This window comes from Candidatus Alkanophaga liquidiphilum (assembly GCF_053996935.1).
The window spans coordinates 1-41,543 of the sequence record NZ_JBMXYC010000022.1; the positions used below are offsets into that span (position 1 = coordinate 1).

Here is a 41,543-nt window from a genome sequence, read left to right on the forward strand (position 1 = left end):
TCTTCCCAAAGGAGAAACCTTCCATGCCTCTCTCGACAATGAACGCACTTATGCCCTTCGCCCCCTTGCTCTTATCAGTGTAGGCGAACACGATGTAAGTGTCGGCAATGGATGCATTCGTAATGAAAACCTTACGCCCGTTGAGCACGTATTCGTCGCCTTCCTTTATGGCGACGGTCTCGATGGAAGCGGCGTCGCTCCCGGCGTTCGGCTCTGTGAGTGCGAACGCTCCGAGCTTCTCGCCACGCACCATTGGCTTCAAGTACTTCTCCTTCTGCTCCTCGCTACCGGCAAACAACAGCGGATACGTGGCGCCGATGCTCACTGAGCACATGAATGCGGCGTCGACTGAGACCCTCGCAAGCTCCTCCGCCGCAAGCACGTAGCCCATGAGTCCTGCGTCGGCGCCGCCAAGCTCCTTCGGAAACGCCAGCCCGAAGAGGTTGAGCTCTGCTATTTTTCTGATGACGTCTTCAGGGAGCCGCCCCGCACTCTCGAACTCTGCAAGCCTCGGCGCCAGCTCACGCTCGGCGAACTCCCGCACCATGTCCCGCAGCATGACATGCTCTTCCTTGAGCTCGAACATTTAACCACCTCTCTAAAATTGGCTTCAATTTAATTTCTCGTTTCGGGCGTGTAGGCTTACGGCTTTAAGGACTTGTTATCTACTGCGACGACGCCCGCCGCAGCGACCCCCAACCTTCAAGGGGCTTACGGTGCATTTTGAAAAGTCGCACGCCGAGCACGCAGCCCACAGCGCTCGGAGCTACGCCGTTTTGCTTATGCGTTCTTGCTCCTGCCGCTCGCCTGCCTCTGTCACGTTAGGTTTTGCTTTGAAAACACCTTGTAATTCCTCAAAAATCATGTCTACGACTTTAGGGATGGCGTTCTTGACGCTTGGTGTCATTTCCGTACCGAATTCGTCAACGCACTCGACCTCAACGCCAATAATCACGATGTCTCGTGGCATCTCCTGCGGCACGCACTTGTAGCCGAACTCCAAGGCGGTGATAATGTTTGTGTCGTGCGGCGACGTGAAGTGCAAAGCCTTCGAGAAATCCTTAAGCTCAAGTCGGTAAACCTCGCCTGCCTTGCCGCCTGCGACTATTCCGTCAATTATTATGACCTTCTCGTAGCCCAAAAGCATCTCAAGGACGTTAAAGCCGCCAGTACTTGCCTCTCCCACTTCTATTATTACGTTTTCCGCAAAATCAGCGTCATTCAGCTGCTTTAAAGCCTCTTTGAATGCGTTGGCAGCGTGAACGCCGATGCCATCGTCCCGCAGTATCGGGTTGCCTATGCCGAGTATCAGGATTTTCATGTTTGGAAATGCGTCTTAGCTAAAGATAAAAACGATGTTTTTGCCCAACCCGTCCTTAAATTTAAGTCTAACACGGTCCAAAGTATAACGGTAAAAGGGTCTCAAGGGTGAAATTGTGGATATAAGTGGTTAAAGATAATTTCTCAGGTAGCCGCAGTAAAAGCGAGAATGAATTGCTTGAGAGCAAATACGGCTGCAAGCTCAGCAAATTTGAAAAAAGAGTAGAAGCAGCAAAAGAGGAAAACTTTGAGGAGTGAGACGGTTATATAGAGTGAGAAGCGTATGTGGAAGTTTGTGGGACTTAGAATCAAGACTAAGAGAGGTCAGCAATGCTAATAACGTTACGATTGTTTAAAGATAACAGAATTGTTGAATCTTATGAAGTAATTGTATTATCAAATGTGAAGATGCTGAAGAAGAATCCCGCAGCGGCTAATGATATGGAGCGGTTTAAAAAGAGAGTTGAAGGGCTGAGCGTCAAAGAAATTTAGCAAGAACTTTTTTCTTCCTCCTCATTTCGGCGCATTCATTGCATCGAGCATCACCGCTACGAACAACGAAAACATTATTCTTCTATCGCAGTGACCCTTGCTTTACTGTCATTTATTTTCGCGCTCCACACGACGACGGTTCAAGCCTCCTACGTAAACGTCGTTGGACATCTTCGAGCCTTTAAAGCCGGTGCGGTTTGGTGCTCTTTACCTGAGCGCGTTTCTGCTGATTGATGCGTTGGCGGGCGTTGCGTTCGCAGTGCCCCGAGCGTTGTCGTCCTGACGGCGAAACACCCGACGACAGCCGCGCTCCTGTTGCTCTTGGGTGTTAATGGGAGTCCTCGTCGGGCATGCTGTCGTTTACTCATTTTCCCTCTTCGGGCTGCGAATTTCTTACGACCCCTCAAAGTGACAGTTTTTGAAGAACATCGTCAAGATTTTAGGCTTAACGCTGTCATGAAGTGCGTCTTGCGCTCTAAGTACCTTCAAAATTACTTGACGCGATACAGCGAGGAGTTCACAAGAATTTTTGCCAAGTACTCCATCGTTTTCCCGTTTTCCACCGCTTTGATATTTGAGGTTGAAGAAACGTGCTTCTGCTCGTTGGTTATTTTGCGGCATTTTTGTTGCTGTAGTATTTTGCGACGAGCAGGGTTTAGCGAGGCGTTTTGGAGCCGGAATTCGTTTTGGGCGTGGCGACGTGTGGCGTGAAGGAATTACGAGATGCAGGCTCGTCAAAGCTCTTGGCGATGGGTTTTAGCGATGCCGCTGAAGGACTTGAAAATAATTTTCAGGCGGATTTCGATGGTTGTCGGGTTTTTAATCCCGATTTACTTCATCCTGCCGCAGGTTTTCGTCTCGTTGCGTTGCGGAGCGACGGGAAATCGAGCTTTTGAAGGCTATGCCGATAACAAAGGGACAGTTCGCCACGAACAAGGCGCTTTCGGCATCCTTTGCGTCCGTAATCCCCGCGGCGGCGTTGGCAGCGTCTTCGAGCGTTCTTCGTTGCTTCTACTTCCGCTTGCGGCTCTTTTGCCGCTTGACGTCTCGTTGCTGACTATGCTATTTTTGTTCAGTTATGAAGACGATGAGCTTGGCGTCCCAGAAAGAAGCATTTTACAATCTATCACTCTCTTTGCGATTAATTAATGGCAGCTACTGGTCGTCGTCGTGCTACCCGCTGGGCTCTTGTTCCGTCTCCGGTGGTGAATGCATTAAGCTACGGCTTAGCAGCGCTTTGGCTGGGCTTGATTGTTAAAAGATTCAACCTTGAAAACCGCTTAGACCGAACCCCTTCGCTTATATCAAGTATAACGGGGAAAATAAATGCGTGGCTGCAACGGAGCTGGTCAAGGCGGAGGCGTTCACGAGCAAGAAGTATGGATGCGAGCCAGAGCACAGGAGCATTCCAGGGTTGATAGAGCGTGGTGTCGTGGTCATCGACAAGCCAAGGGGACCAACGTCACATCAAGTAACACTATGGGTCAAGGAGATTCTGGGGGCGAGGAAGGCGGCGCACGTCGGCACGCTTGACCCAAAGGTTACAGGCGTCCTTCCAATACTCCTCGGAAAGGCAACGAAGCTCTCGGGTCTGCTGGCGAGCGAGAAAGAGTATGTCTGCCTGATGCGTCTTCACAAGGAAGTCAAGCCGTCCGTGCTAAAGCGGGTGTGTAAGGAGTTCGTCGGCAGCATTTACCAGCGTCCGCCATTGAAGTCGGCAGTGAAACGTCGCATCCGCATCAGGAAAATCTACTCGCTGGACGTTCTGGAGGTTGAGGGCAAAGAAGTTTTGTTCAGGGTGCGGTGCGAAGCCGGCACCTACATTAGGATGCTCTGCCATCACATCGGGCTGGCGCTCGGCGTCGGCGCTCACATGTTTCAGCTCCGCCGCACTAAAGCGGGCGTTTTCTCAGAGAAAGACTCCATCACACTTCACGACCTAAAAGACGCTTACGTTTTTTACGAAGATGGCGACGAGAGTTTTTTACGCCGTATTCTGATACCGATGGAGCAGGCGGTGCGCGAGCTTCCGTATGTGGTAGTGAAGGATACCGCCGTCGATGCGATTTGCCACGGTGCAGACCTTGCAGCGCCTGGCATCGTGCAGCTCGACCGTCGTATTAACGCCGGCGACGCAGTCGTGGTCTTTACGCTGAAAAGGGAGGCTGTTGCTGTCGGCGAGGCGAAGCTCGACGCCGTAGAAATGCTGAGGGCCGAAAAGGGAATCTGTGTCGAAACGAAAAAGGTTTTGATGGAGCCCGGCACTTACCCACGTTGTTGGGGCGGCAAAAGTAGCGGCGAGGGCGTCTCTGATGCTTAAGTCAGAACTTCCTCAAGCCTCCCCTGCTCTGCCGCTTCCTTTATCTCAAGGGCAATCCGCCGCCCCATGAACATGTTTTCGCCATGTCGGAGGTATGCGTAGGGCGATGTGCCGATGCCAACGTTCGTGCCGGCGACGATGCGGGCTGATATTTCGAAAGTGTAAATTTCAAGGTTTTCGGTAATCACGGTTTCGAGACAGAAAGCGCCGATGATGCCAGGCATCGCTATTTTCTCAGACGCCTCGACCACGGCGTCGCCCATCCTCAGGATTTCTGCAAGCAAAGACTCTCTAAGCATCAGTGGAATGTTCCCGACGACGGTGTAAGTCGGACTTAAGTCAAGTTGTAGCTGCTCCGACGCAGGAATCTTCCAGAGAGCGTCCACATTTGCCTCGTAGCGTCGGTCTATTGCAAGAAGTTCTGTTTCTTCGTGCAACAATGAGCGGAAATACGAAGGATAGACGTTCACACCGACAACATATTCCTGAATATGCACATCCCTTAAGTCCTCCTCACGCAAAACCCCCACTTTTAAAAAACTTTCAGCCTTTTTCCAGAAGTCTTCAGGTGAGCTTGTAAGGAAGTAGCCACGCCCGCCGCGGGCGCCCGGAAACTTAACAATAACAAGACGGTCTATTTCGTCAGGGCTTTTAAAGACTTTAGGAAGGCGGAGCCCTGCCCTCCTCAGCCAGCGCTCCTGAAGCTCCCGATTCGTCTCCCAGACGAGCAGTTGCTTGTTCCCAAACATCGGGACTCTTAGCTTCAAAAGTTTCTCTGTCGGGATGTAAGCGTTAAAGGAGCCATGTGGCACGAGTATCGTATTTAATTCGAGCAGGCGCTCCTGAATTTCATCATTGGCAAGCTCCTCAAAGCTTTCCACGCTGATCATAACGTCAGCAACTCTAAAACGCTCATACACAAGCTCGTCGCCGTGTTTGCAAACGACGACTGTGCGGAAGCTCTCGTCCTTTGCCCCCTTTAAAATATTCAAAGCGGAGTGCGAGCCAAGCGTCCCAATGCTCAGCTTTGAGACGTCGTAACCTTCCAGCATGAAATCACCGGCTGGCTGAGAATTGGTTGTCTCAAAATATATATGCTCGGATGAGGAACGTAAAGCGATGAGGTTCGAGTTGGTGCCGCCGTCCTCGACAGCGTGGGTCGTCACGCTCTCAATAGTTGTTGTGTGCTTAGCGCTGCTACTTCTCTTCGCTTACATCGCTTACAGCATGCGGAACGTCACCGTCGAGGTCGAAAACGACGGTCTCAGGATAAAAGGCAGTCTTTACGGACGCTTCATCCCAAAAGAGCAAATAATCAAAAACGGCATCCGCACGCTCGACCTGAGCGTCAAGAGCGAATATAAGCCGAGAATCAGGACGAACGGCATAGGGCTCCCCGGCTACAAAGAGGGCTGGTTCAAACTTAGAAACGGCAAAAAAGCCCTGCTCTTCGTGACGAGCAACACCGTCGTTTACGTCCCGACAAACAACTTTGCGGTCATGCTAAGTGTTAAAAACCCTGAGATATTCGTTGAGACATTAAAAACGCTTTAAACTAATTGATACAGTTTCCTCTCTACGATGTGAGCATTTGCCGTCTGCTACTAACCGCTTATCGGAGCATAGTGCCGACGCCGGCGTCTGTAAAGAGTTCGAGCAGGAGAGAATGAGGCTTCCGCCCATCGATGATGTGGCAGACGACGCCAACGGACGCCGCTTTTACGCAAGCTTCAAGCTTTGGGAGCATGCCACTCTCCACGACACCGCCCTTAATGAGTCGCCGAGCTTCGTCTCTTGAAATCTCGGAAATCAATGTTGAAAGGTCTCTAGGGTCTCTAAGGAGTCCGGGGACGTCCGTAAGTATTATCAGCTTTTTCGCTTTTAGGGCGGCTGCGATTTCGCCGGCGGTGGTATCCGCATTCACATTCAAGCTGTTACCCTGCTCATCTACAGCAATTGGCGAGACCACTGGGATGTAGCCGTGCGTTACGACCATCTTGATGACCTCGGGGTTGATCGCCTTAATTTCGCCGACCCAGCCGAGGTCCACCTCCTCTTCAACGTCGCCCCGCCGCACTCTGCGCAGCTTTTCGGCGATGATAAGCCTGCCATCGTTGCCCGAGAGCCCGATGCCCTTCCCCCCGTGCTTACTGATGAGCGAGACGATGCGCTCGTTCACGCTCCCCACGAGCACCATCCTGACGATTTCCATAGTCTCGTCATCCGTAACCCTGAGACCGGCGACGAACTTCGGCTGCTTGCCGAGGCGTTCCATGAGCCTCGTTATCTCAGGACCGCCGCCGTGCACCACCACCGGATTTATGCCAACGAACCGCAGGAGAACGACGTCCTTAATGACGTCCTCCATCGTTGCCTCGTCGACTAGGGCGTGCCCACCGAGCTTAATCACCATCGTCGAGCCGTAAAACTCCCGAATGTAAGGCAACGCCTCTATCAGAATTTTCTCCCTGCTCATGGTTGCCGCCATAAATAAATGGGAGAACGAATTAATAAGATGTCCATCAAACTAAGCTGGGGTGGGGCATTTGCCCGACGAGATCAGCATCCCGATGCCGGAAGGCGTGGAAGTGGAAATTAAAGAGGGAAATGTAAGAGTTTCAGGACCGAAAGGCGTGGTCGAGCGGCGGCTGTGGCACCCGAACGTGAAAATAGAGCGGGAGGGGCAGAGCGTTTTCGTGCGTTGGGAGGCGCCGCGGAGAAAAGTGAGAGCGGTCGCGGGCACATTCGCAGCGCACATCAAAAACATGATAACCGGCGTGACCGAGGGTTTCACATATAAATTAAGGGTGGTGTATTCGCACTTCCCGATACAGGTGAAGGTCGTGGGCAATAAAGTGGAAATTTCAAACTTCCTCGGCGAGAAGCGCCCGAGAGTTGCGGAAATCGTCGGGGACGTGAAGGTTGAAGTTAAGGGCAGGGACATCATCGTAACAGGCATAAACAAGGAAGCGGTGGGACAGACTGCTGCTAACATCGAGCAAGCGACAAAGATAAAAAGAAGGGACCCCCGCGTTTTCCAAGACGGAATCTACCTCGTCGAAAAAGCCGTCGGCAGCGCTTAGCTCGTCTTATTTGTGCGGAGCGGCATAGCTTTCTGCGTCGCTCGTTGTTTTCGCTTTAAGCCTTAGGGATTCACTGTTGCTGCCTCTGTCGGCGTGGGCGACGGTGATGCCGTTTTCGGTGGCGGTGTTGTTGCTGGTGATGAAGGCATCATTCCGACCGGGATATAGCCCCACATCCCAAAGACCTCTTGCCCCTCAGGTCCGAGCACGAACTCTATAAACTCGCTTTCCAACGGGTCCGGCTCACCTTTTGTTATTAGGTAAAGCTTCCTTGAGATTGGATACTCACCGCTCATCACGTTTTCGTGTGAGGGCTCGACGCCGTTCACTTTTATGGCCTTTATGGAGGCGTCGACATAGCCGATGGAGAGGTAGCCGATGGCATGTCTGTCCGTCGAGACTGTGGCTCGGACGTCGCCGTTCGAAGGCTTAGTGAGCGCCGCCGCCGACATTTCGACGCCAAAGGGCTTGAGCACATGCTCTTCGAACGTTGCCCTTGTGCCCGAGCCGTATTCCCTCGTGACGACGTGAATTTCAGCGTCCTCCCAGCCCAACTCCCGCCAGTTTTTAATTTCACCGCTGAAAATCCTCGCAATCTGCTCAAGCGTCAAATTTTCAATAGGATTGTTCGGATGGGCGATGATTGCGATGCCATCCGCCGCCACGGGTATGAGGTTTAAGTTCGGATAAAGCTCAAGCTCCTCGGACTTCACGTCCCGAGACGCCATCCCTATGTCTATGTTTCCGGCGCCGACCGCCTTGATGCCGTGCCCGGAGCCGCCGCCCGCCACCGTTATCCTGACGGCGGGATGCTGCTCCATGAAGAGGCGGGCGCACTCTTCAATCACGGGCAGAAGCGTCGTAGAGCCTGCGATTGTCAGCCTCTGATGCTCCACGCAGCCGCAGACCGACACTAAGAGTAAAAACAACGCTAAGATTTTCTTCGACATGGTTTCACCTGCGTTTCTGTTTGGCTGCTGTTACTTAAGTCTTCATGCAAATCAAACCTGATAAGCTATGACAGGTGTGGAAGAAAATTTCGAACGTGGAGAGGACAAGAGCAAAAAGTTAGAGTCGTGGATGCCGAAGCAATATACACAACGATTCCTGAGGACGTTCTGGAGGGTTTAGAAAGTTATCCCGAGGGAACGTCACGCAACGCCAACCTGCTGAGTCTTCAAATATGAGGATTGCGGTTCTGGCATTGTAAAAGGGCTACATACCGACGCATTGAACGGCGCGAAGAAGCTCGTGGGCTGAGACGCAACAGCCCCTTAAGTCGCATCTTGCAACCCTGTAAGCGCCGCCGAAGGGGTTGAGGAGGTCTAGCTCCTTGAAAGGACAATTCGAGTCGTAAATGTGGATATAAGCGAGTGCTTCCATCCCTACGATTTTGTAGGCGACAGTTGCGTTGGGCGTTCCGGCGATGTTCCTAATTACGGGGTTGTAGACGTTGAAGACCGCAGGCTCGGCTCGAGCATTCTTTTAACATCTCGTATTCTCTGGACTGGTTGAAACGAAGTGAGAAATACGCAAATTGGGATTGTAGGAATTTCTTTAGAAGAACCTTATTCACCAAAGCCCCTTGCATCCTTTGTGATTCCGTATGTATGTTCATAGTTCGTTGGGGAGGGTGCTGTGTTTCAAGCTCGTAGCCATGCGGCGCTGCTTGATGCTCTCATGCTCGGATTCCACAATGCCTTCAACCAATGAGACTTTGAAGCATGTAGGTAGCTTAAAACGTAGAGACGACTATCAGCAAAAGTTTCCTCAAGCCCCTACGAGCCGAAGACGCTCGTAGGTGTAGATATAAACGAGAACTTCGTTGCGCAACGTGCGGGCGAGTTTTGAGGTCGTTAATCAGGTTTCGGAGACGCCCCATCGCAACATTTTTATCTTTCTGTTGCTTGCAAGACCCCATGCGTAAGCGTGGGGATACGCAAGGGGAGGAGGGTGGGTTAGATTTAGATACTTCTCTGAACACATATTCTCTTGTAGCCCACTCCTTAACGAGAGGGGTGGGATGCGGTTCGTGACCGCCCTGAAGGTGCATGAGCTCAGAGCGTGAAGCTCCGAGTGAACGCCCAACCTCGCAAGCTTCACGGTGGAAGCCCCTTGCGTAAGCGAGGGGAGGAGGTCACCTCGTCATGGGAGAACAGAAACAGTGAGCATGAATAAGTTTGTATATATTCCGACAAATTAAATGAAATATCAACTTGGGTGAGTTCTCAGCACCTAGGGCAGAGGTACGTTTACGTTTTGCCGACAGCGACGAGCGAGAGCAGGACGTAAGGTGGTTCATCCCCGAAAACCAATGCTTCGCTGCAAGTCGTAAAAGTATTTGACTTTACAGCTGTGTTCGACCATGGAGGCGACGACGAACGCCTCTTCGACAATTTTTCCGATGCAGAACGCACCATGCCCGACGGCGATTGCCGCCTTATGCTCTGTTAGGGCGTCTGCGAGGTTTTTCGCGAGCTCCTCAGTGCCGGCGCCGCCGTGGACAAGCGGGATTTCGTGTAGGAAGTAAGAGCCTTCAGTGTCCACTGGCACGATTTTTCTCTCGCCACGAGCGCCGCAGAGCAGCGACAGCACGACTGCGAACGGCGAGTGCGTGTGTATTATTGCGAGCGCCGATGTATTTTTGTAGATTGCACGGTGGACGTTCGCCTCCGACGACGCAATGATGTCGAGGCTCGACGGCTTTTCCAAATCGACTTCGACGACACTCGCCTCGTCGAGCTCGTCGAGCATGGCGCCGCTCCTACTGATTAGCATCTTGCGTCCGATTCGTGTGCTGATATTTCCAAAGTGCGAGGAAACGAGCCCGCTTTCCACGAGTTTCCTCCCAAATTTCCTTAACTCCTCATGCATTTCCAGTTTTCTTCTGTGCAGCTCTTTTCTGCTCTCCTATTATCTTATCAAGGATTTTAAGGAATTCGGCTTCTGCACCTTCAGGGATGGCAGCACCCGACGCTACTGGGTGCCCACCGCCCCGCCCTCCGACGGCGTTTGCGGCTGTGGCTACGGCTTTTGCGAGGTCGATGCCTTGCGAGAGGAGAGTTCGTGAGCAGCGCACTGAGATTTTCGTCTCTTTACCCTGATTCTTATTAATCGTGGCGACGGATTTGTCGGGGGAGATGTAGCGGGCGATGATGCCGGCGAGGACGCCCGTGATGTTCTTCTCTCTCACATAGAAATATCTAAGGTTCTCGCTGGAGGGCATCCCCTCCCGGACTCTTTTCAGCTCAGCAACGAGCCTACTTTGGAATTTTCTGTGCAGGTATAAAGCCTCGTCGAGGGCGCTCTCATCGCCCATGCAGAGGGCGACGGCGACGCCCATCTTGCCGAAGCGTCCGACGGCGTCAAGTGTCTTTGCAAAGCTCGCTCCATCCTTTATGACCTCGAAGTTCAACGTGTAAACGTCTCCTATCAGCGCATCACGGCTCGCCGCCGACGCTCTCGAAAGCAGCCCCGCAGTAAGCCGCTCCAGCTCCGCCTCCGAAAGTTCATTAAGCCGCCTCGTGCCGTTGACTTTCATGTCCGCTAAAAACGCCTCTACCAGCTCGGGCTCGCCCGCAAACTCCAAATACGGGTCGGTGCAGAAGAGGAGCATATCTTTTATGACGCCTGCGCCCAGCCGCAGCCCCCGCCGCACAGAAACGACGCCCGCTCTCACAGCTTCTTCCAAGATTTCCCTGTTTATTCCGGTCATCACTTGCTTATCGCCGAGCGCCCCGGCGATTGCGAGCCCTGCGAGCTCCACGTTCTTCTCATCCACACACTTCACCAGCAGGTATGAGATGCCTGCGGAGGAGACCTCGTCCATGCCGTTTATCCCAAAAAGATAAGGGTTCACATGCAGTATGCCGTCTTTTTGCTCCCTTTCGCAGATATGATGGTCTAAAACCACAGTTGTGCCTTTTAAGCGGGGCAGGTTGCCGAGCTGCCCGCTCCCCATATCGCAAAAGATGACAAGCTCTTCATCCAACAAATTTTCCAAGAGCAAAGAGTCCAGTTTGCCAACGAGGGACACATGGAATTTAATTCCAAGGCGATGCAGCGCATTGCATAATATTCCAGCGGCTGTTATGCCGTCAGCGTCATAATGTGAAATTATTCTCACAAACTTATGCTCTTTTATAATCTCAGCGGCTTCCTCCACGGCTCTTTGCAGCCCTTTCATCATGGGTTATTCTCAAGTATGCATGCCTTAAAGCTTTTTGGAAGTAGTGCGGTTGAAATTCAAGAGGCGGCTGCGAAATTCAAAACCTTCGCCCGCATTGCGGTTAAGTCCACAAGCGTCGCACGGCACGGTACCGGCTCTATGCTCCTTTTCTTCTGATATTTCGTCTGCGCCTGCCACGTCCCTGAATTTATGAGCAGGACGCCCCTGTATCTTGCGACGCCGACGGTATGCGAGTGCCCGCAGTGCAGCACGTCCGGCACGCTCTCGATGACGGCATGGTCCTCACCGCCCTGTGGGAGGATTGGGACGCTCTTCCCGTATATCGGGGCGAGATGCCGCCGCCTCAGCAACTCCATCATTAGTTTTAGAGGCTCCTCGTAGCTTAGCCCCGGAATTTCGCCGATGATGTCGTCGAAGGACTGCCCGTGATACACGACGATATGTCTGCCCGCGATTTCGAAGGTTGCAGGGCTGCTGACAAAATGCACGTTCTTCGGGAACATCTCGGCGATTTCGCCCGAAAGTGGCGGCTGCGGCTCCGCCTGCCGCACAGCGTCGTGGTTTCCGGGCGAGATTATTATGTGTGCGTGGCGGATTTCCCGAAGATACGCGGCGGCGAGCTCATACTGCTCGTAGATGTCTTTAATCAGAAGCTCTTCCTCCTGCCTTGGGTAGATGCCGATACCGTCGACGACGTCGCCAGCGACGACCACGTAAGAAATATCGGTGCGCCGTTTTAACCAGTCTATGAAGCGATTCCACCGTTCTTCTAAAAACTGTTTGCTACCAAAGTGCATGTCTGAGATGAACAGCGCCTTATGCCCCTCCGACCCGTTTCCAATCTTCTCTCTTTTCTCATTATAAAGTGGAACCTCAGGATAAACAATCCTCTCAGCAATGAGGTATCTGTGGTCTTTGGTCAAGCGTCCCGTTACGCCGACAACCTCATCAAGCAGGAGGTTCACGTCTTTCTGGAAAATCACAGGAATAGTGCCCGTAGGGTCTTCGAGTTCGGCGATGACGTTGCCCTTCCGGGTCTTCGCCACGGAAGAGACGAGCCCGATGACAGAAACCTCAGAATCGCCACTCTTAACCCGCTTTATTGGTCTTGCGTTTATCCTTGCCTTTAATATCTTACTTATCCTCTTGTATCTATCGAGGAATAGCTGTTGGAGCTGCATTTGCGGCTGTTGCGGCTGTCGGGAGCTGTCGTTGAAGGATTTTATGATTCGGGGCGCTGGCGCCGTGCCCCCCACCTGCTCTAAATCTAAAAGCACTTTTCGCTCTAAAAGCTTTTCCACATGCGCCCTTTCTATGACGAGGAGCGAGTCCCCGAAAACCTTTTTCACATCCTCCACGAGCCTTTGTAGAGAGCCCTCATACTTTTTCAGCAGCGGAATTGCTTCAGGATGGACTTGGTAGCCGATGTCCGCAAATAACTTCACTATTTCCTTTTTTCCCGTCTTGCTCAAAGCCATTTTTCAATACGGGCTTCCAAGTGCTTCTTCGGGAGCGCTCCGATGATTTGGTCGACGAGCCTGCCGTCCTTATAAATCATGAGCGTGGGAACCGCCATTATCCCGAGAGAGGCGGCGGTCCGCATGTTTTCGTCGGTGTTCAGCTTGCCGAAGACAACACGCCCGGCATACTTCTTCGCAAGCTCCTCTATTATCGGCGCTATCATCCTGCACGGCGGACACCACGGCGCCCAGAAATCCACGACGACGAGCGGATATTTCCGGATTACCTCTTCGAAGGTCTCGTCAGTTATAACCAAAGGGTGGTCTATCTCCTGCATCTTCATCCTCTCCCTAATTTTTGCCTCCAGCTCTTTCTGCTTCTTCATCCTTATCTTTCTTAATTCTTCCTCACTCATCTTTCAGCACTCAATCATTTCAGCACTCAATCATCTCAGCAATTCCAGTAACTGTTTTAAAATCATGGCGGTGGCGCCCCAGATTTCCTCGCCGTCACACACCCATCTGTCGCCCTTAAAATTCCTCTCATCGAGAAACTCCGAAAGCGGCACCGCAAAAACCCGTGCAACCTCACGCACATTCGCTTTAAACTCATAAGGGTAAGGAACCAGCGCTACAAAAGGCGTGATTATGTACCTTGAGCTTAACGTCTTTACATCGTCGAGCGCCCCGAGGACGCTGACGTCGTCGGGCTTCAATCCTATTTCTTCCTCGCACTCCCGCAGCGCCGTAGTTAGCAAATCGCCATCCTCCTCTTCGTAGGCGCCTCCGGGGAATGAAACCTCGCCTTTGTGGTGCTGCACCTCCTCGGTCCTTTTTATGAGGAGTATGTGGCACTTCTCGTCCTTTTTGAAGACAGGAACCAAAACCGCAGCTCTTGAAAAATTTTCATCCTCCATCGTCTTTCTATCCCGCTTTGAAAGGGCCGCCCTTAGCCTCTCCACCATTACCCTCAATTGGAGGCAAATATAATTTATCTTTTACCTCGCTGTTGTTTTGAGAGAAGAAACATACATACAGTTGACGGAATTGTTGTTAAGACTAACGGGAAATGCATATGCCGAGATTAACGTGAAACCTTGGAGGAGTAAGATGAGTCATATTCCGAAAAGTATGTAACTACTTTGCTTTTTTCAGGAAGAGACAAAAACATAGATGCAAGGAAAATCCGTGATTATTGATAAATGCCCCGCTCAGGCATATAAGAGCGAGGGGGGTGAGTCCCGTAGGTGAGCGGGTTGCGCGGGGCTGTTTTTCTTTGAAGATGTTTAAAGAAACTCGCAGGTGAGTTTAAAATGAAACAGACCCCTAAGAAGGGCGTAGCTCCGTAAGGTATTTTCCCCACTTAGAGTATTTAGTAATAATGCTTTGCATCTTAATACCGTCGTCGCTGACGATAGACGTGGCGGACGAGAGGGTGAAAACATATAAAGTGGGGCAGGTGGCGAGAGCCGCCTCGATATTCTGCGTTGACGAAATTGTGATATACAAAGACAGAGAGCACGATGATAGCCGCTTCATAGAGAAGGTCTTGAAATACGCGGAAACGCCGCAATACTTGCGGAAGCGTCTTTTTGGCTTGGAGCCGGAGCTGAGGTTTGTGGGACTCATCCCGCCGCTGCGGACAAAGCACCACCCCACGGCGTCAAAGAAAGCAAGCTTGGAGGTTGGAGAGTTTAGGGAGGGGGTCGTAGTGAGCAAGGACGCCAAGAAGGCGTTAGTGGACATAGGGGTGGAGGAGTATGCCGTCCTGCGGCGGGGCGGCGATGCTCGTGGGCGGGTGACCGTGAAAGTAGTTTCAAAGGAGCCTTTGGAGGTGCAGCTTGCGAGGCGTGAGGAGATTCCGTTTTATTGGGGCTACGTCGTGCGACGAGGTGGGAGTCTAGGGAAAACCCTAAAGAAATCGGGGAGGAAATGCAAGATCATATTCACGTCAAGGCTCGGCGTTTTCGATGTGGAGCCAATGAAGAAAATATTCAAAGGCGACATTGCGTTCGTCTTCGGCTCGCCGAGTCGGGGCTTGAAGGAAATTTTAGCAGATGAGGGCTTGACTTATGAGGACTTCGGCGGGCACGTCGTGAACACCGTGCCGGGACAAGGCACCGCCACCGTAAGGACCGAAGAAGCCATCTTCTGCACACTCGCAGCATACAACATTCTCCGCCACTAATCACTTATTCGAAGCTTCAAAGGACGCCTTTCTTTTTATCAACGACTCAAGAAATGTTTTTTCCTCGATTTCCTTCACGTTCTTGAAGAATTCAAACACTGCCTTTGTGTAAGGGCTCTCCTCATTTATCGTCACGACCCTCGAACGCCCTATTCGCTTCTCTCTTAACACCCCTATGCTCTCCAAGTCGTTTATCGCTTTCTTCACTGTTATATGACTCCTGTTTATGATGCGGGATATTTCTGAGATGTTCTCTGAAAGGTCCATGTTCTCGTAATATAACTTCATTATCTTAAAATGCGTGGAGTTCCCCACGAGCTTATCCAAAGCACTCATACAGATTGATGATAAAAAGTTTAAGATATAAAAAGGTTTATGCAGTTCATTGGTGAGCACCTGTCAGCGAGGTAAATCCCACATCGTCGTTCCTACGAGCGTCTTTCCTGCGAGGGCAAGCACGAAAGTTTAAATACGAGAGTCGGCGACTTTCACAGTGATGCATGCGAGGAGGCTGCGTTCGTTGCCGCCGTATCTTTTTGCGGAGATTGACGAAAAGAAGGCGCAGAAGAAAAAAGAGGGCGCTGACATCATAGATTTGAGCGTCGGCGACCCGGACTTGCCAACGCCGCCGCACGTTATTGAGGCGTTATACGAGGCGGCGAAGGACCCGCAGAATCACAGGTATCCGTCGTATGAGGGGCTGCTGGCGTTCAGGGAGGCAGTCGCCGAGTGGTATAAGCGGCGGAAGGGCGTGACATTAGACCCTGAAACAGAAGTGCTGACGCTCATCGGCTCGAAAGAGGGTATCGCACATGCGGCGTTTGCGTTTCTCGATGCTGGCGACGTTGCGTTAGTGCCGGACCCGGCGTATCCCGTATACAAGAATGCGACGGTGCTCGCCGACGCCGTCCCCCACGAGTTGCCTCTGACTGAAGAAAATGAGTTTGAGCCCTCCCTCTCAGAAATCGACGTGGATATTGCCAAGAAAGCGAAACTTTTGTTTTTGAACTACCCCAACAACCCGACAGCGGCGGGCGCCTCCAAGGAGTTCTTTAAGGAGGTTGTGGACTTCGCAAAGGATTACGGCGTTATCGTCATGCACGATAATCCATACTCGGAAATAACCTTCGACGACTACAAAGCGATGAGCTTCCTTGCAGCCGACGGCGCCTTTGAGGTGGGCGTGGAGTTCAACACGCTCTCCAAAACTTACAACATGACCGGTTGGAGAATAGGCTACGTCGTCGGCAACGCCGACGTTTTGAAGGGCATCAGGGAAATAAAAACGAACGTGGATTCGGGCGTGTTTCAAGCGGTGCAGCTCGCGGCGGTCGCCGCCCTCAAAGGTCCGCAGGACGTCATCGAACGCAACGTCCGCACGTATAAAGAGCGGCGGGACGCCCTGATAAAAGGGTTAAGAGATGCTGGAATAAAGGCTAAGACGCCAAAGGCGACATTTTACGTCTGGGCGAAGGTTCCTGAGAGCTATTCGTCGTTAGAGTTCGCAACGCTGCTCCTTGAGCGGACGGCGGTGGTTGTGACGCCCGGTATTGGTTTTGGGGCACACGGCGACGGTTACGTCAGATTCGCGCTGACGACGACTGTTGAAAGGATAAAGGAGGCATGCGAGCGGATTGAAGATGCTTTAAATGTGTAACTTTGCCGTAGAAGTATCCCCTCTCGATGTAGCTGAGAGATGTTCGTAAGTTATTTATGCAACTTCCTCAAATGTCCTTCCGCCCTTTGCAGCTTGGGGCTGGGCGATCTAAGATGCGGAGGTTTAACCTCGATGGGCCAGCAGTTAGAAGATAGGGCTAAAGCCCTTTTTGATTATCTTCAAGAAGTCGTTAGGCTCGGTCTTAGAGTGTTTCGAACGGTTGAAGAGCATCAGGAGGATTTTATTCTCTTCCAAAACGAGTTGCCCGATGCCCCCGGTGTTTTTCTATTTACAGCTTCGGGGGATGATTTGTTCTGGCTCTCAATCCATCGTCAAAACATACCAAACCCTCCTAAAATCCCCAAAATCCTTGAAGGCTGGGTTGAAGTTTCTAATAGTCCGGATAAGGAGCCACAGATAATTGAACGGCAACTCATCACAGAAGGAAAAAATCAGAAGGTGGTTAGCTTTCATGAAAATAAATCTAGGGAGAATGCATTTAGAAAGTATCTTGAGAAATGGGAACAATGGGCGAAAAAAGCTAGAATTAAGAAGAAAGTGCAAGCTCTGTTTGACAAGTTGTTTAAAGTTAACGAGCGGTTAAAGTATGATGAGCAGCTTGAACTTATATGGGGGCATGGTCTCCTCCTCTGGAAAGGCAATAAGTATATGATCAAGTATCCGCTGGTAACGCAGCGCATGGTTATTGAATACCGTGCCAGCGAGGGTGTGATCCACATATTCCCGGAAGATGACGCAGAACCCAAGCTGGAGCTTGACGTATTAATAGACACTGGGTTGCCTGATTTGTCTGATGTTCGAGGGCGGTTCGTAAATGCCCTCCGAGCAACGGAGGAAGCTACGTCTCAGGGATCTACGTATCCCCTCGACTTTTGCTTCCCTATTTTGAGAGAAATAGCAGGGAGATTGGCTCCGGATGGAGAATTCATTGAGCTCTCCGAGGTTGACAACCTAATCCCTAACAACAAATTGCGTATCGTCAATTGCTGGGTCCTTTTCCTGCGCAAACGCCGCCAGGACGCCATAATGCGGGATATAGAATCTTTTCGTGACAAGCTTAGGAAAGGGGGGAAGGCGGTTAAGCCGCCGGGAGCGCTCCTGTCATTTGTCCGTGAGCCAGAAAAGAAGCCTCGGCGAGATGAGGGGAAGGAGTTTGACGAATGGAAGGTGGTCTTGGATAAACAAATACTGTTCCCCAAGCCCGCAAACTATGAGCAAATCCAAATCCTTGACCGTATTGAGCGCTACGATGGTGTCGTCGTCTGGGGGCCTCCAGGAACCGGGAAGAGCCATACCATAGCCAATTTGATTTGTCACTTCATGGCTAAAGGCAAGCGGGTGCTGGTCACCAGTCAGAAGGATCAAGCCCTCACCGTGCTTCACGACATGCTCCCTGAAAAGCTAAGACCGCTCTGTATGAGCGTGTTAAGCAATGTTCGTGACGGCCGAGAAAGATTAGAGAGAGCGGTCGCCACCATTACAGAAATTGTTTCCTCATCACAGCCTGACGCGCTTCGGAAGGAGATGGAGGAGCTTGAAAGCAAGCTTGATAAGCTCCGTGAAAGATTGACTACCATTGAAAGGAAAATAAAGGAGTTATCCTCCGCCCAGTTCAGGTACGTCAAGTTCGACGATGAGGAACTTTTGCTTGCTGAGGTCATCAAGAGGGTAAAGGAGGAAGAGGGAAGACATACCTGGCTTAAGGACTCGCCGAAGTATAAGGTTAAAGTCGAATGCTCCGGCAAAAGAGAATTTGTTCATATAATAGCGAAGCCCCCTCTTTCCGAAGAAGAAATTGAAGAACTCAAAACGTTACGGAGACGCCTTTATAGTCATCTAGACGAGCTTTCCTACGATTTGCCGAAGGCGGAAGACTTGGTCACTGGAGCAGAGTTTCAAAAAATTACGGAGGACTTTCAGAGAAGTATTCAAATCAATAATGCCATACAACAGTGCATTCCGGGACTTCTGTTCAAAAGCGAGAGTGAAAAGGCTCTGGAGGCCTCGCTTAAAGCATTGGAAAGATTAAAAAGTTACTACCAGCGGATTAGCGAGAGCTGGCAGCGCCTACTGCTGGCGAGGTTGAAAGAAGGGTCCATCGAAGCGGATAAGATTAAACAGGCTATCAAAAACCTCAGTATAGAGGTTGAGAAGCTGAAGAAGCTCTACCAAGCTCGAGACCTGCTTCAAAGCATCGCTTTGCCGGAGGATTTTAGCTTGGAGGAGTTAGAGGCTTATGTCGTCCAAGCTGTGGACCGTTTAAAAAGCGGGAAGAAGCCTTTTGGATTTTTTGATATGCGGAAGAGGCGGGCTTTGAACTCGGTGCTCATAAACGGCAAAGTTCCCGGAACAATGAAGGAATGGGAGGACATTTTAAACTACATTCAACTTTTAACCGCTATTAAAGAGCTTAAACCCCGGTGGAATAACTTCGCTCGAAGTATAAATGCTCCACAGTTGCCTGAAGACGAAATATTGGAGCAGGACGCCAGAGAACTGCTGTCCCTGATCGAAAAATCGAAGGCACCCCTTCACTATGAAACGGTCTGCCTACCAAAGACCCGACGGATTCTAAGCTCCTTGCTCATAGGTGTGGACGAAGTTCTTACCGAGGCTAATTTTGAAAGAATATACGGAGCCTTAAAGCTCAAAAAGGAGGCAAAAAGCCTCCAACGCTCAGAAGCGCTGCGGAAGAGGTTAATGAATAACTTGCAAAGAATTGCCTCCAAGGGCAAACCACATCCGATAGTATGGGAACTGATCGAGTGTCTCAAAAACAACGACAGGACGAGCATCGAAAGGTGGGAAAAGGCTTACCGGCAGGTGAAGGACTTAGATTCTTTGAGGTCCGAATACGAACGATTCAACAAGTTACTCAATAAACTGGCAAAACAGGCTCCGTCATGGGCAAGCAAATGGAAGGAGCCGGGTGTTCCCGAGGACGAACTCTGTCCCCCTTATTGGCAGAGGTCTTGGTGGTTTAAGGCACTGAGGAAATATGTTCAAGATGTCTCCAATAAGATCAAAACGATTTCCCAGTTAGAGGATGAGCAAAACAGACTTATAAGTGATGTGAGGAAGACAAAAGAAGAGCTTGTGTTTGTAAAAGTGAAGCTCAGCTTAATAGAAAACTTGACTGAAGCCCAATTAATGGCGTTGAAGAGGTGGCGCCTTGCAGTTAGAAAGCTTGGCAAGGGTAGAGGGAAATACACATGGCAGAGAGAGAAGTTGGTTCAAAAGGAAATGCGGCAGGCAAAGGACGCGGTACCTGCATGGATCATGCCTCTATACAGAGTATCTGAGACGACGCCTTCGGAATTCGGCATCTTTGACGTTGTCATCATAGACGAGGCGAGCCAGTGTGACATACGAGCCTTGCTTGCGATAGCCAGAGGCAAGAAGGTCATCATTGTCGGCGACCCTGAACAAATCAGCCCACAAGCTGTTGGCATCCTTCTCAATGAAGCCCAAAGACTCATCAAAGCGCATTTAAATGATATCCCCAACTGGGATTATTTCAGCCCGGAGACAAGTTTATATGATTTAGCCGAGATAGTATTCAGTGGACAGGGCGTGCTGATGCTGAAGGAACACTTCCGCTGCGTCCCTGAAATTATTGAGTTCTGTAACAGGCTTTGCTACCGTGATGAAATCCTCCCCTTGCGCAATCCACCGCCCGAGGAGCGCTTGGAGCCCGTTTTAGAGAGCGTCTTCGTCGAGGGAGGATATCGTGAAGGCAGATTGAACATCAACAAACCGGAAGCAAGGGCGATATGCGAAAGGATTCGACAAATTGTAAACGACCCACGATACGAAGACAAAACCATAGGAGTAATTTCTCTCCTTGGCAATGAACAAGCACGCTACATCTTTAACATAATCGATGAGTATATTACGCCCGAACAGCAAGAGAAGCACAAGTTCCGTGTAGGCGATCCCTATACCTTTCAAGGCGACGAACGGGATATAATCTTGCTTTCAATGGTAGTCGGAGCTAGCGATGAGAAAAGATCGACCACTTTGGCCTATGACGACAAGCGATATAGACAGCGCTTCAATGTAGCTGTTAGTCGGGCTAAAGACAAACTAATCCTTTTTCATTCTGTAAGGCTCGATGAACTAAAGCCCGAGGATCTGCGATATCAGCTGCTCTATTATATTCAGAGCAAGATACCACCTGGGATGGAGAGGAAGAAATTCGAGGAGTATAAAAGGGGAGGAAAATTTGAATCTCCTTTTGAGGAGGCGGTTTATCGCTGGTTGACGCGCCGAGGGTATCGTGTCACCCCGCAGGTTAAAATTGGTCACTATCGCATAGACTTAGTTGTGGAAGGCACCAATTCACGACTCGGCATAGAGTGTGACGGCGACAGGTGGCACCCCCCAGAGAAGTGGTGGGCAGATCAAATCAGGCAAAGGCAGCTTGAAAGGATGGGCTGGACGATCTGCAGAATTTGGGGAAGCGATTTTTACAGCGACCCAGATGCAGCTATGAAGCCTATACTGCTTAAGCTTCGTGAAAAGGGCATTACCCCAAGCAACCCTTTACCTTCAGTATAAAAGACATCAAAAGCACCTCTATGATTTATTATTGTCAAATAGGCGTCTCATACGTTCAGCTTTGTTTGGGAGTGTTTTATACAGGTATTGGCTTTCTTTCTAGTAGCTAATTAACTCAATGTCAAATTGTCGCTCGGGCGTTAACTTACGGCAGCAGAACGACCAGAAAGATGGTGATGACCTTAGCAAGCATGCTGGAGGAGAAGGCGACAGTTGCGATTTTCACGCCGAACCTGCCGAACAGCGAGACATACATGGCGAAGGAGAACTTGACGTAAATCATCGTGATGACAATCATGCTGCCGAGGAGCAGAGTTATCAGCGCCTGCTTATACGTTATGGTGTGATTTTCGAGGAGGAAGGAGACAGTAGCGTATCCTGCGGAGAAATGTGCGAACTGCGCAACGAGGGCGGCAACGCACTCGCCGGGCAGGCTTAAGAGGCGGAGGAGCGGCTCGAAGGCGGCAGCGATGAGATTCATGATGCCGAACGCCGTGAGCACGTCCATGACGAGCAACGCCACGAGCATCGCTGGAATTATCCTTTTAAGAATGTTTCCGGAGCTTTTGACACCTCGCATCACAGCATCCTTAAAGGACGCTCTGCCGGAGTAGACAGGCTCAATATGAGCATCATCTCCACCGCTTTTGCGCGTTCTCCAGCGATTCTCACCCTTTTCGCCAGCGGCGAGCCTTCTGCTGATGGCTAATCCCCAAGCCGCCTGTATAAAAGCGGAGAACAGCGTGAGGGCGATGTAGAGCGTGCCGATAATGGGTCCAAGAATGACTATGGCGAGCGGCGCTTGAACTCTGAGCAGCGTCTCGCCAAGCACTGTCGGGAACGTGCTCATCAGGACAGTTACGATGGTTTCCGCCTCCGAAGCCTCACCACGCTGGTAGAAACCGGCGAGCATGGACTTCCCGGCGGTGGGGCTGAAGAAGCACGTGAGTAGCGAGACGGCACAGCCCTCCGGCAGCTTTGAGAGGCGGCGCAGCGGCTCTACTGCGAAGAAGAGTTTCCTTGTGGTGCCGGTCTCCACGATGATGTTTGCGAGCGTGACGCCGAGCGCCGTGAGCGCCACGACCTTCAAGTAGAACGCTACGCCGCCAAGCATGATTAATTTTTCACCTTCCTAACTTATGACTCACATCGCAAATTATTTATGCATCTTGCCTGTAATAATGCTACTGGAGGTGACCATATGGAGAAATTGGTAACTAAAAATAACACGATGCATCACGGACTTCATGGCTGTTGGTGGAAGGCAAGGCTGCGACGCCGTAGTATGGCAAAAGCGCTCGCTCTGAGCTTCGTAGCGCTTGCTGTTCTCATTGCGGCGACGCCAGCGGCTGCGACTGAATACCCCATCACCATCGTGGACTCTGCTGGCAACACAATCGTCATAGAGGAGCCGGTTGAGAGAATAGTGACGCTCACCACGGATGCTGCAGAAGTGATAAGGGCAATAGGCGCCGCTGACAAGGTCGTAGGCGTCTCGAAATACGTCGTGCAGGATGAAGTCTTCTTCCCGGAGCTGAGCCAGCTACCGAACGTGGGTTCCTGCTTTTCGCCCGACGTTGAGACAATCATCGAGCTGGAGCCGGACATCGTCATCGCATACGTGAAGTGGCCGACGCCGGACAAGCTCGACGAGCACCTCGAAGGCACCGGCATCAAGGTCGTGCGTTTAGACTTCTACAAGCCGTCAAACATGAGTGAGGAGGTCGAGAAGCTGGGGCTGATTCTTGAGCGTGAGGACGAGGCTGCGGAGCTTGTAGAGTGGTATGCGGCGAAAATGGATGAAATAGAGAGCGTTGTGTCCGGAATTCCGGATGAGGAGCGTGTACGCGTCTATTTCGAGATGTACACGGATTACAAAGCATGCGGGCTCGGCTCTGGCGGGCATGAGATGTTAACGCTAGCAGGTGGTAGGAACATCGTTGTTGAAGAGGGCATCACTGATGACTACCCGGAAATTGACCCTGAGTTTGTGGTGGATGAGAATCCTGATGTAATTGTGAAAGCACTCAGCGACAGCAGAGCTTCGAACGGTTACGACGAGGAGGATCCGACGCCGATGAAGGAGTATCGAGAGACCATGATGGGGCGTCCGGGTTGGGATGAGGTCGCAGCGGTGCAAGAGGGGCGTGTTTACATGCTCTCTGCTGACATCTACGTGGGACCTGCGTATCCTGTCGGCGTGGCGTATCTCACGACGTGGTTCTACCCCGAGGAGGCGGCGGCAGCTGGAATCAAACCGCGCTCGTGGCACAAAGAGTATCTGGAAAGGTTCCATAACCTGGGCTACTCCGGCGTTTTCACATATCCGCTTCTTTTCGGCGATGCGAACATAGACGACGTGGTTTCGATCAGGGATGCGCAATGGATCGCGAAATACGACGTCGGGCTCGTGGATGACGGCGCAATCGACGTTGCGGCAGCTGACGTCAATGGTGACGGGCGTGCGACGGTCACGGATGCGATGCTCGTCGCGAAGTTCATCGTCGGGCTTATCTCAGAGTTCCCAGTGGAGGCATGACAGGTGGAGAGAATGCCGGCGGCGGCGTGTGGAGCAGCGTGCGACGTTTGCGCACTTAAAGATGCCTGCGGGGCGTCTTAGCCACATCAAGGAGAAGTTTGGGACGTCGTGTCCGGTCTTGGAGTGCGCTGCGAGAAAGGGCGTGGATTTCTGCTTGCGGTGCGCCGACTTCCCCTGCGGGACGCACTGCGAGCACGGCATGCCCTTTAGCTAGAGGTTCCTTAACATGATGAAAGAGTTCAAAAGTGGGGTCAGAAGCGAGGAGGCTTGAAGATGCTACCAAGAGTAGCAGCGGCGGTGTGGGGCAGCTGCGTATCTCCGCTCGTCGAGGCTGCGCGTTCGTTGCCTTTCGACGTTGAGGTCTGGAATCTCGTGGAGGTCGAGGAGGGGCGGTTAGAGGAATGCTTACGCTCGCTGAAAAATACTGACTTGATCCTCGTTTATCCAATGGAGAGCTTGCGTTGCTGGGAGCTGCTGGAGAAAGGGCTTGCGGGGCTGGAGAAGCCAATAGTGGCGGTGGGCGGCGAACCCTCGAAGTGGCTGCTCTCGAATGTCGGCACGAAGGTCACGCTCGTCGCAAATCAGTATTTTGCGTTTGGCGGCGTTGAAAACCTCAAAAATCTTTTAAAATTCCTTGCAAGCGAGGTTCTCGGCGTCGCTTGCGAGTTCTCACCGCCAGCAGAGCTTCCGTGGGATGGGATTTACCATCCTGACGCATCTTCGGCGTTTAACAATGTCGAGGAGTATTTGCGGTGGTATGAGCACGCGGGACATCTCAAAAAGGCGCCGACCGTTGGCATCCTATTTTACCGAAACTACTGGGTCACCGGAAATCTCGAGGTTGAGAACGCTTTAATTAGGAGCTTTGAGGCTGAGGGTTTGAACGTCATAGCGGCGTTCTCTTACAGCAGCGCGGCGGAACATGGCGCCCGCACGAACCTCGAAATCATAAAGGACTTTTTCATGGACGACGACCGTCCGAGGATAGACGCGCTCGTGAATCTGCAGTGGACACCGCTCGGTGGCGACTGGCGTGACCGCAAAACTTCGGCGGAGCGTGCCGTCGAGCTTTTGAAAAGATTGAACGTTCCGGTATTCCACCCGCACATCGCATACCACATGACTGAAAACGAGTGGCGTTCGTCCGGTCAGGGCGTCGGCGGCAGCATCATGGCGTTTACGATAGCGTTGCCTGAGCTTGAGGGCGTGGTCGAGCCGATACTTGTGGGCGTCACGAAGGCGGAGCATGAAGGCATCGCGGACACGCTCGTGGAGCGTGCGACGCCCGTCGAGGAGCGAGTTCGCAAAATCGTGCGGCGTGTGAGGCGTTGGTTGGAATTGCAGCAAAAGCCGCCTTCCGAGCGTAAATTGGCGTTCATCCTGCACAACAATCCGTGCGCGAGCGTTGAGGCGACCGTCGGCTCCGCCTCCCACCTTGACTCGCTGGAGAGCGTTGCCCGCATCATAAACAAGCTTAAAGAGGCTGGATATAAGGTCGAAAACCCGCCGAAGGATGGAAAGGAACTGATAGAAACGATAATGAATCGCAAGGCAATCAGTGAGTTCCGGTGGACGACCACCGAAGAGATAGTGCGGCGTGGCGGCGTTCTTGCATTCGTGAGCGCCGACGAATATGAGGCGTGGTTTAGAACGTTGCCTGAGGACGCTCAGAGGCGAGTTGTGGGGGCATGGGGTGAGCCGCCAGGTGAGGAGCGGGACGGCGTCCCTGCCTCGATGATTCACGAGCGTCGCATCCTCGTCACGGGCGTGAGTTACGGGAACGTTGTCGTGTTGGTGCAGCCGAAGCGAGGATGCGCCGGCGCCCGCTGTGACGGGCAGGTCTGCAAGATTTTGCATGACCCGAGTGTTCCGCCGCCACACCAGTATCTTGCGACTTACATGTGGCTCGACAAGGTTTTCGGCGTCGACGCCATCATCCACGTAGGGACACACGGGAACCTTGAGTTCTTGCCGGGGAAGGGCGTTGCGCTTTCGGGCTCTTGCTTCCCGGACATTGCGATCGGTGACGTGCCACACCTCTACATTTACAACTCGGATAACCCACCTGAGGGCACGATCGCGAAGCGTCGCAGCTACGCCACGCTCGTCGACCACATGCAGACCGTCATGACCGAAAGCGGACTCTACGGCGAGCTTAAGGAGCTTGAAGCCCTCATTTCGGAATACAAGAAGGCTGAAGGGGCGAGGGCACATGAGTTACAACACCAAATCTGGGAAGCTGCTCGCAAGGTCAAAGAGATTGAGGGCGTCCAGAACTTCGAAGAGCTTTTAGAGCGTGCTCACAAACTCATCACGCAAATATATAACACGCAAATTCCTGATGGCATGCACGTTTTCGGCGAAATTCCAAAGGGGGATAAGAAAATCGAGTTTGTGAGAGGCGTGCTGAGGCAGGAGCTGAGGGCGTTTGCATTGAAAGCTCTACGGCTTAGGGGTGAGAGCGCCGAGGGTGGCGTTAGGCTTCTTGCGGAAGCGGACGAGCTTTCAAGGCGTGTCGTTGAAGCCGCTTTGAGCGGGCAGACGGCGGCTGAGATTTTTGAGGAGTTGAGTTTTAACGCTCTCGACAGCAACTCGCAGCGTGAAGTTGTGGAGGAGCTTCGTCGTATGGTCAAGAAAATTTCGGACGTTTCTTCAAGGATTGACTCTTCTGACGAGTTAGGGAGCTTGCTGAGGGGTTTTGAGGGTGGCTATGTCGAACCGGGACCTTCGGGACTGGTAACGAAAAAGCCGGAGGTGCTGCCGACCGGTCGTAATTTCTTCTCGCTCGACCCTGAAAGAATACCGACGAAAGCGGCATGGGAAGTCGGGAAGAAGCTTGCGGAGAAGCTCCTTGAGCGGTATTTGAGAGACGAGGGTAAATATCCGGAGAACGTCGCCATGTATTGGATGTGTAGCGATATCATGTGGAGCGATGGCGAACAACTCTCGCAGATTCTTTATTTGATAGGTGTGGAGCCGCTCTGGGAGAGTGGCAAGGTGCGGGGCTTCAGGCTCATCCCGCTGGAGGAGCTTCGCCGCCCAAGAATCGACGTGACCGTCCGTGTCAGTGGAATTACCCGTGACAACTTCCCGAACGTCATCGAGCTTTTGGACGAGGCGTTCCACGAGGTTGCGTCACTGAACGAGCCCTTGGAGTTGAATTACGTGCGGAAGCACGCCATTGAAAAGTTTAGGGAAGGGACGAGCTGGCGGGATGCCACACTTCGCATATTTTCAAGCAAGCCTGGCACCTATGGCGCGGGCGTAAACCTTGCCGTCTACGCTTCTGCGTGGAAGGAGGAGCGGGATCTTGCAGAGATTTTCGTTTACTGGAATGGCTACGCCTACGGCAAAGACATCTTCGGTAAGGAGGCGCATGAACACCTAGTTTCGCAGCTTAAAAGCGTCGAGATGACGTTTAACAAGACCACAACCGACGAGTATGACCTACTGGGGTGCTGTTGCTACTTCTCAACGCACGGCGGGCTCACGGCAGCGGCTCGCACCATCTCCGGTAGGGACGTAAAACCATACTACGGCGACACGAGGGACGCAAGCGCCGTCGAGGTGCGAACGCTCGCCGAGGAAGTTAGTAGAGTGGTGCGCACGAAACTCCTGAACCCGAAGTGGGTCGAGGGTATGAAGCGGCACGGCTACAAGGGCGCCGGCGACATCTCGAAACGCATCGGACGCGTCTTCGGCTGGCAGGCGACCACGAGAGAAGTTGGCGACTGGATTTTCGACGAGATTGCGAAAACCTTCGTGCTCGATGAGGAGATGCGCCACTTCTTCGAGGAGAACAACCCATATGCGCTCGAAGAAATCGAGCGTCGCCTCGTCGAAGCTGCCGCCCGAAATCTCTGGAAGCCCGACCCTGAAGTGCTGAAAGGACTCAGGGCGGCGTATCTTGAGACGGAAGGGCTACTGGAAGAGCGGATGGGCGATGTGGCAGCGCCACTACAGGGCAGCTCAATAGATGTGCTCACGGCGGACGACGTTGAGAGCTGGGGCGAGAAGCTACATAAGGTAAGAGAGCTTCTGGAAACGAGAGAGGAAACTCAGTAGGCTGGTGAAATTCATGCGGGAGGCAGCGGTGCGGTGGCAGCTGCTTCTAACCATTTTATTGGCATTTTTTCTGTTTTTATTCGTCTCCGTTGCGGAAGCCAGCGTCGTGGAGCGGAACTTCACGGCTGAAGGCGGTTATCTCTGGTTTGCGGGGGCGCTGCCCGGCTGTCCCGATGATGAGAGCAAGAAGCTTGTGGTTTATGAGGGCGAAGAAATCTATTTCGTGAGCGAGAGCGGCGACTTCGTGGACGTCATAGTTTCAGGACCCTACGAGCACGACGGCGATGCAAAGTCCGGTTGTAAGGACTACGAGGTGAGAGCTGGCGAGCCTTGGGACACGAGCGGCATGAAAACCGGCTACTTTTTCAAGGTTGTGGAAGAGGCAGACGAGAGCGTCGGCGGCTGGTTCGGCGTTGAGCGCCACTCCTTTAGTATCGAGCTTGAGAAGGAGCGGGTGCAGGAAGGCGAACGCTTCACGCTACGCCTCAAGAAGAACGACAAGGAGTGTGGCGTTTTCAAGCTCACCATCGAGGACGACGACGGTTTCTCGATAACAAACGAGGAAGGGGTTGACGTTTACGAAATCTTAATCGAATATGAGGAACGTAACTTCCGGGGATTCGCCAAGGGTCAGGCTGAAGTTGCGGGCATCAACTTCACAGTCGACGGCGAGCTCGTCCTTGATACTGTCCTCCTAAAAATGGAGGATGGGGAATACAAAATCATCTTGGAGGATTGCGCCACCGACGCCGACGATGACGTGAGCGTGGAGGTCAAGCTCGTGCATCTGGAGCTTGAGGTGCCTGCGGAGGTCGTGCGTGGAGAAGACCTCGAAATCATCATCAGAAGCTCGTTCTTCGAGCGTGCCGCCGCCGTCTCCATCACATCAGGAATGCTCAACCTCTACGAAGGCGTCGTCACGCTCGACGAGGACGGGAAGAAAAAGCTACGAATCCCTACCGAAGACGCAGAGCTTGGTAGATATAGAGTGGAGGTGAGCGTGAGCGGGATTCGTAGGACGAAATACGTGGAAATCATTGAGGGGGAGCTTTTCGTAAATGTTCCTGCGGAGGCGACCGTCGGTGACGTCATCACGGTCAACGGCACCGCGAACTATGGCGAATACGTTATTATTCTGGTGGATGAGCGTTTTGAGGACTGCGTGCGACTGAGCGTTTCCGAGGGCAAGCGGAGCTTCGAGTGGAGCTGGGACACGACCGGCGAGAGCGAGGGGCGGCAGAAGCTTGAGTTCTTCGTGGTCTACGAGCCACTGACGTTCTCTGAGGGCGAGCGGGTGAGCGATGACTGGCAGTCTGAAGAGGGCGTGGACGCGCGTGCGTCGCTTCTGCTCCGCCTGCCGAGCCTTGAGCTTGAGGTGCCGAGCGAGGTTGCAGAAGGCGACGATGTCATCATCAAGGGCAACGCCACCGGCACGAGCCGCATCTTCATCATAATATTCGACCGCAGAGGCAAAATTGTCTTCCCGGAAAGCGGCGTTGCGCACGCTACGCCTGTGGTGCGAGGGAGTTTTGAGGAGGATGCCGGGACGCTCGACGCTGGCAGGTATTATATTGTGGCGGTGCACGCCGGCAGGGACGGCGTCACGAACGCAATTGAGGGCAGGCGCTGGGACGTTGGCGACGCCTCCAAAAGCTTAGAGCAGCGGCTCGAAATCCTTGAGGATGCGCTCACGGCGGCGGGCAGCGATGACCTCTTCAAAGAGGCAACGCTCGTCGTCAGAAGTCCAGAAGTCGAACTTCACGCTCCGAAAAGCGTCTCAGTTGGCGAGCTTTTAGAGGTTCAGGCAGAAACGAACGTCAGGGACGGTGAGCTTGCGAGGTTTATCCTCTCTAACAGCAGCTTTCGCCTCGAAATGACAGCTTTCGTTGAAAATAGCCGGTTACGCGTTAGTTTTAACACCTCAAAACTCCAGCCCGGAGTTTACAAGCTGACGGTAGACGTCGCCGGAAGGGTGCAGGACTACAAGAACGTGACGCTCCTCGCCACCAAAAAGAGCGAGGCAAAAAGCACGCCTGCAAGCACGAACGAGAGCGTAAGCGAGGTAGGCGCTGGGGAAGAACTGTCTGAGGAGACTTTTGAGAGTGAAACGCAGCCGCCGCTCGCCGCTGGAGCCGGCAGTGGGAACGTCAGCAACGAAAGCTCGCCGCTCAGCGGCTTCCCAAGGGTGCCGGCATCGAACTTGCTCGTAGTGGTAGCTTTGACGGCGGCGTTCGTGCTGCGGCGCCGCCTCCGTTAAGCGGGCATGTCCGTGCTTCTTGGCTCCTCAATCCTCGCATCAAAACTCTTATTGAAGACTCTGCCGTTCATGCTCGTAGGCGTCATTCTTGCGGAGTTTATCGTAGCGTTAGGCGTCGTAGAAAAGCTTTCGTGGCTCGCGAAGCCGATAACGAATTTTTCGCATCTCAGAGAGGAGTGTGGCGTAAGCTTCCTCCTCGCTTTCATTTCGCCGACTGCTGCCAATGCTATGCTTGCGGACTACTACGAAAAAGGCTTTATCGAGAAGAGAGAGCTATTCATCGCCGCCATGATAAATTCCTTTCCGGCAGTCGTCATGCACTGGCGTTATCTCCTTCCGATAGTTGTGCCGCTGCTCGGCATTGCCGGCGTCATTTATTTCGGGATGCTCATGCTCGTCGGGCTCCTGAAAACGACGTTGCTCATGCTCGTCGGCAGATTCGTGCTCGAAGGCAGCGGCGCATCGCCGAAATCCGATGCAAGAACTGGGGCAAAGCGTCCGACGCTTCCAGAGGCTTTCCACAAGAGCTTACACTCTTCTAAGCCGGTGATGAAAAGGATAGTAGCCATCACCGTGCCGACAATGTTTGTCGTATGCCTTTTGATAGAAGTTGGAGCATTTGACGCCCTTTCTTCGCTGCTCAGTGGCGTGACGTCGCTGCTTCCGGTGCCGCCGGACGCATTGGGCGTGATCGCCGCACACCTCGGACATCATACTGCGGCGTGCACGGTCGCCAGCGGACTTCTCGCCGCCGGGAGACTCTCCGTAAGGGACGTCGTCATAACCCTGCTCTTCGGAAACGTGCTTGCGAGCATCACGACCGCCTTACGCTTTTTTGCGCCGCACTACGTCAGCATTTTCGGTCCGAGAGAGGGTCTGGAGCTGATGACGGTCTCAACGGCGATAAGAGATGGGATCACTCTCGTTTTGATCGCGGCACTCATGCTGCTCTGGTGAATTTGTTTTGCTCCTCTCAGCTTGGCGGCTGTGCTTCACAGCCCACTTAAACGATGCGCCAGTAACGACCAAAGCTGGGAAAGGCGTCCATCGCATCGATCATAACATCCACGCGGAACTCCAGCGCTTCATGTTACCCAAATAAAATATATAGCGCCAAAGTATTACTACCATGCTAAATGGTGCGCCATCAGCCCATAGGTGAGGCGTCTTGATAGTGGTCATCTCGACGCTGGCGTCCACGAAGCCGTTGATCACGGCTTATCGGAGCATAAGGGTGGGGAACAAGCCGGAATTGCGAGTTTACTACCCACATGAAGTGAACGAAGAGTGGGTGGAGCTTAAAGAGTTCGAAAGGAAGTTAAAAGAAGCCTCTGCGGTCTTAATAGACGTCAGAGGAGGGGGAAAGGTTGAAGAGGTTCTTCATCGGGCATTAAAGGGAAAAAATAACGTCGTGGTCACGCTCATCGGCTCGCCGAGGCTGATGTCTCTTACGAGGCTCGGCTCCTTCACCATGGAGAAGTTCTCTGAAAAGTTCGAGGAGAGCTCTCGGCTGAGCACCGAGGAACTTTACAAAAGAGCGAGGAGGATCCAGAGTATCATCGAAATTGCCGGAAGACTTCCGATAAGCTCGCTCAGGGACGCAAGAAACTACGTGAAAACCCTGAAATACTACTCATACGGCGGCGAGGAGAACTACCGAAACATGTTTATTACCCTCTTGAGGTATTTGGGCTACAAGCTTCCAGAGCCTAAGGAGCCGAAGGAGAGGCACGAAATCGGAGTCTATCACCCAAAGCTCGGCTTTCTTGGGGAGCCTTTGCCGAACGAGGAAAAGCCGAGCGTCGGCGTGCTGATTTACGGCGGCATGCACTTCGACCAGTGCGTCCCGCCACTTAAAGCCCTTGTGGAGCGTTTAGAGAATCTCGGCGTTAGCGTCACGCCGATTTATGTCGAAAGCACGACGAAGACGTTAGAGGGCATTCGGCGGTTCTTCTTCAAACACGGAAAGCCTGCCGTCGACGCTGTTATCAGCCTCCTCTGGTTCAGGCTCAACGGCGGCCCGCTCGGCGGAGACCCGAGACCTACGCTCGCGCTCCTGAAAGAGCTCGGTGTGCCTGTCTTTTGCCCAGCTCCGATGTACATGAGAGAGGTTTCGAGCTGGGAGCTGTCGCCGACCGGGCTCTCTCCGATCGAAATTATATGTGCGGTGGTCTGGCCGGAGCTTGACGGCTGCGTCGAGCCCATTCCCTGCTGTGGGCTGAAAAGCGAGGAGTTTGAGGGCGTCGTCGTGAAGGACACGCTTCCCATTGAAGGTCGAATTGAGAGGGTCGTTGCGAGGGTCGGAAACTGGATTTCGCTGAAAACGAAGAGGAACGAGGAGAAGCGTCTCGCAATAGTTCTTTACGATTATCCCCCGGGGGAGGCGAACATCGGGAGCGCCGCTTACTTGGACACCTTTGAGAGCGTGAAAAGGCTCTTAGAAAGGCTGAAAGCGGAAGGTTATGTCGTCGAAAATCCAGAGAGCTTAAAAGAGCTTTTTGAGGTCTTTGCGGTCGTTAATTCCGGGAGGTGGCTGGATGCGAGGAAGACGCTAAAGAACTGCCCGAGCATCGAGCTTCAAGAATATTGCAGGTGGTTTGAGGAGCTGCCTGAAGAGTTGAGACGGGACGTCATCGAGAGCTGGGGACTTCCGCCGGGGAACGTGATGGTTGAGGGCGGTTGCATTCTCATCCCCGGGATCTGGCTGGGGAACGTCTTCGTCTGCCTCCAGCCATCAAGAGGCGTTCACGAGAACCCTGAGAAGGCTTACCACGACAAGAAGCTCCCGCCACATCATCAGTACATCGCATTCTACAAATACCTGCAGAGAGAGGCGGATGCGGTCATCCACGTCGGGACGCACGGCACGCTCGAATTCCAAAAGGGTAAGGAGGTGGGGCTGAGCTCGAAATGTTTCCCGGACGTCCTGATCGGGAACCTCCCGCACGTTTACATTTATCACGTGCTGAACACTTCCGAAGGTTCGATTGCGAGGCGTCGCAGCTACGCCACGCTTGTGAGCTACAACTCGCCACCGTACACGACTTCCGACCTCTACGGCGACCTCCTCGAGCTCGAAGACCTGATCAACGAGTTTCACGAGGCGAGCGTTCAAGACCCGAGGAGGGTGGAGACGCTCCGCCGTAAAATCATGGAGAAAGCCGAGAATCTTCACTTAGACGGGAGAAGCGTCGATGAAATTCATGACGAACTTATTGAGATGAAGCGAAGTATCATCCCCAAAGGCTTGCACGTTCTCGGCGAGAGGTACTCCGAGGAGGAGCTTGTGGACTTCGTCCGGCTTCTCCTTCGTTACGATAGAGGCGGCTTGAAATCGCTGAACAGAATACTTGCGGAAAATAAAGGGCTGAATTACGATGAGCTTCTCAAACGCCCCGGCAAGCATGTTAGGACTCTTGATGAAATTGAGAAGGAGGCGGAAGAGCTTGTAAAGACGCTCCTTTCCGAAGGGGTAGGTAGGGTTGTGAAGAGAGGTGGCGTTTCAAGACCGCTGAGGGCGGAGCTGAGGAGGACGCTCGAATTCGGGCTTTCTGTTGCGAGGAAGTTTCAAAAGAACGACGCAGAATTGGATAATGTTGTTAGAGCCCTGAATTGCGAGTTTGTCGAGCCAGGACCGGGCGGGGACGTGCTTCGGAATCCGGAGGCGCTACCAACCGGCCGCAATATCTATCAGTTCGACCCAAATCTGATACCGACGCAGACCGCCTGCGAGCGAGGCGCCGAGATTGCGGAGAACACGATAAGACGCTTCTTGGAAAAGCATGAGGGGTATCCTGAGAGCGTGGGCGTCGTTCTCTGGGGCTTTGAGACGACGAAGACCGGCGGGGAGACCATCGGTCAAATCCTGCACTACCTCGGCGTGAGGCTGAAGCGAAGAGGGGCTTGGAGCGTCGAGCTTGAGGCCGTCCCGCTGGAGGCGCTTCGCCGCCCGAGGATCGACGTGCTTGTTAACATCTGCGGCTTCTTCAGAGACATGTTCCCGAACGTCCTTCAGCTTTTGAGCAGGGCGTTCGAGCTTGTTGCGTCTCTCGACGAACCTCTTGACAAGAATTTCGTGAGAAAGCACGCTCTAGAAGCTAGAGAAGTGTTGAAGGAGTTGTTTCCTGAGGGTGAAGAAATATCTGAGGAGCGTTTTTGGAGGCTTGCCTCTGCGAGGGTCTTTGGTCCGGACGCCGGCGAGTATGGGACGAAGGTGACGACGCTTATTGAGGCTTCGAGCTGGGAAGAGGAAAAGCAGCTCGCAGAGGCTTACATCAGCTCGATGAACCATGTTTATGCGGAGAACGTGCACGCCGAGAAGGTTGACGCCCTCTACAGAAAGCTGCTCTCCACCGTCGAGCTCGTCTCGCAGATCAGAGACTCTCATGACTACGAGATAACCGACTTAGACCACTATTACGAGTTCTTCGGCGGCTTGTCGAAGGCTGTGGAGACCGTCAGCGGGAGGAAGCCGGAGATGCTGATCACGGACACCACGAAAGAGGTTCTGAAGACGGAGGAGGTTTCAAAAGCCGTAAAACGGAGCGTCAGGGCGAGGCTGCTGAACCCGAAATGGATCGACGAGATGCTGAAACACGACTTCCACGGCGCACAGAAAATCGCGGACCGCGTCGAGTATTTGCTGGGGCTCGCCGCCACGACCGGCGGGGTCGAGAGCTGGGTGTTCAGCGAGGTTGCCTGCCGTTTCGTCTTCGATGATAAGATGCGGAGGCGGCTCGCAGAGAACAACAAATGGGCAGCTGCGGAGGTCATCGAACGCCTCCTAGAGGCGGCGAGGCGGGGCTACTGGAAAGCGTCGGAGGCGGAGTTGAAGAGGTTGAGGGAGGCGTACCTCGAAATCGAAGGACGCCTCGAAGATGTGGTATGAACATGTGGCTCATTTTTATTAGCAAGTCTTAAATGTCATCAGAGCGGTAGCATTATCGTGGTGGTAGCATGAGTGGAGGTATGCGTGTCGGTATCGGGTTGGCGGTGATGGTGGCGGTTCTGTTCATGGCTCTGTTCACGGTTGCGTCGTGCGCCGCTCAGCCGGAGCGGGTCGTGGTGCTGACGCCGCAAGCCGCGGAGGTGCTTCGCCTCCTCGGAGCCGAAGACAAGATTGTGGGAATAAGCAGTACGGTCCTCGGGTACGGTAGGGACGCTTTCTTCCCCGAACTTGCGGGCATGCCGCAGGTCGGCTCGTTCCACCATCCTGATGTTGAGAGGATCATCGAGCTGGAGCCGGATGTTGTCGTCGAATACACGTGGGCCGCTCAATACCTTGAGGAGAGCCTCACGCCCCTCGGCATCGAGGTCTGGCGTTACGACTTCTACGAGCCGCAGACGCTCCTCGACGAAATCGAGGAGCTTGCAAGCCGCTTGGGGTCCGAATACGAAGGCGCCGCACAGGAGTACGTACGCTTTGCAGAGGAGAAGATGGAGGCGATAGAAAGCGTGGTTTCCGGAATTCCAGAGGATGAACGTCCTAAGGTCTTTATCGAGGGCGGACCTTACGGGCAGTATTACACGACGAACAACAGCGGCTGGGCGGTCTGCGTGGAGTGGGCAGGCGGGGAGAACGTAGCCGCCGACATCGTGGGCGAAGGGGGGCACGCTGGGGCGTGGCTCGACCCGGAATGGGTCGTCGATCAGGACCCGGAGGTTTTCGTCAAGGTTTCATGGTGGCACATGCCAGGTGGCTACGGCTCCGACGACCCTTTCGCGCTAAAGGAGTTCAAGGATGAGATCGCCGCAAGGTCGGAGCTGGAGACCGTTTCGGCTGTAGTCAATGACGGAATCTACGTTATCACGTTCGACATGCTGCTCAGTCCAAGCTATTTCGCCGGCGTCGCCCAGCTTGCGAAGTGGTTCCATCCCGAAACGGCGACGAGCCTGAAACCTCGGCAGTGGCATAAAGAGTATCTCGAAAAGTTCCACAACTTGGGTTATCTCGGCGTCCACACATATCCGCTGCTGTTCGGCGATGCGAACATAGACGACGTCGTCTCAATACGCGATGCGCAGTGGATAGCAAAATACGACGTGGGGCTCCTCGGCGATGACGAGATAGATGAGGTGGTGGCGGACGTCAGCGGCGATGAGCGCGTCACGATCACCGATGCGATGCTCGTCGCGAAGTTCATCGTTGGGCTCATCGAAGAGTTCCCGGTGGAGGCGTGACGTAATGCCGCCAACGATGTAACACACAAAGTATGTAACATTAATTTTTTAACTCATACAACTTTATACGTCAGCATGGAATATGGATATGCCATAAGTAGGAGGTGAGGAATGATGAATAAGAAAATAGGAATGGTGGTATTTTTCATGGCGGCGTTCCTGCTATCCGCAACCGTAATGGCGGCAGATGTTAGCGTAGAGTCGGTGACCGTGGAGCGTGGCGGCTTTGCGTATGTGAACGTCACTATAGAAAACGTGCCACCGCCGGGACTCGGTGCGTATTCGCTGCTCATGAGCTTTGACCCCGGTGTCGTGAGCATCGAGGAGGTGTATCCCGGCGATTCTCCCTTCGGGACGCCTGCTGCCGTGAACATAGACAATGATGCCGGTGAAATTCGATTCAACGATTACATAGCGGCGGAAGAGGGTCCGGAGAGCGTGTGCGTTGTCAAATTGGGGCTGCGAGCTGTCGGCGATGCTGGTGACGAAAGCGTGCTTGACGTGACACCGCTCGAAATCGCAGACGCCTCTGGAACGCTCGTCACGGCGACGGAGCACGACGGCGTCTTCGGGATAATGGCGCCGACCGTTGCGCTTGAGCCGTCAAGCGTTACCCTTTACGAGGGGGAAACCGCAACGCTGAACGTCACAGTTCACGACGTGCCGGAACCTGGTCTCGGCGCCTATTCTGTCGAGATCGCCTATGATCCAGCGGTCGTCAGCGTCGAAGAAGTTCTTAGCGGTGAGGAGCCCTTTGGGGAGCCTGCGGCGGTGAACATCACCGCAGGCAGCGTCATTTTCAACGACTTCATCGCAAACGACACGGGTCCGAGGGATGCGACGGTTGCGTCGCTGAGGATAAAAGCTCTAGCAGCCGGGTCTTGTATGCTGAACCTCACGGTGCGTGAGCTTTCCGACGCCGAGGGCACAGCGATGCAGGCTGCTGATGGCGACTCCTCTGTAACGGTGCTTGCGCTACCAATTAACGTTTCAATATGGACGGACAAGGCCATTTACACAGCAGGTAACGTGCAAAAAGTCTTTGTCGCCGTTCGGAACCCAAGCGGCGAGAGGGAGGTTAATGTTGTAGTAAAGTTGATGACGCCTTGGCTTTCGGAAATCACCCTCATAAACAGGACGACAACGCTACCCGCAGGGCTTGACGTCACGGTGCGGCTCTTCGCATTCAGACTCCCGCAACTCCCACCAGGCTCCTATACATGGATTTTCCAAATAACATGCGATGACATGGTTGCTGAGGACTGGGCATCGTGGACGTTCGTCCGGAGAGCTTAGGTGAGGACGCATGGCAAAAAGCGGCTGCAGAGCTAAGAGCGTTAGTAGGGGCAGTATGATGGCTTTGTCCCTACTGCTCATTTTTTTTCTCGGAATTGCTACCGCCACAGCCGCAAAAGTCCACTTGGTGCCTTCAGAGATCATTGTAGCCGAGGGGGAGAGTGTCGTCGTTGACGTCAGGGTTGAGGACTTTCCGTCGCCGGGACTCGGTGCCTACAGCATGGCTATCGAGCACGACCCGGACGTCGTCAGCGTCGAGGAAGTCTCTGACCTTTTGTTTGAGGAGACTTTCGCGCTTGCCAACATCGACGAGGAGAACGGCACCGTTTACCTTGTAGGCTACACGTTCGAGGAAAGCGGACCGGAGGAGGCGGTCGTCGCAAGGCTGCGGCTCCGTGCCGTCGGCGAGCCCGGTGACGAGTGCGCTCTGACGCTCATAACCGAGGGCGTGTTTAGGGGGCGCAGCATCGAGTGGGGCAGCGCCTCCGGCGAGCTCGTCGAAGTCGAAGGCGAACCTGCGACGTTTAGGATAAAAGCCGCTGCGCCCGAAGAGGAGGAAGAAGATGAGGAGGAAGAAGCGACGGCGACGCCGACGATGACGCCGACGCCGACACCAACGCCGACACCAACGCCGACGATGACGCCGACGCCGACACCGACGGCGCCATCGCCAATGCCAACGCCGACGCCGCCGTTAATGCCGACGCCGACGGCGACGGCGATGCGCACGCCACTTGCAACTGCAACACCGCCGCCGCTAACGCCCACACCGAAGCTGCCGACGACGGAGGCGACGCCGACGGGTTTCGAGTTGTCGGCACTGGTGTTTGCGTTTACGGTCGTAGTGGTGTGGAGGGGCATGCATGGGCGGCGTTGAGGTCGCGGCGGAGAGCCGAGTGCGGGAGCTTTACGAGCGGCTTGTGGGCAAGAAGTTTGCTTTCATCTCAGGAACGTTACTTCTAATTCTCGTTCTGGTTGGTGTGGCGGTCACCATCGGCTCTGCGAACATCACGATCAAGCAGGCGTATGCCGCGGTCGTCGAGGCGACGCTTAAAAAAGTGGAAGCTGCTGTCGAAAGTTTATTCCTAGGTCGTATTGACCTCCACTTTGCTCCCGATTTCAACATTCCGAGCAAATACGAAAAGATAGTTTGCGACATTCGGCTCCCGCGAGTCTTCATGGCGCTTGTCGTCGGCGCCGTCCTCGCGCTCGCAGGCACGGTCATGCAGGCAATCCTCAGAAACCCCTTGGCGTCGCCGTTCACGATCGGCATATCGTCAGCGGCGGGCTTCGGTGCGGCGCTCGCAATAATCCTCGGCGTGAGCCTTACTCGCAGCACGATCTGGGTCATCGCCGGCAACGCCTTCGTGTTCGCGGTACTTGACGCCCTTTTGATTTACGGGCTCTCTCGGCGGAAGGGCGCAACGCCTGAGACGATGATTCTCGCGGGCATCGCTTTCATGTACCTCTGGTCGGGGATGACATCATTTCTTCAATACGTCGGGGAGGCGCACGCTGTCCAAGAGGCTTTATTTTGGATGTTCGGCGACCTCACCAGGGCGACGTGGTTGAAGCTCGGCGTCACCTCGCTCATCGCGGCAGCCTGCATCCCCTACTTAGTGCTCAGGGCTTGGGACCTGAACGTATTGATGCTCGGCGACGAGACCGCGAAGAGCCTCGGCGTAGACGCTAGACGCGTCAGATTGACTTCCATGCTCTTCGCATCGCTCCTGACAGCGGGCGCGGTCTGCTTCATCGGCACGATAGGCTTCGTCGGGCTCGTGGCGCCGCACATCGTGAGGATGATCATCGGAGGTGACCACCGCTTTCTCCTACCCGCTTCATCGCTCTTCGGCGCCGCGCTGCTCTTAGCATGCGACACCGCCGCCCGCACGGTCCTCGCGCCGGAGATTCTGCCCGTAGGTATCGTCACGTCCTTCATGGGTGTTCCACTGTTCCTCTACCTGATACTGCGGAGGAGGCGTGAGTATTGGTGACTAGCGGATGCGATGCAAAAACTGGGCGCATGAAGCTGAGGGTTAAGGGCGTGACTTTCAGCTACGGGAGCATCCCGGCGCTCAACGACGTTAGCATTGAGGTCGAGGCATCGGAGGTGCTCGGCATCGTCGGTCCGAACGGCGCCGGGAAGAGCACGCTCCTCCGCTGCATAAACAGGATTTTGAAGCCGCAGCGTGGCGCCGTCCTCCTCGACGGCGCCGACGTTTCCAAGATGAGCATGCTTGAGGTCGCGAGGTGCATGGGTTACGTGCCGCAGAACTCGCCCATGGTCTTCCCGACGACGGTCTTCGACGTCGTGCTCATGGGGCGTCGCCCGCACCTCAGCTGGCGTTGCAGCGCTGACGACATCAAGAAGGTCCTTGAGGTGCTGGAGGCGCTTCGCATTGAGGGTCTTGCGATGCGAGACTTCACCGAACTCAGCGGGGGGCAGCAGCAGAAAGTTCTGATAGCGAGAGCATTGGCGCAGGAGCCGGAGGTTCTCCTGCTGGACGAGCCGACGTCCAATCTCGACGTGCGGCACCAGCTCGAAGTCATGGAACTTCTCAAGACGCTTGCCGCCGAGAGGGGGCTTGTTGTTGTGATGGCGATTCACGACTTGAATCTAGCGGCTCGCTTCGCCGACAAGATAGTGATGCTGAACGCCGGACGCATATTTGCGGCTGGGAAGCCGACAGACGTGCTCATACCCAAGAACATCAACAAGGTCTACGGCGTGGATGCCGTCGTCTCCAAGATTTCAGGAAAACCTTTCATATTGCCGCTCAAACCTGTTTAGGAGGATGAAGCAAGTGGCATTTTACGGCAAGGGCGGAGTCGGGAAGTCAACTGTGGCGACTAACGTCGCCGCCGCTCTTTCCGAAGCGGGCAAGCGAGTGCTTGTGGTCGGTTGTGACCCGAAGCACGACTGCACCGCAAACCTCCGGCACGGCAAAGAAATACCGACCGTCCTTGACGTTCTAAGGGCGAAGGGGATGGAAAAAAGGAGTATAGAGGAGATCGTGGCAAGCAGAGGCATTAGGCTAAGCGACGTGGTGTTCAAGGGCTACAACGGCGTGTTTTGCGTCGAAGCCGGCGGTCCGAAGCCCGGGTATGGATGTGCGGGGCGTGGCATAATCGTAGCCATCGACCTGCTTAAAAAACTGGACGTCTTCGGCGAGTTAAAGCCGGACATTGTGATTTATGACGTTCTTGGCGATGTGGTTTGCGGCGGTTTTGCGATGCCGCTCCGCCTAGGACTTGCCGACGAGGTCTGTGTGGTGACAAGCGCCGATTATCTTGCCATTTATGCGGCAAATAACATTTGTAAAGGCGTCTGCGAGTTTGCAGCAAGGGGCGGCTCGCCGCTCGGCGGCATCATCTACAACGCCCGTGGCCCGCTGGATGCGCCGGACATCGTTGAACGCTTCGCCGCCGCCATCGGCTCGCACATCCTTTGTGAAATACCAAACAACAAGCTCTTCGCAGAGGCTGAGGTCGAAGGGAAAACCGTCGTCGAGATGTTTCCGGCGTCGGAAATAGCGGCTACGTTCAGACGCCTTGCAGAGCGGCTGCTTGGCAACGAGAAGCGGGCGGTGCCGACGCCGTTGAGCGAGGAGCGACTTTCGGAGCTACGGGCGGAAGTGCGATTGAGGATGAGAAGGAGGCTCAAGACCGAGGATAAGCGATAAGGAGTTATAATCACCGACGGCGCAAGATCTCACTTAGTTTATTCATGCCCTTTTCATAGTCCGGGCACATGTTCCTGACCACTTCCCAGAACGTGACCTCCTCCCCTCACTGAAGGGGCATCCAGCGAAGGGAGGTTCCTGCTTCGTCGAGGAGACTTGCCCCACGATCACCGAAGAAGCGGTGACGTGGAGTAGAAGCTCCCTCTCCACAGGCTCAGAGGGCCGGCCCA

32 protein-coding genes are annotated in these 41,543 nt (G+C 53.6%); 19 read left to right on the forward strand and 13 right to left on the reverse strand.

What is annotated here, in order from left to right; genetic code table 11:
- Both ACXJJA_RS02760 and ACXJJA_RS02765 read right to left on the reverse strand, forming a co-directional pair.
- On the reverse strand, positions 1-586 hold a 586-nt coding region (locus ACXJJA_RS02760), incomplete at its 3' end, for an acyl-CoA dehydrogenase family protein (protein ID WP_456486700.1).
- Between the two features lie 180 nt (positions 587-766).
- A complete protein-coding gene (locus ACXJJA_RS02765) occupies positions 767-1,321 on the reverse strand; it encodes a hydrogenase maturation protease (RefSeq protein WP_456486701.1) in 555 nt (184 codons plus the stop codon).
- A gap of 1,253 nt (positions 1,322-2,574) precedes the next feature.
- On the opposite strand from ACXJJA_RS02765, the gene ACXJJA_RS02770 reads away from it, so the two are divergent.
- Entirely contained in the window at positions 2,575-2,961 is a 387-nt protein-coding gene (locus ACXJJA_RS02770; protein ID WP_456486702.1) for a hypothetical protein, read from the forward strand.
- A gap of 181 nt (positions 2,962-3,142) precedes the next feature.
- Positions 3,143-4,132, forward strand: coding sequence for an RNA-guided pseudouridylation complex pseudouridine synthase subunit Cbf5 (locus ACXJJA_RS02775; RefSeq protein WP_456486703.1), 990 nt, complete (start codon positions 3,143-3,145; stop codon positions 4,130-4,132).
- Here ACXJJA_RS02775 and ACXJJA_RS02780 read toward each other — a convergent pair.
- On the reverse strand, positions 4,129-5,184 hold the full coding sequence (locus tag ACXJJA_RS02780; protein WP_456486704.1) for a formate--phosphoribosylaminoimidazolecarboxamide ligase: 1,056 nt from the start codon (positions 5,182-5,184) through the stop codon (positions 4,129-4,131). The two genes, ACXJJA_RS02775 and ACXJJA_RS02780, sit on opposite strands and share 4 nt — an antisense overlap.
- 67 nt (positions 5,185-5,251) lie before the next feature.
- Here ACXJJA_RS02780 and ACXJJA_RS02785 point away from each other — a divergent pair, with 67 nt between their 5' ends.
- A complete protein-coding gene (locus ACXJJA_RS02785; protein WP_456486705.1) occupies positions 5,252-5,686 on the forward strand; it encodes a PH domain-containing protein in 435 nt (144 codons plus the stop codon).
- A 58-nt stretch (positions 5,687-5,744) separates the two neighbouring features.
- Here the strand turns inward: ACXJJA_RS02785 and argB are convergent, their stop codons facing one another.
- Positions 5,745-6,620, reverse strand: coding sequence for an acetylglutamate kinase (gene argB / locus ACXJJA_RS02790; RefSeq protein ID WP_456486706.1), 876 nt, complete (start codon positions 6,618-6,620; stop codon positions 5,745-5,747).
- Positions 6,621-6,702: 82 nt separating this feature from the next.
- Between argB and ACXJJA_RS02795 the strand changes: the two genes are divergently transcribed.
- Entirely contained in the window at positions 6,703-7,215 is a 513-nt protein-coding gene (locus ACXJJA_RS02795; protein WP_456486730.1) for a 50S ribosomal protein L6, read from the forward strand.
- Positions 7,216-7,277: 62 nt separating this feature from the next.
- On the opposite strand, the gene ACXJJA_RS02800 is transcribed toward ACXJJA_RS02795, so the two are convergent.
- The 7 genes from ACXJJA_RS02800 to ACXJJA_RS02830 form a co-directional block, all read right to left on the reverse strand.
- Positions 7,278-8,165: a phosphate ABC transporter substrate-binding protein gene (locus tag ACXJJA_RS02800; RefSeq protein ID WP_456486707.1), complete on the reverse strand. Its 888-nt coding sequence runs from the start codon at positions 8,163-8,165 to the stop codon at positions 7,278-7,280.
- A 265-nt stretch (positions 8,166-8,430) separates the two neighbouring features.
- Positions 8,431-8,598 (reverse strand): hypothetical protein, encoded by a 168-nt coding sequence (locus ACXJJA_RS02805; RefSeq protein WP_456486708.1) that lies wholly within the window; start codon positions 8,596-8,598, stop codon positions 8,431-8,433.
- Positions 8,599-9,513: 915 nt separating this feature from the next.
- Positions 9,514-10,089: an aldolase gene (locus ACXJJA_RS02810; protein WP_456486709.1), complete on the reverse strand. Its 576-nt coding sequence runs from the start codon at positions 10,087-10,089 to the stop codon at positions 9,514-9,516.
- Complete coding sequence (recJ, locus tag ACXJJA_RS02815; RefSeq protein ID WP_456486710.1) at positions 10,082-11,404, reverse strand: RecJ family nuclease; 1,323 nt, start codon at positions 11,402-11,404, stop codon at positions 10,082-10,084. The genes ACXJJA_RS02810 and recJ overlap by 8 nt, the downstream gene beginning before the upstream one ends.
- Before the next feature lie 56 nt (positions 11,405-11,460).
- Positions 11,461-12,882, reverse strand: coding sequence for a DNA-directed DNA polymerase II small subunit (locus tag ACXJJA_RS02820; RefSeq protein WP_456486711.1), 1,422 nt, complete (start codon positions 12,880-12,882; stop codon positions 11,461-11,463).
- Positions 12,873-13,280 (reverse strand): thioredoxin, encoded by a 408-nt coding sequence (gene trxA / locus ACXJJA_RS02825; protein WP_456486712.1) that lies wholly within the window; start codon positions 13,278-13,280, stop codon positions 12,873-12,875. The genes ACXJJA_RS02820 and trxA overlap by 10 nt, the downstream gene beginning before the upstream one ends.
- 30 nt (positions 13,281-13,310) lie before the next feature.
- Positions 13,311-13,829, reverse strand: coding sequence for an NUDIX hydrolase (locus ACXJJA_RS02830; protein WP_456486713.1), 519 nt, complete (start codon positions 13,827-13,829; stop codon positions 13,311-13,313).
- 416 nt (positions 13,830-14,245) lie between these two features.
- On the opposite strand from ACXJJA_RS02830, the gene ACXJJA_RS02835 reads away from it, so the two are divergent.
- Complete coding sequence (locus tag ACXJJA_RS02835) at positions 14,246-15,052, forward strand: putative RNA uridine N3 methyltransferase (RefSeq protein ID WP_456486714.1); 807 nt, start codon at positions 14,246-14,248, stop codon at positions 15,050-15,052.
- On the opposite strand, the gene ACXJJA_RS02840 is transcribed toward ACXJJA_RS02835, so the two are convergent.
- A complete protein-coding gene (locus ACXJJA_RS02840) occupies positions 15,053-15,388 on the reverse strand; it encodes a hypothetical protein (RefSeq protein WP_456486715.1) in 336 nt (111 codons plus the stop codon). It lies immediately after the preceding gene.
- A gap of 160 nt (positions 15,389-15,548) precedes the next feature.
- Between ACXJJA_RS02840 and ACXJJA_RS02845 the strand changes: the two genes are divergently transcribed.
- Both ACXJJA_RS02845 and ACXJJA_RS02850 read left to right on the forward strand, forming a co-directional pair.
- Positions 15,549-16,709, forward strand: coding sequence for an LL-diaminopimelate aminotransferase (locus ACXJJA_RS02845; protein ID WP_456486716.1), 1,161 nt, complete (start codon positions 15,549-15,551; stop codon positions 16,707-16,709).
- A gap of 93 nt (positions 16,710-16,802) precedes the next feature.
- On the forward strand, positions 16,803-21,290 hold the full coding sequence (locus ACXJJA_RS02850; RefSeq protein ID WP_456486717.1) for a PDDEXK-like endonuclease domain-containing protein: 4,488 nt from the start codon (positions 16,803-16,805) through the stop codon (positions 21,288-21,290).
- 145 nt (positions 21,291-21,435) lie between these two features.
- Here the strand turns inward: ACXJJA_RS02850 and ACXJJA_RS02855 are convergent, their stop codons facing one another.
- Positions 21,436-22,404: a nucleoside recognition domain-containing protein gene (locus ACXJJA_RS02855; RefSeq protein ID WP_456486718.1), complete on the reverse strand. Its 969-nt coding sequence runs from the start codon at positions 22,402-22,404 to the stop codon at positions 21,436-21,438.
- An 87-nt stretch (positions 22,405-22,491) separates the two neighbouring features.
- On the opposite strand from ACXJJA_RS02855, the gene ACXJJA_RS02860 reads away from it, so the two are divergent.
- The 12 genes from ACXJJA_RS02860 to ACXJJA_RS02915 all read left to right on the forward strand — a co-directional run bounded on the left by ACXJJA_RS02860 (position 22,492) and on the right by ACXJJA_RS02915 (position 41,313).
- Positions 22,492-23,829 carry an ABC transporter substrate-binding protein gene (locus ACXJJA_RS02860; RefSeq protein WP_456486719.1) on the forward strand — a complete coding sequence of 446 codons (1,338 nt, stop codon included), beginning with the start codon at positions 22,492-22,494 and terminating at the stop codon, positions 23,827-23,829.
- A 28-nt stretch (positions 23,830-23,857) separates the two neighbouring features.
- A complete protein-coding gene (locus tag ACXJJA_RS02865) occupies positions 23,858-24,043 on the forward strand; it encodes a DUF3795 domain-containing protein (protein WP_456486720.1) in 186 nt (61 codons plus the stop codon).
- A gap of 59 nt (positions 24,044-24,102) precedes the next feature.
- The gene (gene cobN / locus ACXJJA_RS02870) at positions 24,103-27,894 is read left to right on the forward strand and encodes a cobaltochelatase subunit CobN (protein WP_456486721.1); all 3,792 of its coding nucleotides are present in this window, start codon (positions 24,103-24,105) and stop codon (positions 27,892-27,894) included.
- Positions 27,895-27,898: 4 nt separating this feature from the next.
- Positions 27,899-30,151: a hypothetical protein gene (locus ACXJJA_RS02875; RefSeq protein WP_456486722.1), complete on the forward strand. Its 2,253-nt coding sequence runs from the start codon at positions 27,899-27,901 to the stop codon at positions 30,149-30,151.
- Between the two features lie 6 nt (positions 30,152-30,157).
- A complete protein-coding gene (locus ACXJJA_RS02880; protein WP_456486723.1) occupies positions 30,158-31,108 on the forward strand; it encodes a nucleoside recognition domain-containing protein in 951 nt (316 codons plus the stop codon).
- 217 nt (positions 31,109-31,325) lie between these two features.
- The gene (gene bchH, locus ACXJJA_RS02885; protein WP_456486731.1) at positions 31,326-35,039 is read left to right on the forward strand and encodes a magnesium chelatase subunit H; all 3,714 of its coding nucleotides are present in this window, start codon (positions 31,326-31,328) and stop codon (positions 35,037-35,039) included.
- A 68-nt stretch (positions 35,040-35,107) separates the two neighbouring features.
- The gene (locus ACXJJA_RS02890; protein ID WP_456486724.1) at positions 35,108-36,331 is read left to right on the forward strand and encodes an ABC transporter substrate-binding protein; all 1,224 of its coding nucleotides are present in this window, start codon (positions 35,108-35,110) and stop codon (positions 36,329-36,331) included.
- A gap of 114 nt (positions 36,332-36,445) precedes the next feature.
- On the forward strand, positions 36,446-37,627 hold the full coding sequence (locus tag ACXJJA_RS02895; RefSeq protein ID WP_456486725.1) for a cohesin domain-containing protein: 1,182 nt from the start codon (positions 36,446-36,448) through the stop codon (positions 37,625-37,627).
- A gap of 10 nt (positions 37,628-37,637) precedes the next feature.
- Positions 37,638-38,504, forward strand: coding sequence for a cohesin domain-containing protein (locus ACXJJA_RS02900; protein ID WP_456486726.1), 867 nt, complete (start codon positions 37,638-37,640; stop codon positions 38,502-38,504).
- Entirely contained in the window at positions 38,491-39,624 is a 1,134-nt protein-coding gene (locus ACXJJA_RS02905; RefSeq protein WP_456486727.1) for a FecCD family ABC transporter permease, read from the forward strand. The genes ACXJJA_RS02900 and ACXJJA_RS02905 overlap by 14 nt, the downstream gene beginning before the upstream one ends.
- Positions 39,625-39,653: 29 nt before the next feature.
- On the forward strand, positions 39,654-40,421 hold the full coding sequence (locus ACXJJA_RS02910) for an ABC transporter ATP-binding protein (protein ID WP_456486728.1): 768 nt from the start codon (positions 39,654-39,656) through the stop codon (positions 40,419-40,421).
- Between the two features lie 4 nt (positions 40,422-40,425).
- Complete coding sequence (locus ACXJJA_RS02915; protein ID WP_456486729.1) at positions 40,426-41,313, forward strand: nucleotide-binding protein; 888 nt, start codon at positions 40,426-40,428, stop codon at positions 41,311-41,313.
- Positions 41,314-41,543 lie beyond the last annotated feature (230 nt).

Bases quoted from the DNA above. Each gene is read 5' to 3' on its own strand.
- ACXJJA_RS02765 (WP_456486701.1), bottom strand. From the start codon at position 1,321: ATGAAAATCCTGATACTCGGCATAGGCAACCCGATACTGCGGGACGAT.
- ACXJJA_RS02770 (WP_456486702.1), top strand. From the start codon at position 2,575: ATGCCGCTGAAGGACTTGAAAATAATTTTCAGGCGGATTTCGATGGTT.
- ACXJJA_RS02780 (WP_456486704.1), bottom strand. From the start codon at position 5,184: ATGCTGGAAGGTTACGACGTCTCAAAGCTGAGCATTGGGACGCTTGGC.
- ACXJJA_RS02785 (WP_456486705.1), top strand. From the start codon at position 5,252: ATGAGGTTCGAGTTGGTGCCGCCGTCCTCGACAGCGTGGGTCGTCACG.
- argB (WP_456486706.1), bottom strand. From the start codon at position 6,620: ATGGCGGCAACCATGAGCAGGGAGAAAATTCTGATAGAGGCGTTGCCT.
- ACXJJA_RS02795 (WP_456486730.1), top strand. From the start codon at position 6,703: ATGCCGGAAGGCGTGGAAGTGGAAATTAAAGAGGGAAATGTAAGAGTT.
- ACXJJA_RS02800 (WP_456486707.1), bottom strand. From the start codon at position 8,165: ATGTCGAAGAAAATCTTAGCGTTGTTTTTACTCTTAGTGTCGGTCTGC.
- ACXJJA_RS02805 (WP_456486708.1), bottom strand. From the start codon at position 8,598: ATGGAAGCACTCGCTTATATCCACATTTACGACTCGAATTGTCCTTTC.
- ACXJJA_RS02810 (WP_456486709.1), bottom strand. From the start codon at position 10,089: ATGCATGAGGAGTTAAGGAAATTTGGGAGGAAACTCGTGGAAAGCGGG.
- recJ (WP_456486710.1), bottom strand. From the start codon at position 11,404: ATGATGAAAGGGCTGCAAAGAGCCGTGGAGGAAGCCGCTGAGATTATA.
- ACXJJA_RS02820 (WP_456486711.1), bottom strand. From the start codon at position 12,882: ATGGCTTTGAGCAAGACGGGAAAAAAGGAAATAGTGAAGTTATTTGCG.
- trxA (WP_456486712.1), bottom strand. From the start codon at position 13,280: ATGAGTGAGGAAGAATTAAGAAAGATAAGGATGAAGAAGCAGAAAGAG.
- ACXJJA_RS02830 (WP_456486713.1), bottom strand. From the start codon at position 13,829: ATGGTGGAGAGGCTAAGGGCGGCCCTTTCAAAGCGGGATAGAAAGACG.
- ACXJJA_RS02835 (WP_456486714.1), top strand. From the start codon at position 14,246: ATGCTTTGCATCTTAATACCGTCGTCGCTGACGATAGACGTGGCGGAC.
- ACXJJA_RS02840 (WP_456486715.1), bottom strand. From the start codon at position 15,388: ATGAGTGCTTTGGATAAGCTCGTGGGGAACTCCACGCATTTTAAGATA.
- ACXJJA_RS02845 (WP_456486716.1), top strand. From the start codon at position 15,549: ATGCATGCGAGGAGGCTGCGTTCGTTGCCGCCGTATCTTTTTGCGGAG.
- ACXJJA_RS02855 (WP_456486718.1), bottom strand. From the start codon at position 22,404: ATGCTTGGCGGCGTAGCGTTCTACTTGAAGGTCGTGGCGCTCACGGCG.
- ACXJJA_RS02860 (WP_456486719.1), top strand. From the start codon at position 22,492: ATGGAGAAATTGGTAACTAAAAATAACACGATGCATCACGGACTTCAT.
- cobN (WP_456486721.1), top strand. From the start codon at position 24,103: ATGCTACCAAGAGTAGCAGCGGCGGTGTGGGGCAGCTGCGTATCTCCG.
- ACXJJA_RS02880 (WP_456486723.1), top strand. From the start codon at position 30,158: ATGTCCGTGCTTCTTGGCTCCTCAATCCTCGCATCAAAACTCTTATTG.
- ACXJJA_RS02890 (WP_456486724.1), top strand. From the start codon at position 35,108: ATGAGTGGAGGTATGCGTGTCGGTATCGGGTTGGCGGTGATGGTGGCG.
- ACXJJA_RS02895 (WP_456486725.1), top strand. From the start codon at position 36,446: ATGAATAAGAAAATAGGAATGGTGGTATTTTTCATGGCGGCGTTCCTG.
- ACXJJA_RS02900 (WP_456486726.1), top strand. From the start codon at position 37,638: ATGGCAAAAAGCGGCTGCAGAGCTAAGAGCGTTAGTAGGGGCAGTATG.
- ACXJJA_RS02905 (WP_456486727.1), top strand. From the start codon at position 38,491: ATGGGCGGCGTTGAGGTCGCGGCGGAGAGCCGAGTGCGGGAGCTTTAC.
- ACXJJA_RS02910 (WP_456486728.1), top strand. From the start codon at position 39,654: ATGAAGCTGAGGGTTAAGGGCGTGACTTTCAGCTACGGGAGCATCCCG.
- ACXJJA_RS02915 (WP_456486729.1), top strand. From the start codon at position 40,426: ATGAAGCAAGTGGCATTTTACGGCAAGGGCGGAGTCGGGAAGTCAACT.